This window comes from Ruegeria sp. CH8, assembly GCF_056536985.1.
The window spans coordinates 109,808-165,004 of record NZ_JBQFQR010000006.1; the positions used below are offsets into that span (position 1 = coordinate 109,808).

Genomic DNA, 55,197 nt, shown 5'->3' on the forward strand with positions numbered 1-55,197 from the left:
CCTGGAAACCGGCGTTCTGTGTCAGCGCCGAGGCGGTCAGCGCGTTGGATTTTCCCTGACCAACCAGCGCAGCGATAGCTGCTATACCGTCATAAGCCAAGCCGCTGATTGGATGTGGAGCCTCGCCATAGGTGTTGTTGTATCGCTGGCGATAGGCCTGCGCCTTGGATGGATCAGGCAACGCGAACCAGCCACCCTGTACACCCGGCAAGTCTAGTGTTTGCGGTGGGATGTCCCAGCGCGTCAGGCCGATATACTGGGTATTCGCCGGGGAAACACCCGCTTCGGGCAGCAATTGAGTGAAAAGCGGTAGCGCTCCTGCTGTGGTCGCTGTCAGGAACAGGGAATCAGCGCCTGAGGCGTCTACGGTCGCTTTGACATTTGGTACAGAGTTGATGACACCTTGCTGCGATCGATCATAGCCGATCGAGCCAGCGTTGTTCACCCGGCTGCTGCTCAGCGCATTTGCAATGGCGGTCTGACCCAATTGCCCCGCACTATCGTTGCTGTGGACTATGACCATATTGTTCTTGCCCTGCGACCCGGCAAAGCTGACCAGTCGATTGGCCGTGTTGTCAAAGGTCGGGCCAAGCACGAACACATTGCCGCCTGCAATGCTTGTGTTGTTTGAAAAGGACAGAACGTTGACGTTGTTGTTCAACACTGCAAGGCCAGCAGAATTCGCCGCTTGCGCATAGACTGGTCCCAGAATGATCTTTGCCCCATCGGCAACCGCGCGTTGCGCAACTTCGGCCGCTGTATTCGAGCTGCCGCGCGTATCATAGACACGCAGATCGATTTTGACATTCTGCAGATCGGCCATCGCCAGACGAGCCGCGTTTTCAAGGCTGCGCGCCAGTGCTGCGTCGCCAGCCTGTCCCGATCCTGCAGGTACCAGAAGGGCAACAGGGACGGGTTCGGATGTGTCAATCGACGGCCCTCCTCCGATACCTGTGGTTTCACACGCGGTCAGAAAGGCGGCGGTTGCCAGCACGGCGGCGGTACGCGCCAGCTTGCGAACGGGCTTGCAAACGGTAAACATCTGAATGAAAACTCCCTGTCCCGGCGGCTTGGGGTGCCACCTATCTATTGCGCCGCGATAATAAACGTCACGCTGTGAGGGTCCAGCTTTGAATTTCCAAAAAGTCAGATTGGGCGCCGGCCTGTATTTTGTTGCCACTCCGATTGGAACGGCCCGCGATATTACGCTCAGGGCGCTGGACGTGCTGGCATCGGCGGACGTGATCGCCGCCGAGGATACTCGAAGCCTGCGCCGGTTGATGGAGATTCACGGTGTTCCTCTCGAAGGGCGGCGCATTCTGGCCTATCACGATCACAGTGGCGCGGGTGCACGCGGAAAGATTCTGGATGCTTTGGCTGAGGGAAAATCGGTTGCCTACGCGTCCGAAGCGGGAATGCCTCTGATCGCTGACCCTGGATACGATCTGGGAAGGCAGGCCGCCGAGGCCGGGCATGTGGTGACCTGCGCGCCGGGGCCGTCGGCGGCTTTGATGGCTCTGACTTTGGCGGGTCTGCCGACGGATGCGTTCTTTTTCGCCGGCTTTCTGCCCAATGCGTCCGGTGCGCGTCGGTCGCGAATTGAGGCATTGCGGGATGTGCCCGGCACGCTGGTATTCTACGAATCGCCGAAACGTGTGGCCGCCTGCCTGTCGGATCTGGCCGAGGTGTTGGGGGAAAACCGCCCCGCCGCGATGTGTCGCGAGTTGACCAAAAAGTTCGAAGAGGTCCGGCGTGGACCTCTGGGCGACCTCGCGGCAGAATTGCAAGGGCAGACGGTCAAAGGTGAAATCGTCTTGCTTGTGGATCGTGGTCATTCGGAAACTGTTAACGAGTCCGATGTAGAAGAGGCTCTGAAACGGGCTTTGGAAACGCATTCGGTGCGGGATGCGGCGGATTTAGTGTCAGAAATGTACAAGCTGCCGCGCCGTCCGATCTATCAGAAGGCCCTGAAACTGGGAAAGGGATGACATGACCGCGCGATCTGTCCGAAGTTCGGTTTCCTATCACGCCGGACAGGCGGCCGAGCAGCAGGTGGCATCCGACTACGAGCGGCGCGGGTTCTCAATCGCGCATCGTCGCTGGCGCGGGGCCGGGGGCGAGATCGACCTGATCGCCCGCAACGCGGATGGTATCGTTTTCATCGAGGTCAAGAAAAGCACCAGTTTCGACTTGGCCGCGGTGCGGATCAGCCGCCGCCAGATGGACCGAATTTACGCCTCTGCTGCCCAGTTTCTGGAAACCGAACCCGGCGGACAACTGACCAACGCCCGGTTTGATGCCGCCTTGGTGGATGCCTCGGGGGCTGTTCAAATCATCGAAAACGCCTTTGGTCAGGCCTGACCCCATTGAACCCATGGCCCCGCTGGGCCATGTATCTGGCGTGAAACTGAGGGACACGCCATGAAAATCGCCTTTCAGATGGACCCGATCGGGGCCGTGGATATCAATGCAGACAGCTCATTCCGCTTGGCCGAAGAAGCGCAGGCGCGCGGGCACACGCTGTTTTTCTACGGACCTGACCAACTGGCCTATCAGGAACGGCGCATCACCGCCCGCGGTCATGACATGAAGGTTCAGCGCGTGGCAGGTAACCCGGCAGAGCTGGGGCCAGAGCGCGAGGTTGATCTGGCTGAGTTCGACGTGATCTGGCTGCGTCAGGATCCTCCGTTCGACATGCATTACATCACATCGACCCACCTGCTGGACCGTCTGAAAGGGCAGGCGCTGGTGGTCAACGATCCGTTTTGGGTGCGCAACTACCCCGAGAAACTGCTGGTTCTGGACTTCCCCGACCTGACGCCTCCGACAACGATTGCGCGCGACCTTAAGACAATCAAGGCGTTCAAGGAAAAGCATGGCGATGTCATCCTGAAACCGCTCTATGGCAATGGCGGTGCGGGGGTATTCCGGCTGGACGCAAATGACCGCAACCTGACTTCTCTGCATGAGCTGTTCACCGGTTTCTCACGCGAGCCGCTGATTGTGCAGAAATTCCTGCCCGATGTCAGTAATGGCGACAAACGGGTGATTCTGGTGGATGGCGAACCGGTCGGCGCGATCAACCGCGTTCCGGCAAAGGGTGAAACCCGCTCGAACATGCATGTGGGCGGCCGCCCCGAAAAGATCGGCCTGTCAGAGCGTGATCTTGAAATTTGTGCCGCGATTGGCCCTCTGCTGAAGGAAAAAGGCCAGGTCTTCGTGGGGATTGATGTGATCGGCGATTACCTGACCGAGATCAACGTGACCTCACCCACAGGCATTCAGGAGCTGGAGCGGTTCGACGGCGTGAATATCGCCGAAAAGATTTGGCAAGCGATTGAGGCCAAGCTTTAGGCCGCGACCTTGGCGCTGATGCGAAAACTCAGCGCCTCGGCCACATGCGGGCGTCGGACATCCGGTGCACCCTCCAGATCGGCAATCGTTCGGGCTACGCGCAGAATGCGGTGAAAAGCGCGGGCGGACAGGCCGAAACGCTCGGCGGCTTTTAGCAGCAGCTCCTTTCCCTCAGCATCCGGAGCCGCGATTTCTTCCAGCATCGTGCCTTCGACATCTGCGTTTTGTCGGGTGGACGTACCATTAAAACGGTCTGTCTGAATTTCGCGAGCTGCCTCAACGCGCGCCGCAACCGTGGCCGAGCTGTCGCCCGAGGGTGGCAGATCGAGGTCTGTAAAGCCCACCGGCGGGACCTCAATCCGCAGATCGAAACGATCCATCAACGGGCCGGAAATCCGCCCTAGATAATCTTCACCGCACACAGGTGCGCGCGAGCAGGCACGGGCGGGATCGGTCAGGTAACCGCATTTGCAGGGGTTGGCGGCGGCCACCAGCATGAATCGGCAGGGGTATTTCACATGAGCATTGGCGCGGGCGACCATGACCTCTCCGGTCTCAATCGGTTGGCGCAGGGTTTCCAGTACGGTGCGCGGGAATTCGGGGAACTCGTCCATGAAAAGAACACCATTATGGGCCAGCGAAATCTCACCCGGCTTGGCGCCTTTGCCTCCACCGACGATAGCCGCCATCGAAGCCGTATGGTGTGGTTCGCGAAATGGGCGGGTTCGGCTGATGCCACCTTCGTCTAGCAATCCACACAGCGATTGGACCATCGAGGTTTCCAAAGCCTCGATCGGGGTCAGCGGTGGTAGAATACCGGGCAGGCGCGCGGCTAGCATGGATTTACCTGAGCCGGGCGTGCCAATCATGATCAGATGGTGACGTCCTGCGGCAGCAATTTCCAAAGCACGTTTGGCCCGTTCCTGTCCCTTCACATCGCGCAGATCGCGGGCGCTGGGCGCAAGACTCACCTCGCCCGGTTGGGCGGCTGGTAGGGGAGACTGGCCCGAGAAATGGCGCACCACATCGCCCAGTGACCCGGCCCCGATCACCTGAGTGGCATCGACCCATGCGGCCTCGGCACTGGAGGCGCGGGGGCAGAGCAACGTGCGATCCTCGGCGGCTGCGGTCATGGCGGCGGGCAGGGCACCGACAACCGGCACCAATGAGCCGTCCAGTGACAGTTCACCCAGCGAAACAGCGCCTTCGGCGGCGTCGGGCGGAATGATCTCTAACGCCGACAGCAGTGCCACCGCGATGGGCAGGTCGAAATGGCTGCCCTCTTTTGGCAGGTCGGCAGGGGACAGGTTGATGGTGATCCGTTTCGATGGCAGGGCGATGGCCATCGAACTCAGTGCGCTACGAACGCGATCGCGGGCCTCGGACACCGCCTTGTCGGGCAAGCCGACGATGGAAAAGGCGGGCAGACCCGGCGAGACGGCGCATTGCACCTCGACCGGGCGGGCATCGACCCCTTGGAAAGCAACGGTATGAGAACGGGCGACCATGAACGACCTTTTTGGTTAACAGGTCGTTGCTGCCATGGTCGCGGTTTAAGAATCGTTAACGGCGCTCACCATTGCGGTGAATTTCGGCCATGCCCCCGGGTCTGCGACGGTTTTGTCACGGCAGAACGCGTTGCAGAACCCCCAATGCTGCCCATTTAGTTCCAGAAAATGAGTGACCGGTTTGCCGGAATAGGGGCATTTGGCGTTGAGCGAGGAGCCGTCTTCGACAGGGTGTGCGTCCGAAGGCTCGCCGATTGGCCACGGCTGCGATGGCAGGTCCAGCGCATAGGGAAAGGGATCATAGGTCACGGTCAGCCCCATCGCGCGCCATTGCCGAACCGGCGTGTCCGCCAGCAGCTCAACACAATAGGCGCGGTTGGCATCGGAAACCGGCAAACCATACCCGATGATCCGCGCGGCCACAGGCGTATAGAACACATCCGCCGAGGAATAATAACCGAAGAGCGGGCCACTTTCTGCACCGGATACCGCGCGGGCATGGGCCCAGAGCGTTTCGATACGGATCAGATCAGCCAGCGTCTCGGGCGACGGGTCAAACCCTTGCCAGCAGTGTTTCAATTGCATCGGGCATTCCCCGCGCAAGGCGTTGAACCCGGCGACCATCTCGGCGCAGAGCCACCGGGCGGTGGCGCGTGCAGCGGGATCCTTCGGCCACAATCCGGCCTCGGGGTGACGCTCAGCCAAGGTCTCGGCCATGGCGAGGCTTTCGCCAACGACCGTGCCGTCCGGCAGGCGCAAGGCGGGCACGAGGCGCGCGGGGGCAAGGGCGCTCATATCCTCGGCCATAGTGCCGGAATAGAGGCCGATCATATGGCTTCGATAAGGCAGGCCAAACTTTTCCAGCATCAGCCAGCCGCGCATGGACCAGCTGGAAAACAGGCGGTCTCCGATAAACAAATCATAGGTCATGGTGTAACGATGGCGCGGTAGAACCGATCCGTAAATCAGTGATTTGTGCGGGATATGATCACGGGAGGTGATTGATCCGCCCTACCGACCAGCGATCGCCGTGATGGGTAATGTCGGTGACCGAGAGGTTGTCGATCCGGTGGCTGAACGCCTCTTGTGCGTCGATGTCGAGGGCGCGCTGGACCTGCGTCAGGATCACGCCGAAATGGGCGACGATGACCAGATCGCGCCCGGTATGGTCCGTGATGAGGCGGTCGATCACGGCATCGACACGGGCGCGCACTTCGTTCCAGCTTTCGCCGTCGGGCGGGCGCACATCGCCGGGATTGTCCCAATAGGCAAAGGCGAGGTCGGGGTCTTCGGCTTCAATGTCTTTGAACCCGCGCAATTCCCATGTGCCGAAATGTATCTCGCGCAGGTCGCGGTGATGCGGCAGGCGCTGACGCGTCCCCTGAATGGCCGAGGCGGTGTCGGCGGCACGGGAAAGGTCGGACGAAACAATCAGAGCACCGTCTGGCAGGTGATCATGCAACCGCGCAATGGCCGCCTGATCGCTGAGGTCAGCAGGGATGTCGGACCAGCCGACCATGGTTTTCGCATGGGTTGGGCCGTGACGGACAAGATGCAGGCGGGTCATGGCAATTGACCCTTTAGAACCAGCGGAAGTCCGGCGGTGACCTGCACGGCCAGATCGGCCTGCGCTGCCAGGCCGATATTCAGTCGCCCCTGCGCCTCGCGGAACCGGCGGGACAGGGCATTGTCGGGCACGATGCCGTGGCCGACCTCGTTCGAGACAATGACAATCGGGGCACGGCAGCATTTAAGCGCCTGCAACAGTGCGGACTGCGCCTGTTCCAGATCCTTCTCGGCCAGCAGGTGATTGGTCAGCCACATGGTTGCGCAGTCGATCAGACAGATATGGTCTGGCGTCAGGTCGGCCAGCGCAGGCCCCAGATCAAAGGGGGCCTCAACAGTTTCCCAACCTTCGCCTCGCTGGACGATGTGGCGTTGAACCTTATCACGCATCTCGTCATCAAACACTTGTGATGTGGCAAGATAAATTCGATTTTTTTCAGATGAAACAACAAGTTGCTCGGCAAAGGCCGACTTGCCAGAGGCTGCGCCGCCCAACACAAAGGTTAAATCAGGATACACTGTGATTACCTTTCATGTGATCCACCCGGCTTTGTTCTGCGTATCGACCCTAGGTCGGCAAAGCAAGTCCGGCCCGCGCCTGTGAAAAGGGGAGATTTCTATGGCACTGGACAATGCGAACGATTTTTCGATGTCCCGGCAAGCGATGAAGGCCGAACTGCTGGACGCGGAGACCGAACTGAAACTGGCTTACGCCTGGCGCGATGAGCGTGACGAACAGGCGCTGCACCGGTTGATCACAGCCTATATGCGGCTGGCGATTTCGATGGCGGCCAAATTCAAACGCTATGGCGCGCCAATGAACGATCTGATTCAGGAGGCCGGTCTGGGCCTAATGAAGGCTGCTGACAAGTTCGACCCCGACCGAGGCGTGCGATTTTCGACCTATGCGGTTTGGTGGATTAAGGCGAGCATTCAGGACTATGTGATGCGCAATTGGTCAATGGTGCGAACCGGGTCGACCTCCTCGCAGAAATCCCTGTTTTTCAACATGCGCCGGGTTCAGGCGCGTCTTGAACGCGAAGCCGCGACCGAGGGGATGGATTTGGATCGCCATCAACTGCACCAGATGATTGCTGCCGAGATTGGTGTGCCCCTGCGTGATGTCGAGATGATGGAAGGGCGGCTGTCCGGCTCTGATTTCTCATTGAACGCGGTGCAGTCGGCCGATGAGGACGGGCGCGAGTGGATTGACGCGTTGGAAGATGAACGCGCGCAGGCCGCTGAGACGGTCGAAAACAGCCATGACACCGAACAGTTGCGCGAATGGCTGGTGACGGCCATGCAGGCTTTGAACGACCGCGAAAGGTTCATCGTGCGTGAACGTAAACTGCGTGAACCGTCACGCACGCTGGAAAGCCTTGGGCAGGAACTTGGGCTGTCCAAAGAGCGTGTGCGGCAGCTTGAGGCGGCGGCGTTCGTTAAAATGCGCAAGAACCTTGAAGCTCAATCGCGCGAGGTGCAACACTTCATCGCATGAGACAGCTTGCGATTCTGCTTTGTGCACTAGTGGTTATGGCCCAGCCCGGCCATGCCGAAGACCTTATCCCCGATGACGTCCTTGCTGCGATGACCTCGGCAGACGTGGTCATTCTGGGTGAGATCCATGACAACCCGCAGCACCACGTCATTCAGGCCGAGGCATTGAAGGCCATAAAACCATCAGCCGTTGTCTGGGAGATGGTGACCGAAGAAAGTGCGCAGCGTCTTGCAGACAAGGCTGTATCCGATCCCGATGAGCTGGCGCGCATACTGGATTGGATTGAATCCGGCTGGCCGCCGCTCAGCATGTATTATCCGGTGTTTCAGGCCTCGGACGCGCCGGTTTATGGTGCCATGGTCCCGCGTACCGCAGCCCGTGCCGCAATGGAGCGGGGCGCAGCGACTGCCTTGGGCGCCGATGCGGCACGCTATGGTCTGACCGTTCCTTTACCGGCTGACGAGCAAGCCGCGCGTGAGGCTGATCAACTGGCCGCCCATTGCGATGCGATCCCGAAAAGTGCCTTGCCGCAACTGGTGGCGATTCAACGGCTGCGCGATGCGGTTTTGACCCGTGCCATCCTGCGGGCCACCGATGAAACTGGCGGACCGGTTGCAGTGATTACGGGCAATGGCCACGCGCGAAAGGATCGGGGCATTCCAACATTTCTGTCTCGGATGCGTCCGGGCTTGAAAGTGTTTGTACTGGGGCAGTCCGAGGATGGCTTGGTGAACGGAGAGTTTGACGCTGTCATCGACAGTCCGAGTATCGAACGCGAAGATCCCTGCTTGGCGTTTAAGACATCTAATTAACCGCTGGAACTGTCCGGTCTGCTTGCCTAATGTCGGGGCCGACCGGGACGGGAAGGGCTCAACATGCTGGCATCGAAACGCATTCTGCTGATCATCGGCGGTGGGATCGCGGCGTATAAATCGCTGGACCTGATCCGGCGTTTGCGAGAACGTGGTGCCTCTGTGACGCCCGTATTGACTCGTGCGGCCGAGGAATTCGTGACACCCCTGTCGGTGTCTGCTTTGGCCGGAGAAAAGGTGTACCGCGATCTGTTTGACCTGACGGATGAGGCAGAGATGGGGCATATTCAATTGTCGCGCTCGGCCGATTTGATCGTCGTGGCCCCGGCGACGGCTGACTTGATGGGCAAGATGGCAGGGGGTCTGGCCAATGATCTGGCCTCGACCCTGCTGATGGCGACCGACACGCCTGTCCTGTGTGCCCCTGCGATGAACGTACGGATGTGGGAGCACCCTGCCACGCAGCGTAACCTGACACAGTTGCAAGCGGATGGCGTCCGTTTTGTTGGCCCGAACGAGGGCGATATGGCCTGCGGTGAATACGGTCCTGGACGCATGTCGGAACCGCTTGAGATCGTCGCCGCGATCGAGGCGGAGCTGGGTGATGGCCCGCTGAATGGCAAACGTGTGCTTGTGACCTCGGGGCCGACGCATGAACCCATCGACCCGGTACGCTATATCGCCAATCGGTCCTCAGGGGCGCAGGGCGCCGCAGTGGCGCGGGCACTGGCCACGTTGGGGGCCGAGGTGGTGTTTGTAACTGGCCCCGCAGATGTGCCGCCGCCCGACGGGGTGCAGGTTGTGACGGTTGAAACTGCCCAACAGATGTCCGACGCGGTGGACGCTGCGCTGCCCGTTGATGCGGGTGTGTTTGCGGCAGCGGTTGCGGATTGGCGCGTTTCCAGCGCCTCGGACAAGAAACTGAAGAAAAGCCGCGATGGTCTGCCGGTGCTTGAGTTCGCCGAAAACCCCGACATCCTGAAACGTGTCTCGCATATGGAAAAAGGTCGCCCTGCGTTGGTCGTCGGATTCGCGGCCGAGACGGATAATGTGATCGAACACGCCACTGCCAAACGGGGGCGCAAGGGCTGCGACTGGATCGTGGCCAATGATGTCAGTCCAGCAACCGGGATCATGGGCGGATCCCAGAATGCGGTGATCCTGATCTCGGACGCCGGTGCCGAGGAATGGCCGCGCATGGGCAAGGACGAAGTGGCCAAGCGTTTGGCGCGTAAGATCGCCGACACGCTGAGCAGCTAAAAAAGGAGCAGTGATGGTTGCTATTCGTGTGACCCGAGAGGAAGGGTCCGATCCGTCGGTTCCTCTACCGTCCTATGAAACCTCCGGGGCGGCCGGGGCGGATGTGCGGGCGAACCTGCCGGACGGGGCTTCGATCACGCTGGAACCGGGACAACGCGCTTTGGTGCCAACGGGTCTGCGTATCGAAATTCCGCAGGGGTTCGAGGTTCAGGTGCGTCCCCGCTCGGGTCTGGCGCTGAAACACGGCATCACCCTGCCCAATACCCCCGGCACGATTGACAGTGACTATCGCGGTCCCTTGGGCGTGATCGTCCTGAACGCCGGGCAAGAGGCGTTCGAAGTCACCCATGGCGAGCGCATCGCCCAACTGGTCGTTGCCCCCGTGGTGCAGGCTGCGTTCGAGCCGGCGGAGGCGCTCAGCGACACCGCACGCGGCGCGGGTGGTTTCGGCTCGACCGGGCGCGGCTGATGCTGCTGGTCCTGATCCTGGCTGCGGGTCTGTGGGGGATCGGCTATGTCGCCGGGGTTTCCCGGGCGGCACGGATGACCTCGGTCGGGGTTCTGCTGCTGGGCGTGATTACGGCCCAACTGGTTCTGCCCGATGGGCATCCCTTGCGCGAGGCGACTGGCGGCTCTGCGGCGCTGTGGCTGATCTTGGGTGGCGTGGCCATTGTGGTTCTGGTTTACGGAAGGGCGTTGAAAGCGCTGCGAAACCGCGCAGCCCCTGCCGCCGCCAAGGAGCCCGCCATGCCATCCGACCAATTCTCAGAGACCGAGCTGGAACGTTATGCCCGCCACATCGTTTTGCGAGAATTGGGCGGACCAGGTCAGAAGAAAATGAAAAAAGCCCGCGTGCTGGTGATCGGAGCAGGTGGGTTGGGCGCACCCGCTCTGCAATATCTGGCGGCGGCGGGCGTCGGTACAATCGGCGTAATCGACGATGATGAGGTTGAAAACGCGAACCTGCAAAGGCAGGTGATCCACCGCGATGCCGATATCGGGGTGCCCAAGGTGTTCTCGGCGCAGCAGGCGATGGAGGCGCAGAACCCCAACGTCACTGTTCTGCCATATCACCGTCGCCTGACCGACGAGATTGCCCAAGACCTTTTTTCCGACTTCGATCTGATCCTCGACGGCACCGATAATTTCGACACCCGCTATCTGGCCAACCGAACAGCGGCGGCGCTGGGCAAGCCCCTGATCTCGGGTGCCCTGTCGCAGTGGGAAGGGCAACTCAGCGTATTTGATCCTGCCAATGACGCGCCCTGCTATCAGTGCATCTTCCCCGAGGCCCCGGCCCCCGGTCTGGCCCCCTCTTGCTCTGAGGCGGGTGTGATTGGTCCGCTGCCCGGTGTGGTGGGTTCTATGATGGCGGTTGAGGCGATCAAGGTGATCACCGGGGCCGGGCAGGCCTTGCGCGGCGAGATGCTGATTTATGACGCGCTTTATGGCGAAAGCCGCAAGATCACCCTGTCGCGCCGTGCGGATTGCCCGATTTGTGGAGCCGGGGTGTAACCCTGCTCTGGATCATCCGGCCTGCCGTTCCTAATTCTGTGGTCAAAGGAGACACGCATGACCAATCCGATCCTGTCCGACTGGACCACGCCGTTTGAAATCGCACCTTTTGCCGATATCGCGGATGGTGATTTTGCCCCCGCTCTGGATCAGGCGATGCAGGCCCATAACACCCAGATCGATGCGATTGCTGGAAATCCGGACGCGCCCACCTTCGCCAACACGATCGAGGCGCTTGAGGCTGCGGGCGAGGAAATGGACAAGGTCCTGTCGGTGTTTTTTACCGTCGCCGGGGCGGACAGTAATCCGGCGCGTGAGGAATTGCAGCGTGAGTTCTCGCCCAAGCTGGCGGCGCATTTCTCGGGGATTTCCTCGAACAAAGCGTTGTTTCAGCGCCTGGCCGATCTGTGGGCCCGCAAGGACGAACTAAACCTGACCGATGAGCAGGCGCGGGTTCTGATGCTGACCCATCGGGGATTCGTACGCTCAGGCGCGGCGCTGACCGGTGATGATGACGCTCGGATGCAAGAGATCAAGGCGCGGTTGGCTTCGCTGGGCACATCCTTCACTCAGAACCTGCTGGCCGATGAGCGCGACTGGTTTATGGACCTGTCCGAGGACGATCTGGAAGGCCTGCCGGGTTTTGTTGTGGACGCCGCCCGTGCGGCCGGGCAGGAAAAGGGCGCAGAGGGTCCGGTGGTGACTCTGTCACGGTCTCTTATCGTGCCCTTCCTGCAATTCTCACCCCGCCGAGACCTGCGGGAAAAGGCCTATCGCGCCTGGACCGCGCGGGGTGCCAATGGAGGCGAGACAGACAACCGCGAAATTGCCGCCGAGATTCTGCAGTTGCGCGAGGAACGGGCCAAGCTGCTGGGCTATGACAGCTTTGCCGATTACAAGCTGGAAACCGAAATGGCGCGCACGCCCGATAAGGTTCGTGACCTGTTGATGCAGGTATGGGAACCGGCCAAGTCGCGTGCCGATGCAGACGCGGAAACCCTGACACAGATGATGCAAGACGACGGCGTCAATGGCCCGCTGGCAGCGTGGGACTGGCGTTATTACGCCGAGAAGCGCCGCAAGGCCGAACATGATCTGGACGAAGCCGCGCTGAAGCCATACCTGCAGCTGGACCGCATGATCGAGGCGTCTTTTGCCTGCGCCAACCGCCTGTTCGGCCTGGAGTTCGCCCCGCTGGACGTGCCGCTCTATCACCCCGATTGCCGGGCATGGGAAGTGACGCGCAACGGCCAGCATATCGCGGTGTTCATTGGAGATTACTTTGCGCGCGGATCGAAACGGTCCGGCGCGTGGTGCAGCGCGATGCGGTCGCAGGCGAAGTTCCCCAAGGTGCAGGCTCCGGTCGTGATCAATGTCTGCAATTTTGCCAAGGGGGATCCAGCGCTGCTGTCCTATGACGACGCGCGGACGCTGTTCCATGAATTCGGTCACGCGCTGCATCAGATGCTGTCGAATGTGACCTATGAAAGCATCTCGGGCACCAGCGTGGCGCGGGACTTCGTTGAACTGCCCAGCCAACTATACGAACACTGGTTGGAAGTGCTGGAGGTTTTGGCCGAGTTTGCCACCCATGCGGAAACCGGCGAGCCAATGCCGCAGGAGATGCTGGAGAAAGTGCTGAACGCAGCCAATTTCGATCAGGGATTCCAGACGGTGGAATATGTCGCCTCGGCGCTGGTCGATCTGGCGTTCCATGATGGTTCAGCCCCAGCCGACCCGATGGTGAAACAGGCTGAGGTGCTTTCCGCGATCGGAATGCCGCAGGCCATTGGTATGCGCCATGCGACGCCGCATTTCGCGCATGTCTTTGCGGGCGACGGCTATAGCTCGGGGTACTACAGCTACATGTGGTCCGAGGTCATGGACGCCGACGCCTTTGCCGCCTTTGAAGAGGCGGGAGGGGCCTTTGACCCGGAGCGCGCCAAGGCGCTGGAGGAGAACATCCTGTCCACCGGCGGTTCGCGTGAGGCAGAGGAGCTGTATCTGGCGTTCCGGGGCCGGTTGCCGGGGGTTGAGGCCTTGCTGAAAGGCCGGGGGCTGATTGCCGCCTAATACCCCAGGTCACGGTCGACGAGGTGCAGGAAGGGTTCGCCTTTCTCGCCCCGCCGGATGTTCTCGCAGATCACCTGTGCCGCCGTCACGGGTCGCGTCTCTGAGGCGATGTGCGGCGTGACCGTCACATTCGGATGCGTCCAATAGGGATGGTCTGCTGGCAGCGGCTCAACCCGGAACACATCCAGCGTTGCGTGGTCGACCTGACCTGAATTCAGCGCGCCCAACAGGGCCTCATCGTCGATCAGAGGTCCGCGGCCGGGGTTGATGATATGCGCGCCCTTGGGCAACAGGGCCAGTGTTTCTGTGTTCAGCGTATTGGTCGTGGCAGGCGTGTCAGGCAACAGCAGCACCACGATCTCGGCCTGTGACAGAGCGGTGCGCAGCCCGTCTGTGCCATGCAGGCATGTGACGCCGGCAATCTCTTTGGCCGAGCGGCTCCAGCCCGTGACGTCGAAATTCAACGCGGCCAATGCGCATGAAACCGCCTCGCCCAACGCGCCAAGGCCCAGAACGCAAACCCGGCGTTCGGTGGCCAAAGGCGGTGCGTCAGGTGCCCAGACCCCATCCTGAACGGTGATGTGCTGATCCATCCCCAGGTGATAGCGCAGCACGTGGCCCACCACCCATTCGGTCATGCCTTGGGTCAGCCCATGATCCACCATCCGCGCCAAAGGGACGGTTAGGGTTTCGTTGCCAGCGATCTTCTCGACCCCGGCCCACAGGCTGAGCACGGCCTTCAGCCTCGTGTATGGGGCGAAATCCAGCAAACCTCCGTTCGGGGCATAGACGACGTAATCAACCTGATCCGGCTCGAAATCGGTGCTTAGGTGGAAGTCCAGCCCAGCCTCGGTCAGGCCCTTGGTCAGCAACGGCTCGTACACCGGCCATAGGGCTGGGCGCGCGGAAAACAGGACGTTCACGGGCATGTTGGGCCTTTCGGATCAGCGGGGACGGTGGATATGAGCGCTTTGGACGATGCCGAAGGCGGCCATCAGAACCAGCATGGCCGATCCGCCATAGCTGACCATCGGTAGCGGCACGCCCACAACCGGGGCTAGGCCCATCACCATCGACATGTTGACGGCAAAGAACAGGAAGAAGTTCAGCGCGATGCCCAGCGTCACCAGCGACGAGAACCGGTCCTTGGTTGAAAGCGCCGTCACCAGACAGAACACCAGTATCAGACCATAAAGTGTCAGGAGAGTTATGCCGCCGACAAAGCCGAATTCCTCGGCCAGCGTGGTGAAGATGAAGTCGGTGTGTTTCTCGGGCAGGAAGTTCAGGCGTGATTGCGTGCCCTGCATGAATCCGCGCCCGTTCCAGCCCCCCGAGCCCAACGCAATCTTGGATTGCGTGATGTGATACCCTGCGCCCAACGGATCGGTTGAGGGATCAAGAAAGGTGTCGATACGGCGGAACTGATAGTCTTTGAGTAACTGCCACTCGGTTCCCCGGCTGTTGAACACGGTGGCAATCAGCCCGACCACGGCGGCGATGACGGCGGCGAAATACGCCCAATGGACACCGGCGAGGAACATCAGGCCGCCCCCAGCGGCCAACAGCAAGATCGAAGTGCCCAAATCGGGCTGTTTCAGAACCATAGCTGTGGGGATCAGGATCAAAGCGACCGGGATCAGCACCCACAGCGGGCGTGAGGTTTTGTGGGATGGCAGCCAATCGTAGTAAGCAGCCAATACCATGACCAGCGCAACTTTCATGACTTCGGATGGCTGCAGGCGCATGAAGCCAAGGTCGATCCAGCGCTGGGCGCCCATGCCGATGGTGCCGAAAAGTTCAACAAATATCAGCAAAACGATAGAGCCGAGATAAGCCACGACGGACATGTTGCGCCAGAACCAGATCGGTACCAGCGCGATGATGAACATTACCGTCAAGCCCAGTCCGAAACGTTCCAGCTGAGGTTCTGCCCACGGCATCCACGACCCGCCCGCAACCGAGTACAGCATCAGGAACCCGGCGCTCGCCACGCTGATCAACAGCAGGGTCAGTGGCCAGTTCATATACAGGAACTTGCGAAACCCCGAGGGTGTGGATTTGACGGTATATTCAAGATAGCTCATGCGCGATCCTTCTCGGTCGGACGCGCTTTGGGGCGGCGGTCGCCTTCCAGCCGTTTTTGCTGCTCCTTGATCCGGTCCCGGTCGGCAACCGGGTAGGCCTCAAGCGGCGGGGTACCGTCATAGAGCGCCTGCAGCATGATATCGCGAGCCACAGGGGCTGCCGCTTTGGAGCCGCCGCCGCCATGTTCCACCACCACTGCCACGGCGTATTTCGGGTTATCGTAGGGCGCAAAGCTGACGAACAACGCGTGGTCGCGGCGCTCCCATGGCAGGTCTTCGTTGCGGATCACGCCGGCGGCCCGTTCGGCCTTGGTGATGTTGCGCACCTGGCTGGTGCCGGTTTTGCCCGCCATTCTGAAATCATCAGCGATGATGCGACTGCGATAAGCCGTGCCGCGGCGGTCATTCGAGACCGAGAACATTGCCTGCCGCACCTGTTCTAGATTGTTGCGGTTCACCGCCAGAGGTTCACCCGCACCCGAAGGTTGTTCCACCCCGTCCACTGACCGCACCAAACGCGGACTTACGGCACGCCCGGTTGCGATACGTGCGGTCATCACCGCAAGTTGCAGCGGCGAGGCAAGCATAAAGCCCTGACCGATCGAGGCATTTGCGGTATCACCCACCAACCAGTCCTGCCCGTGCACGCGCTGCTTCCATTCCTGGTTCGGAGCCAGCCCGGCAGCAACAGCAGACATTGGAATGTCGTGTTTGACGCCAAGCCCGAAAATGCGCGCCATGTCCGAGATTTTGTCGATGCCCACCCGCAAGGCTACGTCGTAATAATAAACGTCGCAGCTGCGCTTCAGGGAGGTTTCAAGATCGACCGTGCCATGCCCGCCCCGTTTCCAGCAGTGGAAGCGGCGGCTGCCTACCTTCAGGTGGCCGGGGCAGTAAACGGTGTTGGACGATCCGATCACCCCGGCCTCAAGCGCGGCCATGGCGGTGATCATCTTGAAGGTCGAACCGGGCGGATAGGTACCCTGCACGGTTTTGTTCGCCAGCGGGCGGTAATTGTCCTGTGTCAGCGCCCGGTAATCAGCGACCGAGATTCCACGTACGAACAGGTTCGGGTCGAAACTGGGGGCAGAACTGATGGCGCGGATATCACCGGTTTCGCAGTCGATCACCACGGCGGCGGCGCTTTCACCGGCCAGACGCGCCTGTGCGTATTGCTGCAGGTCCGCGTCGACCGAGAGCTGAAGATCGGCCCCGGCGGTTCCTTCCTGCCGGTCCAGTTCACGCATTACGCGGCCGGTGGCGTTGACCTCGACCCGCTTGGCACCGGCCTTTCCACGTAAGCTGATTTCCTGTTTTGCCTCTAGCCCGACCTTGCCAATCTGGAACCGGGGGATGCGCAGGACGGGCTCGGGGTCTTCGATCTGGCTGAGGTCATAGTCACTAACCGGGCCGACATAACCGACTACATGAGCGAAATCCTCGTATCGTGGATATTGCCGGGTCTGCCCCACTTCGGGGATAACGCCGGGCAGGGCAGGGGCGTTGACGGCGACTTTTGAGATGTCCTCCCACGTGACCTGATCGGCCAGTGTCACCGGCAGGAAGGGGGCCGAGCGGCGCATCTCGGTTTTGGCGCGTTCGATTTCGTCAGCTGTCAGGGGGATCAGTTTTGACAGCTTTGCGATCACCTCGTCCACCTCACCCGCGTCCTCGCGCACCATGACGATGCGGTATGAGGGTGAGTTCTGGCCGATGATCTCTCCGTTCCGGTCATAGATCCGGCCACGGGTCGGCGGGATCAGGCGGATGTTGATCCGGTTTTCCTCGGCCAGCAGGCGGTATTCATCGGCCTGATCCACCTGCATGAACCGCATCCGGGCGGCCAGGCCACCGACAAAAGCGGCCTGCAGCCCACCCAGAATCAATGCTCTGCGGGGCAGGCGTTTATAGGCGAGGCCCGTGGCCTTGGGTTTGCGCTGCTTCATCCGCGTGCCCCCAATGCACCGGTTTCCGCGCTGGACTTGCGCCGCACTCCAAGTCCGTTTTGCGTGAACAGAACGATCAAAGGATAAACTGCTATTGTCAGAACCACTTGGATCACTGCCGGCCCCAAGGCTGCTTGTTGTACCGACAGGATAGCAAGAATGACGCGATTCAGCAGGAAAATAGTCGTGATTACTGCGGCGACAGTGGACCATTCGCCGACAAAACCCGAGTCCAGCAAGCCAAATGCAGCGGAACGCAGGTAAGCGGCCCCCAGAACCACAAGAGCCGCCAGCAGGCCGGGCGGGCGTTGCAGCAGCAGATCGGCCATCAGCATGACGAAGGCGACCAGCAGAGTTGGAACGAATTCGGGCCGCCGCAGCACCCAGGCGAAGGTCAGCGCGATCAGCAGGTCCGGAAACGGCCAACGGTCCGGTTTTGTGTCCAGTGGCAGCAAGTGCAAGAACAGAATCAGAGCGGCCAGAAACAGGTACAGGCCTCGCTTAAGCCAAAGTTGTGAGGTCTGGCTATCCATCACCCACCTCCACGGGAGGAAGCGCCGCTGCAGGCTGGGTGGGCCCCACGATGCTGCCCGGGTCCCGAATGGTGGGGGCCGACAGATATCGCAGCACACGCAGGAATTCGAGCCGCTCGAAATCTGCCGACAGACGCACGCGCAGGCGGCCTCCGGGATCGGCGGTGATCTGGCCGATCAGCAGGCCAGCCGGGAAAACGCCACCATCGCCCGAGGTCACGACGCGGTCGCCAGGGCGGACCAGTTCACGGTTTTCCAGAAACTCGACGGCAGGGGCCGGGGTGTTGTCGCCTGTGATCAGGGCGGTCTGGCCCGAAGGTTGAATGGTCGCCGGGATCGCGCTGGAGGCGTCGGTCATCAGGATCACCCGCGCCGTATCCGGTCCCACGCCCGAGATACGCCCAACCACGCCGATCCCATCCATCGTAGCCCAGCCATCGGTGATGCCGTCGCGTTCACCCACATTCAGCAGCACGGACTGCCGGAAGGGCGAGCCGCTGTCGGCCATCACAACACCGGTAATATAGGTTAAGCGCGGATCAAGGCGCACATTGTTCAGGTCCAGCAGCCGGGCGTTTTCCTGCTCTAGCTGCAGGGCGGCCTCTTTCCATGCGCGCATCAGGCGCAGTTCGCTGCGCAATTCCTGGTTCTGTTCGCTTAGGCGCTGATAGCTTTGAAAATCTCGCGCCAGATTAACCACGGCGGTGACCGGAACCATCGCCCATTCCATTGACGGCACAACCCGATCAACGACCTGCGCGCGGAACCGTTCCACCCGTGGGCTGTCGATGCGCCAGACCAGAAAGATGGCCAGCAGACACAGCACCACAATCCCCAACAGCAGGCGGCGCAAGGGGGTGGTGTATTCGTCGCGCTGAGATCGGTCTTTTGCCACAGGTTACCTTCCCGTGCTGCTCGTGCCGAGTTTACCCTATCTGCAAAGGGTGCGCGCCTTAGCTTTCGTAGTCAATCGCGTGGCGCAGTTGTTTTTCGTATTCCAACGCCTTGCCGGTGCCCAAAGCCACACAATTCAGGCTTTCATCGGCAATCGACACGGCCAGACCAGTCTGTTCGCGCAAGGCGAGGTCCAGATCGCCCAGTAGCGCACCTCCACCGGTCAGCATAACGCCCCGGTCCACGATATCCGCAGCCAGATCAGGCGGCGTGGTTTCCAGCGCGGTCATCACCGCCTCACAAATCTGCTGGACGGGTTCGGACAGAGCCTCGGCCACCTGGGCCTGGCTGATCTCGATTTCCTTTGGCACGCCGTTCAGCAGGTCACGCCCACGGATATGCATCGACTGGCCGCGCCCATCGTCCGGCATCCGAGCGGTGCCGATGGTGGTCTTGATGCGTTCGGCGGTGGATTCACCGACCAGCAGGTTTTGCTGACGACGCAGATACGAGATGATCGCCTCATCCATGCGGTCGCCACCAACGCGGACCGAGCGGGCATAAACGATGTCGCCCAACGACAGAACCGCGACCTCGGTTGTGCCGCCACCGATATCAACGACCATGTTTCCGGTCGGATCAGTGATTGGCATCCCGGCGCCAATTGCTGCAGCGATGGGTTCCGCAATTAGACCCGCGCGGCGCGCACCTGCAGACATAACCGATTGACGGATCGCACGTTTCTCGACCGGGGTCGCGCCATGGGGGACGCAAACAATAATCTTGGGCTTCGAGAAGGTCGAGCGTTTGTGCACCTTGCGAATGAAGTGCTTGATCATTTCCTCGGCGGTGTCGAAGTCTGCGATGACACCTTCACGCATCGGGCGGATGGCTTCGATCGAACCGGGGGTTCGGCCCAGCATCAACTTGGCGTCTTCACCCACGGCCAGCACTTTTTTGACGCCGTCCTTGACGTGATATGCCACCACCGAAGGTTCAGACAGGATAACACCGCGCCCCTTGACATAAACCAGCGTGTTCGCCGTTCCAAGGTCGATAGCCATGTCCGCTGTGAACAGGCCGCCCAGATTGCCAAAGATCCCCATGTTTCCCCTGATCCTGTATGTCGGTTTTTTCTACTGCCCGCGACTCGACGGTTCCGGGACGGATGACTTATAGGGTGCCAACACGCCCGGTAAAAGGGCTGATTCCGCGACAATCAGCACCTTTCCGCCTTATTGACGGGGACTTTAGAAGGCAAAATGCTCTCTTATCAACACATTTACCACGCTGGGAATCTGGCTGATGTGCAAAAGCATGCTTTATTGGCATCTGTGCTGGACTATCTGACCCGCAAGGACAAGCCGCTGACGTATCTGGAAACCCATTCGGGACGGGGCTTGTACAAGCTGGACGCGGTCGAGGCGGTGCGCACGGGTGAGGCGGAGGCCGGCATCCGGCGCGTCCAGCAGGCCAATTGGTTTGACGCGGATCATCCGCTGGAGCGAGCGATCTGCGCGGTTCAGCAAAGGCACGGGGCAGAAGCCTATCCCGGCTCACCACTGATCGCCGCCAGTTTGCTGAGAGAACAAGATAGCTTGCACTTTGCCGAGTTGCACCCGCAGGAACATTCCGCTCTGGCCATGGCGATGTCGCCCTGTGGCGCCAAAGTGTATCGGCAGGACGGATATGAACTGGCGCAGTCTCTGCTACCTCCGACGCCGCGTCGTGGGATAATGCTGATCGATCCAAGCTATGAGGTGAAGTCAGAATATGATCGCCTGCCAGGAATAATCGGCAAGCTGCATCGTAAATGGAACGTGGGTGTGATCACGCTGTGGTATCCGATCCTGACGGACAATCGTCACAGCGCGATGATCTCCGCCCTGAAATCTCAGAACCTGCCGAAAACCCTGTGCCATGAGGTCAGCTTCGCCCCTGTGAGGGAAGGGCATCGTATGGTGGGGTCGGGTATGTTCATCATCAACGCGCCCTTTGGCCTTGAGGGTGAAATGGCCCACCTGACGACGCTGTTCAAAAAGCTCAGAGCTTAATTTAAAAAGGGTGAGGCTCCCGCCTCGCTTGCCCGCATCAGAGATGCAGCCAACCGAGTTGGGCCCGGCAGCGCGCCGTAGGCGCGCTGCCGGGCCCAAAACCCAAGAAGGGTCGGCGAAGCCGGGCCGCCGCGGGTGCGGGAGCCCTTTTCCGTCGTTTAAGTCAGGTCTTTGTAGCTGATCTCGCGCGCGTCGGCACCGGGGCCGGTTTTCTCGCGGCGCACGATCAGGCGGTTCAGCGCGTGGATGTACGCCTTGGCCGAGGCCACCACCGTATCGGTATTGGCGGATTGACCGGTGGCAATCATACCGTCCTCTTCCAGCCGCACCGACACGGTAGCCTGCGCATCGGTGCCTTCGGTCACCGCGTGCACCTGATACAGTTGCAGCCGGGCGGTGTTTGGATGGATTGCGCGGATCGCCTTGAAGGTGGCATCCACCGGGCCGTCGCCGTGTTCTGTCGCGATCTTGTCCTGACCGTCCACTTCCAGTTCCACTGTCGATTCCGCCTGGCCGCCAGTGCCGCAGGTGACTTTCATCGACACCAGTTGCAAGTGGTCGTTGCCCTCATCATCATCCAGCGTCATCAACGCGATGAGGTCGTCGTCGAACACCTCTTTCTTGCGGTCGGCCAGATCCTTGAACCGGACGAAGATGTCCTTGAGCTGGTTGTCTCCGACCTCATACCCCAGCGTCTCGAGCTTATCACGCAATGCCGCACGACCCGAGTGTTTGCCCAAGGGCAAGGATGTTCCCGACAACCCGATATCCTCGGGGCGCATGATCTCGAAGTTTTCGCGGTTCTTCAGCATCCCGTCCTGGTGGATGCCGCTTTCATGGGCAAAGGCGTTTTTGCCGACGATGGCCTTGTTGAACTGCACGTTGAAGCCCGACACTGTCGCCACCCGGCGCGAGATATGCATGATCTTGGTGGTATCGATGCCCGTATTCCACGGCATGATGTCATTGCGGGTGCGCAGCGCCATGACGACCTCTTCCAAGGCCGTGTTGCCGGCGCGTTCGCCCAAACCGTTGATGGTGCATTCGATCTGGCGCGCTCCGCCTGCGACTGCGGCCAGAGAGTTCGCGGTCGCCATGCCAAGGTCGTTGTGGCAGTGGGTGGCAAAAACCACCTCATCCGCGCCCGGAACCGTCTCGATCAAGCGCTTGATCAGGTCCGCCGATTCCAGCGGCGCAGTGTAGCCGACAGTGTCAGGAATATTGATCGTAGTCGCCCCGGCCTTGATGGCGATCTCGATCACGCGGCACAGGTAATCCCATTCCGTCCGGGTTGCGTCCATCGGCGACCATTGCACGTTTTCGCACAGGTTGCGCGCGTGGCTGACTGTTTCGTGGATCTTTTCGGCCATCTCATCCTGTGTCAGGTTCGGAATGGCGCGGTGCAGCGGAGATGTGCCGATGAAGGTGTGAATACGGTTTTTCCCGGCGTGTTTCACCGCCTCCCAGCAGCGGTCAATATCGGCGAAATTCGCGCGGGCCAGTCCGCAGATGCGACTGTTTTTCGACCGTTGGGCGATCTCGGATACGGCCTTGAAGTCACCTTCAGAGGCGATGGGGAAACCGGCTTCGATGATGTCGACGCCCATTTCGTCCAGCAACTCGGCAATTTCGAGCTTTTCGTCATGGGTCATGGTTGCGCCGGGGCTCTGCTCGCCGTCGCGCAAAGTGGTATCGAAGATCAAGACGCGGTCTTGGTCGGTCACGTTGGTCATGGGATTCTCTTTCTTCTTCTGTCCTAAAGCCTATGGCGCGCGGGCGTCCTCCTCTGAGCGGGCGCGCCGGATGGCACGCTCAGAGGCGGATTAGGATCAGTAGGCCACGCAGAGACGCACCGCGAAGGGCGGTGTCGGCAACAAGGGTATCTGCGCGGTTGATCATGGGAATGAGGTTATACAGAGCCGCCCCGGAATGAAAAGACCAATTTGTGACTAACGGCAGTTGAGTGGTTTCTTTTCCTTGCCGCATTGATCCTATCGGGTAGGCGGCTAGGTGCATTGGTATGGAAAACGCATTGATCATCGGCGCTTCTGGTGGAATCGGACAGGCTGTGTGTCAGCACCTGAGGGGGCAGAGCGTGGAGGTGACAGCCTTGTCACGTTCGGCAGACGAATTTGACCTGACCAAGCCGGATGGTGTGGACCAGCTATTGAGCTCTCTGCCTGGACCCTATGATCTGATCCTTGTTGCCTCAGGTGCTTTGGAGATTGATGGCGCGGCACCGGAAAAGACCTTCCGCGCCATATCTGCGCAGGCGATGATGGATCAGTTCGCGCTGAATGCCGTGGGTCCGGCTTTGGTTTTGAAACACGCGGCGCGCCTATTGCCACGAGACCGGCGCGCGGTTTTTGCCGTGCTGTCGGCGCGCGTCGGGTCGATCGGGGACAACCGTTTGGGCGGGTGGGTCAGCTATCGGGCTTCAAAGGCGGCTGTGAATCAGATCGTTCGCACAGCGGCCATCGAACTGGCCCGAACCCATAAACACGCGGTCTGCGTCGCCTTGCATCCCGGTACGGTCAAAACAGAGTTCACCCGAAAATACCTCGGACGTCATCCCGCGGTTGCATCGGAAGAGGCCGCTTCAAACCTGCTGGACGTTATGGCGCAGCTGACCCCGGCCGATACCGGCGGGTTCTATGATTGGGCTGGAAAACAGGTGCCGTGGTAGCAGTTTCGCCTCAGCCGTCTGAATTGTCAGTGTCAGAAGGCGGTGTTTCGGTGGCCGCTTCCGGTGCAGTCTCGCTGGCTGTTGCCAGCGCACCGTTTTCCCAAACCCCTGTCTCTTCTTCGCCGTTGGCGTAGCGCATTGTTCCGTTGCCCTGACGTTTTGCGTCGACAAAGCTGCCTTCGTAGACATCGCCACTTGGATAGGTTGCAACTCCGTCGCCGGTGATTTTGCCTTCGGTCCACTGACCAGAATAGCTAAAGCCGTTGGCCATCACGATTTCACCTTGCCCGTGGCGCTTGCCCGCCTGGAACTCTCCGGAATAGACTGTTCCATCGGGATAGGTGGCCATGCCCTCGCCCTGACGCAGGCCGTCGATCCAGTCGCCGACATAGCTGTAGCCGTCGGCTGACGAAAGGATGCCTTCGCCGTGGTTTTTGGCGTTCTTGAATTCTCCTTTGTAGACCGTGCCGTTTGGATAGGTTGAAACACCACGGCCCTCGATCACGCCGGCAATCCAGTCCCCATCATAACTCGAACCGTCCGTGTAAGTGATGCGGCCTTTTCCTTCGGCCAGATCGGCCTTGAAATCGCCGACATAGATCGAACCGTCGGGATAGGTTACTTCACCCAGCCCTTCGATCAGGCCGTCGGTCCATTCGCCAGTATAAACATAACCGTCAGTACCGGTATAAGTGCCCTGCCCATGGCGCAGATCGTCGGCATAGAGGCCCTCGTAGACATCACCGTTGGCATAGACCACCTTGCCCTTACCCTGGCGGCGGCCATCAACCAGCGCGCCTTCGTAGACATCCCCGTTGACATATGACAGACGCCCGGTTCCGGTGATGCGGTCCTCAGCCCATACGCCGGTATAGGTCATTCCGTCAGGCAGGGTCAGGGTGCCTTGCCCATGGCGCTGGCCGTCCTTGACCTCTCCCTCATAGACGCCGCCTTCGGCATAGGTGATCTTGCCTTTGCCTTGTTTAACGCCGTCGACCCAGTCCCCGTCAAAACTGTACCCGCCAGGATCGGTCATCACGCCTTTGCCGTGATAGCGGGCGTTTTGGAACCCACCTTCATAGCGTGCGCCATTGGCGTAGTTTGCGATGCCAGTGCCATTGATCGACCCGTTAGACCATTCGCCGTCATAGCTGCCGCCATCGGCGTAGACGATCTTGCCGCGCCCTTCGGGCTGACCTTTGGCAAACATCCCCTCGTAGGTCGAACCATTGACGTAGCGGGCTACGCCTTTGCCCTGAATCTCTCCCTCGACCCATTCGCCGCTGTATTCGAACCCGTTGGGCAGGCGGTAGGTGCCGGTCCCGTGACGCAGTCCGTTTTCAAAGGTGCCTTCATAGACGCCTCCGACCTCGTCATCTTTGGTGATCACCTGACCATCCTGCGCGGAGGCTCCTGCAGTGATCAGGGCCAGCACGGATACGGCAATTGAAATGCGGAAAGCGTTCATGATCGGTCCTGCCTGTCCGGGGTTCATCCTTTTGCGCAAAACTACGGCACGCGCATGGGCAGAGCAACGGGTTTCGCCGCATTTGCCTTTCACTCGCGCAACGATCTGCTAAATGGCAGTAAGACTGACGAGGGCAAGAGGGCAGCATGGCCGACCGTTTCCGCATCACTCTGGCGCAACTCAACCCCACCGTGGGGGATATCGAAGGCAATGCCGCCAAGGCGTTGGCCGCTTGGGAACAGGCGCGCGAGGCCGGGGCCGATCTGGTGTCGTTCCCCGAGATGTTCATCACTGGCTACAACACGCAGGACTTGGTGATGAAACCTGCATTTCACCGGGCAGCGATGGCCGCGGTCGAAGAGTTGGCCGCCCAATGCGCCGATGGCCCGGCGGTGGCGATTGGCGGGCCATGGGTTGAAGATGGCAGCCTGTATAATGCCTACCTGATCCTAAAGGGCGGTCGGATCGGCAGCAAAGTTCTGAAACATCACCTGCCCAATGAAACGGTGTTCGATGAGGTGCGCTTGTATGATGCCGGACCTCTGGGTGGACCCTATGCGGTTGGCAACACGCGCATCGGCAGCCCGATTTGCGAAGATGGCTGGCACCCTGATGTGGCCGAAACGCTTGAGGAAACCGGGGCTGAGTTTCTTTTGATCCCCAACGGCTCGCCCTATTTTCGCAACAAATACGACATTCGCCTGAACCATATGGTGGCTCGCGTGATCGAGACCGGCCTGCCGGTGATCTACCTCAATATGGTGGGCGGGCAGGATGATCAGGTGTTTGATGGGGCCACCTTCGGCCTTAACCCGGGCGGAGAGCTGGCGTTCCGGATGCCGGTTTTCGACGAGGCCGTGACCCATATCGACCTTGAGCGCGGCGATGACGGCTGGCGAATCGTGCCGGCCGAGATCGTACCGCAGCCCGATGAATGGGAGCAGGACTATCGCGCGATGGTGCAATCCCTGCGCGATTACATGGGCAAGACCGGGTTTGAAAAGGTTCTGCTGGGCCTGTCGGGCGGGGTCGATTCCGCACTGGTAGCAACGATTGCCGTGGACGCCCTCGGCGCCGAGAACGTCCGATGCGTGATGCTGCCGTCCGAATACACCAGCCAGGGCTCACTGGACGATGCCGAGGCCGTCGCCAAGGCGCTGGGCGTTCACTACGACTATGTGCCGATCTCGGACAGCCGCGCGGCGGTGACCCAGACTTTGGCCCCGCTTTTTTCTGGTCGCGATGAGGACCTGACCGAAGAAAACATCCAGTCCCGCCTGCGCGGTTTGCTGCTGATGGCAATCTCGAACAAGTTTGGCGAGATGTTGCTGACCACCGGTAACAAATCCGAAGTCGCGGTGGGCTATGCCACGATCTACGGCGACATGAACGGCGGCTACAATCCGATCAAGGATCTGTACAAAACCCGCGTGTTCGAGACCTGCCGCTGGCGCAACGCCAATCACCGCAGTTGGATGATGGGCCCGGCGGGTGAAGTGATCCGCCCTTCGGTCATCGACAAACCTCCCAGCGCCGAACTGCGCGAAGATCAAAAGGACAGCGACAGCCTGCCCGATTACCCGGTACTGGACGCGATTCTGGATATTCTGGTCGATCAGGAAGGTTCGATCGCTGAATGCGTGGCCGCTGGATTCGACGAGGCCGACGCGCGGCGGGTCGAGCATCTGATCTATATCAGCGAGTACAAGCGCTTTCAGTCTGCCCCCGGAACGCGCCTGACCAGCCGGGCGTTCTGGCTGGATCGCCGATATCCGATTGTGAACCGCTGGCGGGACCAGGTCTGAGCTTTCGATACTCGAATTGGGGGAGGGGTCGTTTCCAGTCCGCCCTGTTTGCTTGGCTGTGCTTACCCATTGTTTCCCAATGGTGAATAAACCCCTGATTTTCTTGGGGCGCATGAAACTGACGGCTTGAATCCGAAACATTTTTTTGCCACATTTTAGCTTAGTTGATGCCTCATGTGGGGCGGGGTGACCTCAATTCGGTTTCTGGAGCTGTGGATCACCCAAGTTTGGATGTCTGAGTTAACGATTTGGTGTTGTTATGTATAAGGGTTACGATAAGCCTCTTCACCCGCCGCTAAGGTACAAAGCCATGGAGTCCGAAGCCCGCGTTTTGGACGAAGCCAAGCTGGACTCGGCAATTGCAGATATTCTTCGGGAAGAAGAGTTGGAAGACCCCGAACCCAAGGGGAGATCTGCGAAAGCCCTGGCCCTTTTCCCTGAACTGCCTGATCAGGCGGAGATGGATAAAGAGGCTCAGAATAGAGATTCAAGTTTGTCAGCGTCGCTTCGCCAGAAATGGGCCGGGTTGAGAGGGGCAGCTTAAATTTCAGGTCAATTCGACTTGAAAGTGCGAGTGTTCTCAGACTTTTTGGCGTATTCGCCACAGCACGTAAAAATCATCGACCCTGCGACAGAAGACATGTTGCCTGTGCGCCTGCTCCAAGCCTTCATTGCGATCCGAGCCATGAAGTTACGAGCGGTCGATGCCAGGTCCCAAACCAACCCCCGTTGAGCCCGATCTGCACCTGCCTAAAACCGTGGACGTAGTTGTCATTGGCGGTGGTATTGTAGGGGCATCAACGGCTTTGGAGCTTTCCGAACGTGGTGCTTCGGTTCTGCTGTGTGAAAAAGGGCAGATCGCAGGCGAGCAAAGCTCTCGCAACTGGGGGTGGGTCCGATTGGGAATGCGCGACCCACGAGAGATTCCGCTGATGGTCGAGTCGTTACACCTGTGGCAGGGGTTGGATCAACGTATCGGGCGGGAAACCGGATATACGCGTGCGGGCATTTTGTTCGGTGCTTCGGGCAAGCGGGACAGTGGCAATCTGGAACGGTGGCTGCGCCATGTTGAGGGGCTGCAGATTGGCGCAAGGATCGTCGCAGGGGCCGAGTTAAACGCCCTGCTGCCGGGCAATCAAATCCCCTATGACTGCGCCCTATACATGCCGCAGGACGGTCGGGCGGAACCGCAACTGGCCGCGCCCGCAATTGCCGAGGCTGCGCGTGATCGCGGCGCTGTTCTGATGACCAATTGTGCCGTCCGCAGCGTCGATACCGGGGAAGGCCGGATCACGGGGGTTTTCACCGAACGCGGCCGCGTGGCCTGTGACTATGTCGTGCTGGCCGGGGGCGCCTGGTCGCGTCTTTTTGCAGGGAATGCAGGCATAGACCTGCCGCAGCTCAAGGTTTTGAACACGGTGTTGCGAACCTCGCCGGCCGAGGGGCCAGAAGCGGCGCTATGGTCCAACGATTTTGCCATACGTAAACGGGGCGATGGGGGCTATTCCATCGCGTCGGGGCATGAAAACACGGTGGACATTGTGCCTGACAGTTTCCGGCTGGCGCGGCAGTTTCTACCTGCATTTGCACAGGAATGGCGGTCGCTGCGGTTTCGTCTGTCAAAACGCTGGGGCATCGAAGCGCAGCAGGACAGGATCTGGCTGCCTACGGATGTCACCCCGTTCGAACATTGCCGCGTGCTGGACCCTGAGCCATCCCCCAAGGCACTGCGGCAAGCCTGGGCCGCGGCACGCAAAAGTTTCCCGGTATTGGAACAGGCCGAACTTGTCCAAAGCTGGGCGGGCCTGATTGACGTCACACCGGACGCGGTGCCGGTGATCTCGGGGGTGGATCAGATTCCCGGCATGTTCATCGCAACAGGGTTTTCGGGTCACGGGTTTGGCATTGGCCCAGCGGCAGGCCGCTTGATGGCCGATCTGGTCGCCGAAACTGCGCCTTGCGTCGATCCGGCCGCCTTCCGCCTGTCCCGTTTCACGGATGGCTCAAAGGTGCGACCGGATCCGGGGTACTGAGTGTCTAGCCCATCATCTGATAGCTGACCGGTACAAAGCGGAACCCGTCGCCACGGCTTTCGACAAAGCCAGCGGCAGGGAAGGGCATGTGATAGCCGATCATCGGCACCTTGTCGGCGGCCAGCATGCCAAGCACGTTGCGGCGTGATGCCGTCGCGGCGGCTTTGTCCATGTCAAAACGCACTTCCCATTCCGGGTGGGCGAAGGACCAGACATAATGGTTCGCCAGATCGGCGGTCAGAATCAACCGCTGACCATTGCTTTCCAGATGATAGACCGTATGGCCGGGCGTGTGCCCATAAGCTGCGACAGCAGTAATGCCCGAAGCAACTTCGCCGCCGTCTTCGATAAAGGTCATCTTTTCAGCCAGCGGGGTCACCTTGGCGGCCACCAGATCGCCGACGCGATTGCCTGCCTCTTGCGCGGCCCAGAAATCATATTCGGGCGAAGCGGTGACATAACGTGCATTGGGGAAGGTCGGCGCGTCATTCGTGGTCATGCCACCGATATGGTCGGGGTGCATGTGAGTGATGACGACAACGTTGATCTGATCCGGCGTGACACCCGCATCCGCCAGCGCGGCCTGAATGCCACCTTGACCCAAGCCGGTGTCGAACAGCACAAGTTCGGAACCGGTATTGACCAGCGTCGGGGTAAAGAAGAACTGCGCCACGTCCGGAGAGATGAAGTTGTCGGCCGAAACCTTGGCGAAATCCTCATCCGAAGCGCCGCCACCGAAAATCTCTTGGGCGCCATCGCGGGGCAGGCTGCCGTCCAGCAGCGTGGTGACTGTGAAGTCGCCCAGCGTGAACGACTTGGCGACGGTCGAGTTTGCTTTGGTCTCAGTTCCCGCAGCCAAAATCGGGGTTGCAGCAGCGGCAAATGGCAATGCAGCCGCGGAACCCAGTGCGGCGCGGCGTGTGAATTTGATGGTCATTGTGGTTCTCCCTGTCAGAACACCTGGGGGTGAAGTAGCTCGGCGCGACTCTCTTGCCAGACTATACCCCTATGAAGTGGGCTGCGTGGATGAACATGTCGTGTTAATTTTTGTTCATGCCGCGATCAGAAAACAAAACCGTCCCTACCAAAGCAAGCGTTGCGCGCTTTTTGTCGATCGTTGAACCGGCGTCAAAAGCTGCCGACGCTCAGGCACTGGACGCACTTTTTCGCGAAACGACCGGGTTCGAGCCGGTTATGTGGGGCGGGTCGATAGTTGGCTATGGCCGCTATCACTATCGCTACAAATCCGGGCGCGAGCGCGATTTTCTGGCCACTGGTTTTTCGCCACGCAAGGCGGCGTTGTCGATCTATATCATGCCCGGCTACGCGGATTTTGGGGATATCCTGTCACGGTTGGGCAAGCACAAGCTTGGCAAGTCCTGTCTCTATGTGAACAAACTGGCGGATATTGATCTGAACGTTCTGTCCGAACTGATCCGCGCCGGACTTGCGGATCTGGAGCGGCATTGGCCGGTTCACCCAGTCTGATCCGCTTTATCTTTTCCCAAAAACTCTCGCCGAAGGCACGCGCCGCCCGGCGCGTTTCCCGCATCTGCTGGACAAAACGCCCATCCTGTGACATGAGCCGCGCCAACAGGAGAACTCCATGACCACCACCCGTTTTGCCCCGTCGCCCACCGGTTACATCCATGTGGGCAACCTGCGCACCGCTTTGATGAACTATCTGATCGCCCGCAAGGCCGGAGGCACCTTCATCCTGCGCATCGACGACACCGATCCTGAGCGATCGAAAGAAGAATATGTCGACGCGATCAAACAGGATATGGAATGGCTGGGCCTGCATTGGGACCGAATTGAACGTCAGTCGGACCGGCTGGACCGCTATGCCGGAGCCGCTGACAAGCTGCGCGAGATGGGCCGGTTCTATGAGGCGTTCGAGACGCCGACCGAGTTGGATCTAAAACGCAAGAAGCAACTGAACATGGGCAAGCCGCCGGTCTATGACCGCGCCGCACTCAACCTGTCCTACGCCGAGAAAGAGGCGCTGCGGGCTGAGCGTGGCAATGGTGTCTGGCGCTTCAAGCTGGATCACGAGCGGATCGAGTGGAACGACGGCATTCTGGGCGATATCTCAATCGATGCGGCTTCGGTGTCCGATCCGGTTCTAATCCGCGGAGACGGTCAGGTTCTTTATACGATTGCGTCCGTGGTCGATGACACCGAGATGGGCGTGACCGATGTGGTGCGCGGCTCGGACCATGTGACCAACACCGCGACACAGATCCAGATCATCGAGGCGCTGGGCGGCACCTGCCCGCGGTTCGCACACCATTCGCTGCTGACCGGCCCGCAGGGTGAGGCACTGTCGAAACGTCTTGGCACTCTGGCGCTGCGCGATCTGCGTGAACAGGGCGTGCAGCCGATGGCGCTGCTGAGCCTAATGGCGCGCCTTGGTTCGTCTGATCCGGTCGAGCTGCGCTCGGATATGGCCGAGCTAATCGAAGGCTTCGATGTGAACCGTTTTGGCTCGGCGCCGACCAAGTTCGACGTGCAGGACCTATTTCCGCTGACCGCAAAGCACCTTCAGTCGCTGTCTTTGGCCGACGTGGCCGATGCGGTGGCGGATGCGGGCGTCCCGGCTGAACTGGCCGAACCTTTCTGGGCCATGGCGCGCGAGAACATCACCACTCTGGCTGACCTCAAAGGTTGGTGGGAACTTTGCCGCGACGGGGCGGAACCCCTGATCGACGACGAAGACCGAGAGTTCATCGCCGAGGCCGTCGCTTTGCTGCCCGAAGGCCCGTTCAATGGCGAGACCTGGGGCACCTGGACCAAAGCCGTGAAAGAGGCCACGGGTCGCAAGGGTAAGGGCTTGTTCATGCCATTGCGCAAGGCGCTGACAGGCATGGAGCGTGGGCCGGAAATGGCGGCTCTGCTGCCGCTGCTTCAGGTGATCCGCGCGCGCGGCTGACCGCAACAGCACAGAATTCAGAAAGGCGGGGTTCAATGACCCCGCCTTTTTCTATGCGGTCTGTACGATAGACACCGACAAACGATTCAGGCGGTCATCGACAAATTCGGTCTCACCCGTTTTCAACTGCTGGTGACGCGGATAGCGGGGTTCGGCCCGGTCGTTCAAAATCGGCGCCTCCCATCCATCTGTCGTGGCAAAGAACCGGTCCGCACCGTCCTCGCCAAAAGTGCGCAGATACCCCTGCACGACCACATCGATATAGCTGAGCAGCAGCGGATGACGATTGCTGGGCTCAGTATGGCGGCCCTGCGGCACTGCGTAGACGGCGATTTCGACCCGATGCGTCAGGGGATGTGTGACGGCGTGGGTCGTGGGCACCCGGTCATAGGCCCATTCTCGTTCGTCCAGCGCCGCCCAGTCGTTTTTCGGGACATGGGCGATCATCCCCTCGATCTGAGACTCAGGGTCCGGGATAGCGGTCAGAAAGGCCACAGGGCGCAGGTCGGTGTGCCGCCAGGCTCGTCGCCATCCCTTCAGTTGCGCCGGAAGTGGGTTGGGGAAATCGTGCGTCGCAAGGTTCACGAGGCTGCCATAGCCAAAGAAATAAGGGTCTGCCATGCGCCGTCAGTTCCTTTCCAAGCGATTGATGTATGTCAAACCGCTTTTTTGCCGGACATGCAATAAGGTCGCATCTTGAAATTTGGGAGGTCTCGATGAGGATTACCAAACGGACAAATATCGCGGTGCGCCTGCTGATGTATTGCGCGGCGCATCAGGATCGGCTGGTGACCAAGGCCGAAATCGCCGATGTGTGCAACATCTCGGAAAACCATCTGGCGCAGGTGATCAACCAATTGAGCCAGCTTAACTACCTGAGCACGCAACGCGGCCGCAATGGCGGCATGGCGCTGGCGCGTCCGGCGGATCAAATTCGCATCGGCTCGGTGTTCCGCCATGTCGAAGGCAACTTGCCGATCGCCGAATGCTTTGCCGATGCCGACAACACCTGTCCTCTGACAGATGCCTGCCGGTTGCGGCTGGCCCTGCAGGACGCGGCTGAGGTGTTCTATGCCTCGCTGGATGAAATCACGCTGGATGCGCTTGTGTGCGACAACGACCAGTTGCTGCAAATCCTGCAACCGGTCGCCTGCGTGCGCTGAGATCAGTTGCTGGCCCGCAGGATGCGGGCCGGACGTACGGCTAGGGGACGCAGGGCAAAGGCAAGGCCCGCGCCCAGGGTCAAAAAGATACCGGCCAGAACGATGCTCAGGGCTGAGGTCCAGATGACCGAGAATCCGGTGTCGAAGATGTAGGTGGCGACCGCCCATCCCCCCAGAATGCCGGTCAGCAGGGCAACACTCCCGGCCGCTGCGCCCAGCAGGACCGAACGCAGAGCAAAGCTGATCAATATGCGCCGCCGGTCTGCGCCCAGCGTTTTCAGGATCGCGGATTCGTAGCGGCGCGCGGTTTCGCCTGCGGCGGCGGCTCCGATCAGAACAAGAAAACCGGTCATTAAGGATATTCCTGCCCCGTAGGACGTTGCTGCCGCCAGCCCGGCCAACAGGCCCGAGACGCGGTCAATAGCGTCGCGTACCCGGATTGCGGTGATGTTGGGGAACTGGCCCGCCAGATCGCGCAGGATGGCGGCTTCGGCCTGTTCCTCGGCATAGACGGTTGCGATGAAACTGTGCGGCGCGACCGCAAGTGCTGAAGGGTTCATCGACATGATGAAGCCAATGCCTGCGGTCGAAAAATCGACCTCGCGCAGAGAAGTGATTTCGGCGGTGATGTCGCGCCCCAGAATGTTCACTGTCAAATTGTCGCCAATGGACAGGCCCATTTCCTCGGCCTCTTCAGCGGCGAAACTTACTTGTGGCGAGCCGGAGTAATCCTCGGGCCACCAGGTCCCTGCAGTGACGCGGGCGTTTTTGGGCGGGGCGGCGGAATAGGTCACGCCCCGATCCCCGTCCAGCACCCAGTGATCACCGGCGACGTCGCGGGCGGGTTTGCCGTTGATCTGAGTGATGATCCCCCGCAGCATCGGGGCGCTTTCGATGCGGCTGACGGCGGGGTCGGTTTTCAAACGTTCGGTAAAACCGGGCATCTGATCTTTTTGAATGTCGACAAAGAAATACGACGGGGCCACGTCGGGCAGATTGCCGGAGATCGTATTACGCAGGGTCCCGTCGATCTGGCCAACAGCGGCAAGCACCGAAAGCCCCAACCCCAGCGACAGCACAACCGAGGCGGCCCCTTCACGCGGGTCCGAGATCGCCGACAAAGCCCATCGCAGGGCAGGGCGGCCTCGAGCGGATGTGGTGCTGATGCGTGCCAGTTTGCGGATCGCAAGGGCGGACAGGGACAGCAGCACCAGCGCGCCGACCAGCCCTGCGGCGGTCCAGAGGGTCAGGCGCACCGAGCCGCTGAACCACGCGGCAGACGCGATCAGCAGGGCCAATCCGATTCCGGTCGCAACCACGAAAGCTGTGCGTGGAAGAGCACGCGCCGATGACAGCGCGTCGCGGAATAGGGTTGCGGCGCGGACCTCCTCGGTTCGGGCGAGGGGCCATAGGGTGAAGAGGAACGCGGTTAGCAGGCCGTACAGCGCAGCCTCGGCCAGAGGGCGGGGATAGAGCGTGAAAACAGCCGGAACCGGCAGGCGGGCCTCAATCAGCGGGGCCAGCAACAGGGGCAGAATCGCCCCGAGCGCAATCCCCAATGCGATGCCGATCCCCGACAAAACTCCGATCTGGATCATGTAGGTTTGGAAAATCGTCGCGCGATCCGCGCCCAACGTGCGCAGCGTGGCGATGGTATCGGTTTTCTGCGCCAGATAAGCGCGGACGGCGGCAGAAACGCCAATGCCGCCAACGGCCAGACCGGAAAGGCCGACCAAAACCAGAAACGCACTTAGACGCGCGACAAACTCGGCAATCCCCGGCGCGCCGTTGCGCGCATCGGTCCAGCGCATTCCGGTGCCTTCGAAGCTTTGTTTGGCCTCAGCGGACAAGGTTTCGAGATTGGCACCCGGCGGCAGGTTCAGCCGGTATTTGGTGGAAAACAATGTCCCCGGCGCCAACAGGCCGGAGGCCAGCAGATCCTTGGTCCGAACCAGAGTACGCGGCCCTAAACCAAACCCGTCCGCGGCACCATCCGGTTCATGGATCAAAGCCGCCGTCAGTACGAAGTCTTGTGTACCAAGCGCAAATTGGTCGCCAACAGACAAGCCCAATCGGTCCATCAACACCGGGTCCATGACCGCTCCGGGCAAGCCTTGCTGGTCGTCCAGCGCAGCAGAGAGCGGTTGGTCGGGTTCCAGCTTGGCTGATCCCAGCAACGGATAGGCCGCGTCTACGGCCTTTACCTGTGTCAGAGCGCGCTGGGACTGCCCGTTATGCTCCACAACGGCCATCGAGCGGAAATCGACCACTTCGGACACATCCGTCGCGGCTTGTTGCATCCATGCGCGTTCGTCGTCGCTGGCAAAGCGATAGGTGAATTCCAACTGCGCGTCCCCGCCCAGCAGTGCTGCGCCCTCCTGCGTCAACCCGGTCTGGATCGCGGACCGGACCGAGCCGATGGCCGCAATGGCAGCCACCCCCAGCGCCAGACAGGCTAAAAACACGCGAAAGCCGCGCACTCCGCCGCGCAGTTCCCGGCGCGCCAGACGCCCGGCCAGACGCAGGCTCATTCCGCGGCCTCTTGGTTCGCGTCTTCTGCGATAGTGCCGTCCCGCAAGCGGATAACGCGGTCGCATTTACGTGCCAGGCTGTGGCTGTGGGTGACAAGAACCAGCGTGGCGCCGTGCCTGTCACGCAAGTCGAACAGCAAATCAACGATGGCCGCACCGGTGGTTTCGTCCAGATTTCCCGTCGGCTCGTCCGCCAGCAGGATCTGCGGGCGCGGAGCGGATGCACGCGCCAATGCCACCCTTTGCTGCTCACCCCCCGACAATTGCGCCGGGTAGTGGTCGCATCGATGAGACAGGCCGACCGCGTCCAGTTCGGCCTCGGCGCGGGCAAAGGCATCCTTGTGCCCGGCCAGTTCTAGCGGAGTGGCCACGTTTTCGAGCGCGGTCATGGTCGGGATCAGGTGGAAGTTCTGAAATACAACCCCCATTGAATCGCGCCGGAACCGGGCCAGCGCGTCTTCGTCCATCCCGGTCAGGTCACGGCCCAAAGCGGCGATTTCGCCCCCGGTCGCCTGTTCCAGCCCGCCCATTAGCATCAACAGCGAGGATTTTCCGGACCCAGACGGCCCAACCAGTCCCAATGTTTCACCTTTGGATACGGTCAAAGAGATGTCATGTAGGATATTCACCCGGCCGGCATTGCCATCCAGCGACAAAGCAGCATTTTGGAGCGAAAGAACGGGTGTCGTCATGAGGTTTTCCGGATGGGGGCAGTCATTTGGGATATGGAGCGGTTCTGATGTTGCGCAAGGCTTTGATGTCGATGCTGTATATGTTCTGCGGCTTTGCGGCCACAGCCGAGCAGGTGGTGATCGCAGCTTTAGGGGATTCGCTGACCCAAGGCTATGGGCTGCCTGAACAGGATGGCTTTGTGCCTCAGATGGACCGGTGGCTGCAGGCGCAGGGCGCGGATGTGCGCCTGATCAACGCCGGTGTGTCCGGAGACACCACAGCAGGCGGCGCGGCGCGGGTGGATTGGACGTTGACGCCAGAAGTGAACGGGATGATCGTGGCACTGGGTGGCAATGACCTTTTGCGAGGGATCGACCCGGCAGTGTCGCGTACCAACCTTGAGGCGATTGTCAAAACGGCGGGCGCGGCGGATGTCGAAACCCTACTGGTCGGGATGCAGGCACCGGGGAACTATGGCGCCGATTATAAAGAAGCGTTTGATTCCATCTATCCGGATCTGGCGGAGCAGTACGAAACCGGCTACGCCCCCAGCTTTTTCTCTGGCCTGACCGCTGAAGGCGATCCCGATGCCGCTCGTCGCTATATGCAGCCGGACGGCATTCATCCAAACGCCGAAGGCGTGGCTTTGATCGTTGAAAGCCTGGGACCTTACGTGCTGGAGCTAATCGCAGCGGCCCAGCAGTGATCAGACGACGGTCACGACGGTCCCGATCGGGACACGTTCATAGAGATCGATAACGTGTTCGTTCATCATGCGGATACAGCCATTTGAGACCGCATGACCTATGGTCTGTGGCTGCGTTGTGCCGTGAATGCGGAAATAGGTATCGACACCATTCTGAAACAGGTACAGCGCCCGCGCGCCCAGCGGGTTGTCACCGCCGCCGGGTTGAACATAGTCATTGTCCTTGAACCGGGCATAGGTGACCGGTTCGCGCTCAATCATCTCGTCGGTGGGGCGCCAGGTCGGCCACTCTTTCTTGACGTCGATTGTGGCAGTACCGGTAAATTCCAGCCCGGCCTTGCCCACTCCGCAGCCATAGCGGACCGCCTTGCGCGGCTCGGTAACGTAGTAAAGGTAGAATGATCGCGGCGCGACCAGCAACTGACCCGGCTGAAACTGCTTTTTGATGCGGACAAATTGCGGTGTGGGATCGTATTCGACAGCTTTCTTCTTTGCCGCAGCAACGCCCGGCACAAGGGTGGCGGCAGCGGTCGCTGTCAGAAAGGTACGGCGCGTGAACATGGCAGCTCTCTTCAAAACAAAAGACAAATCTTGAACCCAATGTCGGAATGATAGCCGATCCGGTCAATCGCCGGGATTACATAACGTAAACGTGATGTATTCTGACTGCCACACATGCTGCGGCAGGAAGGTGAAAGGGTGAGGAAATCCCCTCACCCTTTCAAAAGCTTAGGCCAGCTGAATGTCAGAGGCGCTTTCGCGGCCGTCGCGACCTTCGCGCAGCTCGTAAGTGACTTTCTGGTTGTCGGCCAGACCGGTAAGGCCCGAGCGTTCCACGGCCGAGATGTGAACGAAGATGTCTTTGCCGCCATCTTCGGGTGCGATAAAGCCGTAGCCTTTGGTGGTGTTGAACCATTTTACGGTGCCTGCGGGCATATCCGTTGTCTCCTGTTTGGTGCTGCCCACGTGGATGCGGCAGCCTGGCGTCGTAGTCTGGATCGAGTGACTGAGCGCCGTAAAAGGAGACAGTGGGTCGAAATAGAAAAACGTTAGCCCTTTGGATATGGCATCGGGGTGGGCGTGTGGCAAGGGTGGATTGAGTGGGATATGCCATGAATTCAGGGCGTAACGGGTGATTTTAACGTGAATCCGCCGACGAAATTTCACCTTCGGCCCGGCCGTATTCGTCAATCCATCGCGATATTCGCGCAGGCCGGGTTGATCCGGAGTGGAGTGGTGAGGTCACCGAAACCCCATCCTACCTTTGCTTGATGATCACCTAGGCGGCAAATGAGTATTGCCGTCAGCCAAAGGTAACTTCAATTCGCGCAGGAGGCACGTAAAAGTACGCCCCTCCTTAGAACGATGCTCGCGAACCCAAACCCGCTTCACTTAGCAATCTGAATAGAGTTGTTACTATCTCCTGATCTGGTGAAGTTGGCCGCACGATGCTGGAGTGATCGGTACCTAGCATCGGAATTGCCTGCGAATCCCCACCGATAGCACTTGCGTAATCAACAACAGCATCCCTTTCAGCAAAGATAGACCTACAATTCTTTCTTAGGACAGGGTTTTGGTTGGAGAAATTGTTCCAGCTTCTTGTTATGCGTAATAATTGTTCATCATTCGGGGACGCCAATGATATCTGTCGCGCAGATTCGGCTGGCACGTACTTCGCCAGTTTCGCTAACCATGCTCCCGAAAGCGGGGAAGCAATAAAGCATAGGAACTTTACTTTTTCTGTAAATGGCCGTGGCAAAAAATGCTGACTGCCAATGGTATCTCGAGTTATTATTCCTCCTAAACTGTGTGCGATTACACCTAAGGAAGAATAACCTTCGAATAATTTGTTTCGAAGCAAGTTTTCTAGTCGACCACTTATCAACGTTGGCGGTGATGAGTGCCCCAGCACTTCTGAATCATATTCGAATACTGCTGTTTCGCATCCAGAGAGTTGCTTTAGAAAATACGGTAGATCGCCAAAGGAATCGCCACTGCCCCGCCAACCATGAACAAAAATCAGTAGATGACCTTTTGGATCCGAGCTTGGTTTCGGATTATCGCCCGCCAAAGTTGCGTTTTTAAGCTTGAAATCTTCCAACAAAGTTCTGTGTGCCTGAAGAATTTCGACCGCCGTTTCTGGTGGAAGCGTGCCCCTCTTTGATAGCGTTTCTACGAACTTTTCAGCATTCAGATGGTCAGAAAACCTGAGAATTACAGTCGTGCAAGCTTTGTAGACATCAATGATTTCAATTTCGCTACGTAGAGTACCAGAGATTAATTCCACACAATCCAAAAAGCGATGGCCTGCCGTAAAGTAGTCACTTATGTCGATGCCAAAATTACGCGGACAATACCAGTTCTCATAAAACTCTACCCAGGCGCACTAGTCTGTCACCAGATAACAAAACTTCCCTTATTGCCCAAATCTTTTAGCAAAAATTTTTCTGGTTCACCACTCCTTCGCCGCGCCGATTTTTGTTCCTGGCGCGACGTAGAAAGTTAGGGTTCGAGGCCCAGTTATCGTGCAAACTTCTTATGCTTCAACCGCTTGGGCTCCAGCGCGTCCGGTCCCAGACGGCGCTTTTTGTCTTCTTCGTAGTCTTCGAAGTTGCCCTCGAACCATTCCACATGGGCGTCACCCTCGAAGGCCAGAATATGCGTGCAAATGCGGTCGAGGAAGAAACGGTCGTGCGAGATGACCACGGCGCAGCCGGCGAAATCGACCAGCGCGTCTTCCAGCGCTCGCAGGGTTTCGACGTCGAGGTCGTTGGTCGGTTCGTCGAGCAGCAGCACGTTGCCGCCCTCTTTCAGCAGGCGGGCCATGTGGACGCGGTTGCGCTCACCGCCTGACAGCAGCGAGACTTTTTTCTGCTGGTCGCCGCCCTTGAAGTTGAAGGACGAGCAATAGGCGCGCGAATTGACCTGAGCGTCGCCCAGTTGGATGATCTCGGCGCCGCCGGTGATCGCCTCCCATACAGTGTCGTTGTCCTTGAGGTCGTCACGGGACTGGTCGACATAGGAAAGTTCCACCGTGTCGCCCAGCGTGATGGTGCCGCTGTCGGGCTGTTCCTGACCGGTGAGCATCTTGAACAGCGTCGATTTACCGGCACCGTTGGGGCCGATAACGCCGACAATGCCGCCGGGGGGCAGGGCAAAGTCCAGCCCTTCGATCAGTTGTTTGTCGCCCATGTGCTTAGACAGGCCCTCGACCTCGATCACTTTGCCGCCAAGGCGCTGGCCGTTGGGGATGACGATCTGCGCGCGGGTCAGCTTTTCGCGTTCAGACTGTTCTGCCAGCTCGTTATAGGCGTTGATCCGGGCCTTGGATTTGGCCTGACGGGCCTTCTGGCCCTGACGCATCCATTCCAACTCGCGCTGCAGGGTTTTCTGCTTGGACTTGTCCTCGCGGGCTTCCTGCTCCAAGCGTTTGGCTTTTTGTTCCAGCCATGCGGAATAGTTGCCCTCGTACGGAATGCCGCGGCCGCGGTCGAGCTCCAGAATCCACCCGGTGATGTCATCCAGAAAGTAACGGTCGTGGGTGACGATCAGGATGGTGCCCTTGTAGTCGATCAGGTGCTGTTGCAGCCAGGCGATGGTCTCGGCGTCCAGGTGGTTGGTCGGTTCGTCGAGCAGCAGCATGTCGGGCGCTTCCAGCAGCAGCTTGCAGAGCGCAACGCGGCGTTTCTCACCCCCCGACAGGTTGGCGATGTTGGCGTCGTCCGGCGGGCAGCGCAGCGCCTCCATCGAAACGTCGATCTGGCTGTCGAGATCCCACAGGTTTTCCGCGTCGATCGCGTCCTGCAGGGTGGTCATTTCCTCCATCAGCTCGTCCGAGTAGTTCTCGGCGATCTTCATGGCGATTTCGTTGAACCGGTCGACCTTCGCCTTTTTCGCGGCCACGCCCAGCATGACGTTTTCGCGGACCGACAACGACTCATCCAGCTGCGGCTCCTGCGGCAGATAGCCAACCTTTGCACCCTCAGCCGCCCAGGCCTCGCCGGTGAAGTCGGTGTCGAGGCCCGCCATGATCTTCATCAGCGTCGATTTACCCGCGCCGTTGACGCCGACAACACCGATTTTCACACCGGGCAGAAAGCTCAGGTGGATGTTTTCAAAGCACTTCTTGCCACCGGGATAGGTCTTGGAGACACCCTGCATGTGGTAGACATATTGATAGGCGGCCATGTCGCGTCCTCTGGGTCGGGGAAATTGGGTTAAACCGCTAGATATCTAAGCCGGGCGGGCGGGGCAAGCTGGTGGTTTTGTGAATTTCGCATTGATAAAGCCTCGGTTAAATTGGCGCAGTTGGACGCGGGGGACGGATTGTCGGAACTGGCAGAGTTGATAGCGGGCTGGGCGCGGCCCGGTCGGGTGGAATGGATTGGCCTTCGGCCTGAGCGTCGGGCGCAAATGGTTGCTGTTGACGCGGCTATGATGACGGCCGATGGGCTTTCCGGCGACCGTGGCCGCGCGGGCAAACGGGCGGTGACTCTGATCCAACAGGAACATCTTGCGGCGATTGGCGCGTATCTGGGGCAGGGGCTTGTCACACCTGACGCGCTACGGCGCAATTTGGTGGTTTCTGGGATCAATCTGGCGGCCCTCAAGGGTCGTCAGGTGCGGGTGGGTGAGGCCATTCTGCGCCTTACCATCATCTGCGCGCCCTGCAGCCGGATGGAGGAGGCGTTGGGCAAGGGGGGCTATTCCGCCGTGCGCGGGCATGGGGGCTGGTGTGCCGAGGCAGTGCAGTTCGGGCAGGTCAGGTTGGGTGATCCTGTACAACCTGTTGATTGACAACGCCCGTCAGTTCTGAACAACAGCAAAGGATGTTGCGCAGCACCATACCATATGCACGGCCCGGGCAGGTCATTGGGCTGTTCGGCGGGTCCTTTGATCCACCGCACAAGGGGCATGTACATGTCACGCTTGAGGCTATTAAGGCGTTTGGGTTGGATAGCGTGTGGTGGCTCGTGTCTCCGGGCAATCCCTTGAAGGAACGCGGTCCTGCGCCGTTAAAGCGGCGGATCGAGGCGGCACGAGACGTCATGCAGCACCCACGTGTCAAGGTGACGGATATCGAAGCGCTGACCGGAACGCGTGCAACAGCGGACACGCTGGCAGCGTTGCAACAGCTTTACCCGCAGGTGAAGTTCGTCTGGCTGATGGGCGCCGACAATCTGGCGCAGTTCCACCGCTGGAAGGATTGGCGACGGATCATGGACAGTGTCCCGGTCGGTGTGGTGGCGCGGCCGGGGGATCGGATCTCGGCCCGGATGTCGCCTGCGGCACGGCTTTATGCGCGCTATCGCATCGACGGCCAGGCGCGGCATCTGTTGGGCCGGGCGCAGGCCCCGGCGTGGTGTTTCGTGAATGTACCGATGGTCGATGTCAGTTCGACCGAGTTGCGCACGCGAGGTGAATGGGGCGACGGAGTGTTGCCTGAATAGCCATGATCGGCGCATAATCACATTCAATGGTTGTGTGTTTTTGATCTCTGGGATTTTAATTGACCCATGGTTGATCGTCTTTCGCGTCGTCTGTTTCTTGCCGGATTGGGGGCATCGGTTCTAGCTGGCTCGGCTCTGGCTGAAGCCCCTGTGAAATCGTTGCGCCCGCAACTGCGGGGCGAACTGCCCAGCGGAGCTGAGCGACTCATTCAGGCCGCAGGGCTTAGGGGCGAGGTTGCCTTTGCCGTCGCTGATGCGAAGACGGGTGCTCAGCTCGAAGCCTTTGATGGCGATCAGGGACTGCCCCCTGCAAGTGTCGCCAAGGCTTTGACTGCGCTTTATGCGCTGGATGTTCTCGGGGCCGACTACCGGTTTGAAACAGCCTTGATGGCCGATGGTCCAATAGAGAATGGCGTGCTTAAGGGTGACCTGATTCTTGTGGGCGGCGGAGACCCACTGCTGGACACCGATGATCTGGCCACGATGACTGCCAACTTGCGTGAGGCCGGGATTGTCGAAGTACGCGGCGCTTTCAAGGTTTACGACGGGGCGCTTCCTTATGTGTTCAGCATCGACCCCGGGCAACCGGATCACCTGGGATACAGCCCCGCCATCAGCGGTATTTCTCTGAATTTCAACCGCGTACATTTCGAATGGAAGCGTGGGAGCAACGGATACAATGTGAGCATGGATGCCCAAACGGCCCGTTACAGGCCATCCGTGGATATGGCATCAATGCAGGTCGAAAAGCGAAGTTTGCCTATCTACACCTATCAGGCCAGCGCCCGACAAGACCGCTGGACTGTTGCGAGGGGCGCGCTGGGGGATGGCGGTGCGCGCTGGTTGCCTGTTCGCAAACCTGCTCTTTATGCCGGGGACGTGTTCCGCACCTTGGCGCGCACGAACGGTATCGTTTTGGGTCGCGTACAGATCACACGCGAAGCTCCGACGGGCACAGTTCTTGTGGTGCATCAGAGTGATCCGCTGGACAGTATTTTGCGAGGTATGCTGAAATACTCGACCAATATAACTGCCGAAATGGTTGGAATGACGGCCTCGAAGGCGCGTGGCGCGGATATCCAAAGCCTAGCTGATTCAGCAGCGGAGATGAATCGTTGGGCCTCAGAAACCTATGGTGTGAGCGGGATCGCAATGGTGGACCACTCGGGGCTTGGCGATTCATCACGCGTTGCACCTGCAGATCTGGTTACGGCACTGGTAGAGGCCAAAAAAGACGGGGCGCTACGGCCGTTATTGAAAAAGTTCACATTAGCAGACAGTCAGGGGCGGCTGGTTAAGGACCATCCGATCAGGGTGGACGCCAAGACCGGGACGCTGAATTTCGTGTCCGGGCTAGGCGGGTTCATCACCGCGCCGGATGGATCAGAGCTGGCCTTTGCCATTTTCACCGCTGATGTTGATCACCGCGCGACCATCCCCCGTGCACTACGTGAGCGCCCGGATGGCGCACGCAGCTGGAACAATAGATCGCGTAGGCTGCAACGCGCTCTGATCGAACGCTGGGGGATGTTGGCAGGCAGTTGAGATCAGGTCGTGTGACGCGCCCGTGCACCACGCTCGATCGCGGCGGCGTGCAGGCGGTCGATGTTCAATTCGTATCGGATTTCTTCCAGCAGGCGCAGCTCGGTTTCCGCAAGTGTTCCGTCGGCCGCAGCCACGTCACAGGCCAGCGCATAAGCGGTTTCGTGTAGCCGCTCGGGCAGGTTGTCGCGGATCAGACCGAACAGGGCGTCCAAACCATCCTCTTGCTCGAACAGGTCGAACACGGTTTGCGATACGCGACGGGTGCGGTCGATATCGTATTCGGCAAAGACTGGAAGCATGTTGACTGCGCCTTCGATCTTGACCAGCTCGGCGGTGCGGATTGTTTCATCCGAGGCAGAGACCGCAACCATGATCGCGACAAGGCAATCCTGTGGGGACATCGGGTGGGGTACTTGTTCGGTCATGGTCTCGTCCTGATTGGGCTTTCTGCGCCCGCACGATAGGAGGGCTGGCGCGCAGGTTCAACGGGTTTTGCCGGATTGGTTCACAGAATGGGTAGTGGTCCCCGCGTTTTGGTCTGTCGCAACACGAAATTGCTGCGGGTGTCGCGCACCAGCCCTGACTTCAGCAGCCGTTGCATGATGAAATGCTCAAGGTCTTCGGGGGTTTTGGCATAGACCTTCAGGATGAAGTCATGATCCCCCGTGATCGAGGCGCATTCGACGATCTGCGGCTCGGTCTCAACCAGCCGCAGGAACGCGGTGATGTTGTCCTCTTGATGGTCTCGCAAGGCTACGTGGACATAGGCGATGGCGTCCAGCCCGACGGACTTGGCCCGCACCTGCGCGATATAACCAGAGACAACGCCGGATGCCTCCAGTTCGCGCACTCGCCGCCAGCATTGCGAGGCCGACAGGCCAGTGCGGTCGGCAAGCTCCTGCATCGACAGGCGTCCATCGGTCTGCAGCTGCTGCAGGATGGCAATATCAGCGGGTTGAAGCGTTTGTTTCACAATTGATGCCTCTGCGATACGTATTTGCCAAATTAACCGCAAATCCCCGATAAACCAAATAAAACAGTCAGTTCACATGGCTATACTTTTCCTAAGGAGGAAAAAGTGATGCCAAAATCGACCAAATACGTCGCCAAGATAGCCGATGCGCGTGGCCATATCGCTTATACGGGTGAGGAAGACGCGGTTTGGGCCGATCTTTATGCTGCGCAAGAGAACAATGTGCAGCGCTACATGGCCCGCGATTACCTCGCTGGGCTGGAACGTCTTGAGCTGCCGAAAAACCGTGTACCGTCCTGCGCCGATATCTCGGAGCGGCTGATGGACATGACCGGGTGGCGGGTGCAGCCGGTGCCTGCGCTGATCGGTTTCAAGACCTTCTTTGGCATGTTGGCTGACCGGGTCTTTCCCGCCGCATCCTTCATCCGGTCGCGTGAAGATTTCGATTACATCGAAGAGCCAGACATCTTTCATGAGATTTTCGGCCACACGCCTTTGCTGAGCGATCCGCGCTTTGCGGCCTTTAGCCATGCCATCGGCAAGGCCGGCGTACAGGCGAGCGACAAGGATTATTCCTGGCTGATCCGACTATATTGGTTCTCGATCGAGTTCGGCCTGCGCCGACAGGATGGTGAGATCAGGGCATTGGGGTCTGGCCTCGCGTCCTCGCCAACTGAATTGGTCTACGCCGTGGAGAGCGACATTCCCGACCGAGATCCGTTCGATATCCTGACGATCCTGCGCACGCCCTATCGGATCGACATGCACCAGATGGGCTATTTCGTGCTAAACTCACCCGAGGAACTGTTTGCCGCCGCCGACCGAGATTTGCTGGCGGATGTGCGTCAGGCGCAATCCCTTGGATTGTTGCCGAACAAGTTCCCCGAAAAAGCAACAGCAGCGGAGTGAACGGATCATGACCACATCAGGAGAAACCTGCAGCCTTTCGGACCGAAGCTGTGTGCCATGTTCCGGCGGCATTCCGGCTTTGACACGAGACGAGGCCAATACCCACATGGCCGAACTCTCGTCCGACTGGAAGCTGGATACTGAGGCGAAAGAGCTCAGCCGTCACTACACGTTCAAGGGTTTTGCCAAGGCAACCTATCTGGCCAATCTCTGCGCCTGGCTGGCCGATCAGCAGGGGCATCACCCGGATGTCTCGTTCGGCTGGGATTATGTAGACGTCAAACTAACCACCCATGAAATTGGCGGTCTCAGCGAGAATGATTTTATCTGGGCCGCCAAACTGGACCAGTTGACCGCGTAAATCGGCCTTCCCATCAGGAAAAACCCCGCAGTTTATTGACTCATGCTGCACCGGCACAATAGGAGGGGCCGGTCGGTTGCAAAGGGCGACCGGCGCTGTTTTTCCGATGGAGCAAATCTGATGTCTGAACTGCGTGAAACCGCGATGTCGTCCAAGGCCTGGCCTTTCGAAGAGGCGCGCCGGTTGCTCAAACGCTATCAGAAGGGTGCTCCAGAAAAGGGATACGTGCTTTTTGAGACCGGCTATGGCCCCTCGGGCCTGCCGCATATCGGCACCTTTGGTGAGGTTGCGCGAACCACGATGGTAAAGCGTGCATTCGAGGCATTGTCGGATATCCCGACCAAGCTGATATGTTTCTCGGACGATCTGGATGGGATGCGCAAGGTGCCGACCAATGTGCCGAATCCAGAAATTCTGGAACAGCATCTGCAACGTCCACTGACCTCGGTGCCAGATCCGTTTGGCGAATACGACAGCTTTGGCGAGCATAACAACGCGATGCTGCGGCGTTTTCTGGACACCTTTGGGTTCGAGTACGAGTTCTACTCGGCCAAGGAGTTCTACGAATCCGGGCAGTTCGACGAAATCCTCAAGCGCGCGGTTGAACGTTATGACGAGATCATGGCGATCATGCTCAAAAGCCTGCGCGAAGAGCGTCAGCAAACCTATTCCATCTTCCTGCCTCTGCACCCCGAGAGCGGGCGGGTGATGTATGTGCCGATGAAAAAGGTCTGCGCCGAGACCTACACCGTGACCTTTGATGATGAGACGGGCAGGGAATGGACCGTTCCGGTCACCGGTGGTAACGTGAAGCTGCAATGGAAGCCGGACTTTGGCGCGCGCTGGGCCGCGCTGGGCGTTGATTTCGAGATGTACGGCAAGGAACACGCGACAAACGAGAAAATCTATGACGCGATCTGCCGGGCTTTGGGTGGCCGTGCGCCCGAGCATTTCTCGTATGAGTTGTTTCTGGATGAGAACGGTCAGAAGATTTCCAAATCGTCCGGCAATGGTGTGTCGATTGACGAATGGCTGACCTATGCGCCGACCGAGTCGTTGGCCTATTTCATGTATCAGAAGCCCAAGACCGCCAAGCGGATGCATTTCGATGTGATCCCCAAGGCGTACGATGAGTATCATCAACAATTGCGCGCTTATCCGGGGCAGGACCTGAAGGCTCAGTTGAACAACCCCGTTTGGCATATCCACGGCGGCAATGTTCCGGCATCCACTCTGATGGTGCCGTTTGCGATGCTGCTGAACCTCGCCTCGGTTTCCGGGGCCGAGGACAAAGAAGCGCTGTGGGGTTTCATCCGCCGCTATGCACCTGAGGCCACAGCGGAGACACATCCCGATCTGGATCAGGCGGCCGGTTTCGCCGTGCGCTACTTCAACGACTTCGTCAAGCCGACCCGTAAGCATCGCGCACCCACGGATCAGGAACGCGAGGCGTTGGAAGCGTTGAAAGCCGCGCTTGAGGCTTATGACGGTCCGATTGAAGACGAAGCACTGCAATCGGTGGTCTACTCTATCGGACGGGAGCGTTTCGATCCGATGCGCGGTTGGTTCACGGCTTTATACGAAGTGCTGTTGGGTGCCTCGCAAGGCCCGCGCTTCGGTGGTTTCATTGCGCTTTATGGCGTACCGGAAACCATCGCTCTGATCGACAAGGCTCTGGCCGGAGAGCTGGCCTGATTTGACCTGATACCGCGTGGGGCTACCCTTTCATCAGGAGGTGGCCCCATGCGTCGTATATTGCTTGCTATATCCCTGAGCGCCGGTTTGGCCTCGGGTGCGTTTGCCCAAAGCGCTGAGATCGAGGCCAATATCTCGGCGCAGATACAGGCCTTCAAGGCGGATGACTTCGCCACCGCTTTCACCTTTGCCAGCCCCAACATTCAGCAACTGTTTCAAACGCCTGAGAACTTCGGGGTGATGGTCAAACGTGGCTATCCGATGGTCTGGCGGCCTGCGGATGTGCGCTTTTTGGAGTTGCGTAAAGTGGCCGGTTCACTGTGGCAGAAGGTCATGGTCACCGACGGCGCGGGCCGGGTGCATATCCTTGACTATCAAATGGTGCCGCTTGAAAATGGCTGGAAGATCAACGGTGTGCAGCTTCTGGGGAACTCTGATCCAGCCGCCTGAAGCAACACCACCGTCACGGTGACATGAGTGGCGGTTAATCCCTTTTCGGTACTCAGGCTTTTGCGTTCGGGGCGCGTGATCCCGGGCACTGGGTTTATGCGCGTGGCGGCTCGCCGCTCGTGCGATTGGGAAAGGGATTTCTATGAACAAGGCAATCACCGACGGCATCGTGTTCATGCCGCCCGCATTCGCAAACGGTCTGAATGTGTGGTCCAGCGGCGACGGAACGCCGGGCTCGCCCACCTATGACGGGTCGGGTACAGGCGCGTTTGTCCCGTCCGACTCGGATTTCGGCGGCTGTCTGGAAATCCTGAAGGTCAGCGCCACCCAGCGTCTGCGCTTTATGGGGCAGACGCCACTGCTGCCGGGATGTTACCTCCAAATCAAGGCAAGGGTGAAAGCGATTAGTGGTCCGCTGCCCGAAGTTCGCATCGCTGGTTGGGCCGGTGGCGCCGGAGATGTGCAGGTCACTGGCGTGGCCGAGCAAGGACCGGCAACGCAGCTTTTTGGATATGGCAAGGTACATGAGATCACCGCCATTGTCGGCACCGGACAGCGCCCCGGTGTGGACATGCCTTGGGGCGTTCAGGCGCTGTATGGACATTTCGGGCTGGATATCGACGGTGCAAACGGGGCTGTCGTAAGGGTCGATGACATCGAAATCACTGATGTCACCAGTGTGTTCCTGCGCAATCTGATCAGCCTTGTCGATGTGCGCGACTTCGGTGCCATTGGTGACGGCGTGGTGGACGACTCTGCGGCCTTTGAGGCGGCGGATCAGGCTGCGAACGGGCGCACGGTTTTTGTACCAGAGGGGACATACTTGCTGGCTCAAAACACGTCGATGGCGTCCGAGATCGACTTTGAAGGCACGGTCACCATGCCAGACGACAAAATGTTGCTGCTGACCAAGAATTTTAATCTGCCAACCTATATCAACGCCTTCGGCAATGAAGCGTTGGCCTTTAAAAAGGCGTTTCAGGCCCTGCTGAACAACTCGGACCATGAATCTCTTGATCTGGGTGGCCGCAAGGTTTCCGTGAGTGAGCCGATCGATATGGCCGCGGCGGTGCCGAACCGACAAGGCGGGTTTTCTACCCGTCGCGTGATCCGCAACGGCCAGTTTGACGTCCAGAGCAGTTCGGCCTGGGATACCGAGACTTTCACCTCGGTCGCGACCTACGACCCTGACGATCCCAGACGCTTGGTTAATGTTGCCAACATTGCCAACATTCCTGTCGGGGCACTGGTACAGGGTAGCGGGGTTGGGCGTGAGATCTATGTCCGCTCCAAAAACGAGGGCGCGGGTGAAATCACGCTGAACGCGCCGATGTATGATGCCGATGGCACGCAAACCTTTACCTTTTTGTCCTTCAAATACCTGCTGGACTTCAGCGGTTTCAGCACGCTGCGCAAGTTCGGCATGGAAGAGATCGAATTCCAGTGCAATGGCCGCAGCAGCGGGATCCGTCTGGCCCCGTCAGGCAGCACCTTTGCCGTGACGAACTGTTTCATCAGTCGTCCCAAGGACCGGGGGATCACATCAATCGGGACCGGATGTCAGGGCATGCTGATCGACAATTGTCAGTTCCTGTCCACCGAAGAATCCTACGATGTATCCGATCGCAAATCGATTGCCTTGAACTCAACCGCCAATGACATCAAGCTGCGCCACAATCGGGCGGTGCGTTTTCTGCACTTTGCCGTTTTGGGTGGTACCAACAACTTGGTCCAGGGTAACCACTTTTTCCAGGGCGACAGCATTCCGCAAGGTGTTCGCAGCGCCGGGTTGGTCATGATCGGCACATACAATACCTCGACCATTTCAGGCAACTATATCGATAACTGTTTCGTCCAGTGGACCAATGAATGGGACGCAAACCCTGTTTACACTTCGGGATATTCGTTCAGTTCGATGGCCATCACTGACAATATTTTCTACTCCAGCCAAGTTGCTTCCTGGTTTAGCTATATTGTTATTCGCCCTCATGGTGGGGGCCACTTTCTGAACGGTGTGGTTGTAACCGGAAACAAGTTTCGCTCCTCAAGTGGCAGCATCACTCGAGCAGAGCGAGTGGACACATCATTTGCGGATCTAAACAAAAGTGCGCATCGAAACGTAATGTTTGAGAATAATACCTTCCACGGTGTGGATAAACGAGCTTCGAACCCGCTACGGGTCAAACGCTCGCAAGGGTCTACATCGCAGGCGTGGACTGTCTCGACTTCGGGGCAACTGCCGTTTGGTGGTCGTGCACGCAGCTGCGATGCGGTCACGGTATTGGGACCCTTGAGAACGGTGTTCGGAACAACGGCTTTTGCCAATCCTTATGTAGAGCTTGAGCGGGGCTCATCTAGGGATGCGATTACCCTACGATGGCCTCAAGCTGTGCGCGGCGAAGTCTCCGCGACGGTGCGAATGGAACGTTGACTTTCCGATTGGCCGCCCAGTGACTGGGCGGCCAATTTGCCGAATTCAGAATTCGTTCCAGATTGCCAGCTTAAGACCCGTATCGTTGTGAGCGTTATTTCGCTCAACACCCAACACCCACGTGGCCGAACTGTTCTTTGTCCGGATCATGACCGAGGGCCTGGCTCTCCAATACAACGAATGGTCTGGCGTAAAGGCCGTTTCGATCTGTATCAGAGGGTTCAGCAGTCGATCTCCGGAAATACCGGCGGTGACATCGATTTTGCGGAGCAGGACATCATGTGTGCGGTATTCCAAAGCAGTATCGATGGCCACCCAGCCGTTGCCCCAACCGGTCCGGAACCCTTTGCCGTACGAGAGGGTCAGTTTGTACATCGCCCAGGCATCTCGGTATCGGTGATGGGCACCGGCACCCAACTCTGCTGCAAATCGTCCCCACTTGTCGAATTCTGCGACCGGGAACCGGGCAAACAACAGTGCGTGGCCGTAAAGGTCGCGATTCTCCTCGAAATCCAGCCCGATTGTCAGTTTCGGTCGGTATCCGAATTCTGCGTAAAGCCCTGTTTTGTAGTCATACGTGCCATCGGGGTCCTTGAAGGCAGTGACCGAGGCCGCAGTGAACGCCGAACCCTTTTCCCGCAGCCACGCCCCGGGCAATGCCGGGGCGGCGGCAAGCAGCAAGGACAAAAGAAGGACGATCCGGCACATGCGCGCAGAATCCCCCAGCATGGTTAACGGAGGGTTAGTAACTTGTTCATTTTTTGGAAACCGACAAAGAGGTCTCGCCCGCAAAGGAAACACGAGACCTTTGCAATTCCTGTGTTAAGCTTGTGAAACGATAAGGAGAATCCAGATGCCGAAGATTTCCAAGAGCGCGAGCGTCCAGACAGTTATCACCACCTTTGAAATGACGCCGGGTACCTGCCACGATCTGCTGGAGGCACTGACCGACGCCTATGCCGAGTTCATCTCGAAACAGCCGGGATTTGTTTCCGCCGGGTTGCATGTGAACGACGCTCAGACGCGGATCGCAAACTATTCCCAGTGGGAACGCCGCGAGGATTTTCTGGCCATGCTGCGGACTCCGGAAATGCGCGACCGCAACCGCAAGATCAACGAGCTGTGCAAAAGCTTTGAGCCGGTGATGTATGACGTGGCCGAGACTTTTGGCAGTTCCTGACTTGGATCAAAGCATCAACGCCCAGCCCCGCGCAACATGGGTGCAGGAAAACGGAGGTGCGCGCCATGTATCATAACATTCTTGTTCCCATTTCTTTCGATGCTGAACGGGATATTTCCGGGCCGCTGAAGCTGGCCGAGATCCTGTCGACACCGGACGCCCAAGTGACTTTGCTGCATGTGGTCGAACACATCCCGAACTATGCGATCTCTTACATGCCGCCCGAATACCTGAGCGAAGCCCGCAAGGCGATCCAGACCGAACTGGACGAGTTGGCAGCGAAACTGCCCAACGCGACGGGCGTGGTGATCGAAGGACATTCCGGGCGCACCATTCTGGATTGGTCGGAAGCCCATAAACCGGACCTGATCATCATGGCATCGCATCGGCCGGGGATGCAGGATCTTCTGTTGGGCTCAACCGCGAACCATGTGGTTCGCCACGCCGCCTGCGCGGTTCACGTGGTGCGTTGATCGGGCACAAGATCGGCGGATGCAAGGCGCCAGGCCTTGCCAAAACCACCGTTCAACACGGCCTCTGAAACCTCAAAATGGACAAAGCCGAAATCGGTGAAATCGACATAGAGCTTCGCTTTGGGGCGCAGGGCCAGATACCGTGTACGCAGGGTGCCGTGTTCCGCACTGTCGCGCGCGACGAACCGGGCCTCGGCGTGTAGGGTCAAACGTGGATGGGTCAGGGGATCGCCGGTCTCTCCTGGTTCTCCGATCAGCAGGGCGCAGGCCGGATTGGCGTGCAAGGCCCGCGTATGATCCGCCAGGGTTGAGATCAGGGTGATCAGCCCGCCAGCCTCATCCATTGCCAGTGCGATACGCGACACCGTCGGTGCCGCTTTGCCCGGTTGCAAGGTGGCGAGGGCGCCAAAGGTTGCGCTCTCAATCAGGTCGCGGGCCAAACCTCGGGCGGTGTCATCGACCGGGCGAAAGGGGGTGGCAAGACTCATGACAAACGTGTTTCCAAGGTGGCTGCACCCTTTGAAGGATAGCGGCATCGCCCACCCGTTGCGAGGGTTTGTTTCGGCTCGCTAACTGGCGGGGTTTGGGTCTCGGTTTCGCCACAAACTCGGGTTAGTGGAAGGGTATGCCGATCAACACATCCGAAACAGATTCGACACTCCCCAAGACATCGAAGCGCCAGAGGCGGGCAGACGCCTTGCGTAAGCGCGCGCTGTCACCGGTTCGGATCCTGATCATGGTCCTCATGCTGCCGGTGACAACGATGGGTATCGCCGTGGGTGTTTATCTGCGAACCTCCGACTTTGAACGCGAAGAGGCCTTGATCCACTTGATTGCAATGGCGGGTTGTGACGCGGTTAAAAACGTTGCGCCGGGGCCGTTTCTGACCGGCGGCCCGGGGTATCATCCGCGTAATGATCCAGATGGCGATGGCGTTGCCTGCGACACTATCGCGGCCGCCCCCGTTGCCGACGCGGTCCCGCAGCAAACTGGAGAGCGCCCATCCCGGACGGTCGGAACCGCCAAGTTCGTTCGCCCCTGATTGGTCCTTGCGAGGGCTCTGCGCGATTCACCGATGCTGTGTTACACTGCGCCGGACGTGCCGCTTACGGCCGTCTTTGGGGGATTTCGCCCTGAAAGGGAGGAAAGAAATGTTTGCACGTATTACGCAGTTCAAAATGAAGCCAGGCATGCGGGATGCCGCCGAAGCGAAAATGAATGAGCTTAAAGATCAGATTATGGGCATGAACGGGATGCACAGCTTTACCAATGCCATGAACGAGGACGGTACCGGTTACGTTGTTGCAGTTGTCGAAAGCGAGGAGACATCGAACGCGAACGCGCCCAAAGTGGCCGAGTTGTGGGGGAATTTCGCAGAATTCCTTGAAGGCCCGCCGTCCCCTGCCGGTTTTGACGTGGTCGTCCACTGGGATAAAGCCCTTTAAACGCTTGCATATTCTCGGGTGATCGCCGAGATTCGGGCGATGACCCGCGATGATTTCAACGCCTTTTGTGCCAGGCTCAAAGCCACCAGCCATGTGGTTCAATGGGGCAATGCGGATGTGTGGAAAGTGGGCGGCAAGGTCTTTGCGATCTGCGGCTGGAATGATGGCAAAGACGCCTTCACCTTCAAGGCCACCGATCTGGCGTTTGAAGTCCTCAGTGATGAGCCCGGCATCCGCCCAGCGCCCTATCTGGCCTCGCGAGGGATGAAATGGCTGCAGGTTTATGAGGAACGTGGCATGTCCGACGCTTCGCTGCGCGAACACATCGTGACGTCTTATGATCTGGTCGTGGCCAAGCTGACCAAAAAGATGCGGGCCGAGCTGGGCGTTTAGCCCTTCATCGCCTGCAGCAACTCCAGCAGACGTTTGCGGTCGTCGTCATCGGCGTAATCCCCGGTGGCCAGACGTTGCGCGATGTTCAGGCGCAGGCGTTCGTGCTGGGTGCGCACCTCTTCGCCTGCGGTTTCGGCGAGGGTTTTCATGATCACCGCCACCGCCTGCTGGCGCTTGGTGGTGGGGTTGGCGATGTAGTCAACAAGGCTCTGCTGCCCGGAATCGAGGATGTTTTCAGCCAGATCGCGCAGTTGCTGACCATTAGGCAGCAACGGGGCGGGGGCGTCTTCGGGCGGCAGGATTTCCGGCACGCTGCGCGGGGTTTCTGCCAGAGCGTTTGCGCCGTCCACAAAGGCCTCGGTGATCATGCGGGTGATCCTGATCGCGCGCGGGTCCTTGAACAGGGCCGAGGCGATGGCCACGCCGTAATCCGTATAGACCCACGGATTGACCCGCCGCCCGCCGCGGCCCTTGGGTGTTGAAATCACATTTTGTGATTGCAAATCGGCGACCTCGACATCGGTCAGTTGAAAGCGGTATCCCTCGAACAGCTCCTTGTTGCGCGAGACGGCCTGATTGAAGGCGCTGACCGATTTTCCATAGAACTGCGCCAAATCCTCGGCCAGCACTACGCGGGCACCGCGCACCCGGTGAATGGCGCTTTGGACCTCATGCGTGCTGGGCAGGGTGTTGGGGTTCGTCATGGCAACCGATTGGAATCACAATTTGTGATTTCAAACGTGGAGGACGGAGCGCTGGGCTGCAAGGGTGGAGTGATGGGTGGCGTCGGTGAGGTATT

Annotated in this window: 57 protein-coding genes (1 of these 57 running past the window's edge); 31 read left to right on the top strand and 26 right to left on the bottom strand. The window is 59.4% G+C overall.

Annotation, left to right across the window (positions count from 1 at the left end; translation table 11 throughout):
* Positions 1-1,042, bottom strand: the 5' portion of a protein-coding gene (locus ACR0ER_RS08785; RefSeq protein ID WP_480768587.1) for a penicillin-binding protein activator. Its footprint begins 131 nt before the window's first position; only the first 1,042 of its 1,173 coding nucleotides appear in the window; the start codon lies at positions 1,040-1,042; its stop codon lies off the left edge, out of view.
* Between the two features lie 88 nt (positions 1,043-1,130).
* On the opposite strand from ACR0ER_RS08785, the gene rsmI reads away from it, so the two are divergent.
* From rsmI to gshB, 3 genes are read left to right on the top strand one after another with little or no spacing between them, the layout of a single operon-like run.
* Complete coding sequence (gene rsmI / locus ACR0ER_RS08790; RefSeq protein WP_480768588.1) at positions 1,131-1,988, top strand: 16S rRNA (cytidine(1402)-2'-O)-methyltransferase; 858 nt, start codon at positions 1,131-1,133, stop codon at positions 1,986-1,988.
* 1 nt (position 1,989) lies between these two features.
* On the top strand, positions 1,990-2,361 hold the full coding sequence (locus tag ACR0ER_RS08795; RefSeq protein ID WP_480768589.1) for a YraN family protein: 372 nt from the start codon (positions 1,990-1,992) through the stop codon (positions 2,359-2,361).
* 60 nt (positions 2,362-2,421) lie between these two features.
* A complete protein-coding gene (gshB, locus tag ACR0ER_RS08800) occupies positions 2,422-3,354 on the top strand; it encodes a glutathione synthase (protein WP_480768590.1) in 933 nt (310 codons plus the stop codon).
* Here gshB and ACR0ER_RS08805 read toward each other — a convergent pair.
* Genes ACR0ER_RS08805 through cobU form a run of 4 tightly spaced genes read right to left on the bottom strand, consistent with a single transcriptional unit; the run spans position 3,351 to position 6,947 of the window.
* Complete coding sequence (locus ACR0ER_RS08805; protein ID WP_480768591.1) at positions 3,351-4,862, bottom strand: YifB family Mg chelatase-like AAA ATPase; 1,512 nt, start codon at positions 4,860-4,862, stop codon at positions 3,351-3,353. The two genes, gshB and ACR0ER_RS08805, sit on opposite strands and share 4 nt — an antisense overlap.
* Positions 4,863-4,907: 45 nt before the next feature.
* Positions 4,908-5,792 (bottom strand): glutathione S-transferase N-terminal domain-containing protein, encoded by an 885-nt coding sequence (locus tag ACR0ER_RS08810; RefSeq protein WP_480768592.1) that lies wholly within the window; start codon positions 5,790-5,792, stop codon positions 4,908-4,910.
* Between the two features lie 58 nt (positions 5,793-5,850).
* The gene (locus ACR0ER_RS08815) at positions 5,851-6,429 is read right to left on the bottom strand and encodes a histidine phosphatase family protein (protein WP_480768593.1); all 579 of its coding nucleotides are present in this window, start codon (positions 6,427-6,429) and stop codon (positions 5,851-5,853) included.
* A complete protein-coding gene (gene cobU, locus ACR0ER_RS08820) occupies positions 6,426-6,947 on the bottom strand; it encodes a bifunctional adenosylcobinamide kinase/adenosylcobinamide-phosphate guanylyltransferase (RefSeq protein ID WP_480768594.1) in 522 nt (173 codons plus the stop codon). Before cobU ends, ACR0ER_RS08815 begins: the two co-directional genes overlap by 4 nt.
* Positions 6,948-7,047: 100 nt before the next feature.
* Here cobU and ACR0ER_RS08825 point away from each other — a divergent pair, with 100 nt between their 5' ends.
* The 6 genes from ACR0ER_RS08825 to ACR0ER_RS08850 all read left to right on the top strand — a co-directional run bounded on the left by ACR0ER_RS08825 (position 7,048) and on the right by ACR0ER_RS08850 (position 13,586).
* Entirely contained in the window at positions 7,048-7,926 is an 879-nt protein-coding gene (locus ACR0ER_RS08825; RefSeq protein WP_170333444.1) for an RNA polymerase factor sigma-32, read from the top strand.
* Positions 7,923-8,738, top strand: coding sequence for a ChaN family lipoprotein (locus ACR0ER_RS08830; RefSeq protein ID WP_480768595.1), 816 nt, complete (start codon positions 7,923-7,925; stop codon positions 8,736-8,738). The genes ACR0ER_RS08825 and ACR0ER_RS08830 overlap by 4 nt, the downstream gene beginning before the upstream one ends.
* Positions 8,739-8,801: 63 nt before the next feature.
* Positions 8,802-9,998, top strand: coding sequence for a bifunctional phosphopantothenoylcysteine decarboxylase/phosphopantothenate--cysteine ligase CoaBC (gene coaBC, locus ACR0ER_RS08835; RefSeq protein WP_480768596.1), 1,197 nt, complete (start codon positions 8,802-8,804; stop codon positions 9,996-9,998).
* A 13-nt stretch (positions 9,999-10,011) separates the two neighbouring features.
* The gene (gene dut / locus ACR0ER_RS08840; RefSeq protein ID WP_480768597.1) at positions 10,012-10,467 is read left to right on the top strand and encodes a dUTP diphosphatase; all 456 of its coding nucleotides are present in this window, start codon (positions 10,012-10,014) and stop codon (positions 10,465-10,467) included.
* Entirely contained in the window at positions 10,467-11,513 is a 1,047-nt protein-coding gene (locus tag ACR0ER_RS08845) for a HesA/MoeB/ThiF family protein (protein ID WP_480768598.1), read from the top strand. The genes dut and ACR0ER_RS08845 overlap by 1 nt, the downstream gene beginning before the upstream one ends.
* Positions 11,514-11,570: 57 nt before the next feature.
* Entirely contained in the window at positions 11,571-13,586 is a 2,016-nt protein-coding gene (locus tag ACR0ER_RS08850; protein WP_480768599.1) for a M3 family metallopeptidase, read from the top strand.
* On the opposite strand, the gene ACR0ER_RS08855 is transcribed toward ACR0ER_RS08850, so the two are convergent.
* From ACR0ER_RS08855 to ACR0ER_RS08880, 6 genes are read right to left on the bottom strand one after another with little or no spacing between them, the layout of a single operon-like run.
* A complete protein-coding gene (locus ACR0ER_RS08855; protein ID WP_480768600.1) occupies positions 13,583-14,515 on the bottom strand; it encodes a 2-hydroxyacid dehydrogenase in 933 nt (310 codons plus the stop codon). The two genes, ACR0ER_RS08850 and ACR0ER_RS08855, sit on opposite strands and share 4 nt — an antisense overlap.
* A 15-nt stretch (positions 14,516-14,530) precedes the next feature.
* Positions 14,531-15,670 carry a rod shape-determining protein RodA gene (rodA, locus tag ACR0ER_RS08860; RefSeq protein ID WP_170333458.1) on the bottom strand — a complete coding sequence of 380 codons (1,140 nt, stop codon included), beginning with the start codon at positions 15,668-15,670 and terminating at the stop codon, positions 14,531-14,533.
* Positions 15,667-17,616, bottom strand: a complete 1,950-nt coding sequence (gene mrdA / locus ACR0ER_RS08865) for a penicillin-binding protein 2 (RefSeq protein WP_480768601.1) — start codon at positions 17,614-17,616, stop codon at positions 15,667-15,669. Before mrdA ends, rodA begins: the two co-directional genes overlap by 4 nt.
* The gene (locus tag ACR0ER_RS08870) at positions 17,613-18,149 is read right to left on the bottom strand and encodes a rod shape-determining protein MreD (protein WP_480768602.1); all 537 of its coding nucleotides are present in this window, start codon (positions 18,147-18,149) and stop codon (positions 17,613-17,615) included. The genes mrdA and ACR0ER_RS08870 overlap by 4 nt, the downstream gene beginning before the upstream one ends.
* A complete protein-coding gene (gene mreC / locus ACR0ER_RS08875) occupies positions 18,142-19,044 on the bottom strand; it encodes a rod shape-determining protein MreC (protein ID WP_480768603.1) in 903 nt (300 codons plus the stop codon). The genes ACR0ER_RS08870 and mreC overlap by 8 nt, the downstream gene beginning before the upstream one ends.
* A 58-nt stretch (positions 19,045-19,102) precedes the next feature.
* A complete protein-coding gene (locus tag ACR0ER_RS08880; RefSeq protein ID WP_170333465.1) occupies positions 19,103-20,149 on the bottom strand; it encodes a rod shape-determining protein in 1,047 nt (348 codons plus the stop codon).
* A gap of 156 nt (positions 20,150-20,305) precedes the next feature.
* Between ACR0ER_RS08880 and ACR0ER_RS08885 the strand changes: the two genes are divergently transcribed.
* Positions 20,306-21,097, top strand: a complete 792-nt coding sequence (locus tag ACR0ER_RS08885) for a 23S rRNA (adenine(2030)-N(6))-methyltransferase RlmJ (protein WP_480768604.1) — start codon at positions 20,306-20,308, stop codon at positions 21,095-21,097.
* Between the two features lie 158 nt (positions 21,098-21,255).
* Here the strand turns inward: ACR0ER_RS08885 and ACR0ER_RS08890 are convergent, their stop codons facing one another.
* Entirely contained in the window at positions 21,256-22,830 is a 1,575-nt protein-coding gene (locus tag ACR0ER_RS08890; RefSeq protein WP_170333469.1) for a 2-isopropylmalate synthase, read from the bottom strand.
* A 287-nt stretch (positions 22,831-23,117) separates the two neighbouring features.
* Between ACR0ER_RS08890 and ACR0ER_RS08895 the strand changes: the two genes are divergently transcribed.
* Positions 23,118-23,783, top strand: coding sequence for an SDR family NAD(P)-dependent oxidoreductase (locus ACR0ER_RS08895; RefSeq protein WP_480768605.1), 666 nt, complete (start codon positions 23,118-23,120; stop codon positions 23,781-23,783).
* Between the two features lie 10 nt (positions 23,784-23,793).
* Here the strand turns inward: ACR0ER_RS08895 and ACR0ER_RS08900 are convergent, their stop codons facing one another.
* On the bottom strand, positions 23,794-25,251 hold the full coding sequence (locus tag ACR0ER_RS08900; RefSeq protein WP_480768606.1) for an MORN repeat-containing protein: 1,458 nt from the start codon (positions 25,249-25,251) through the stop codon (positions 23,794-23,796).
* Between the two features lie 146 nt (positions 25,252-25,397).
* On the opposite strand from ACR0ER_RS08900, the gene ACR0ER_RS08905 reads away from it, so the two are divergent.
* The 3 genes from ACR0ER_RS08905 (at position 25,398) to ACR0ER_RS08915 (ending at position 29,089) form a co-directional block, all read left to right on the top strand.
* Positions 25,398-27,056, top strand: a complete 1,659-nt coding sequence (locus ACR0ER_RS08905) for an NAD+ synthase (RefSeq protein ID WP_480768607.1) — start codon at positions 25,398-25,400, stop codon at positions 27,054-27,056.
* A gap of 310 nt (positions 27,057-27,366) precedes the next feature.
* Positions 27,367-27,600 (top strand): hypothetical protein, encoded by a 234-nt coding sequence (locus ACR0ER_RS08910; protein WP_480768608.1) that lies wholly within the window; start codon positions 27,367-27,369, stop codon positions 27,598-27,600.
* Positions 27,601-27,760: 160 nt separating this feature from the next.
* Entirely contained in the window at positions 27,761-29,089 is a 1,329-nt protein-coding gene (locus tag ACR0ER_RS08915; protein ID WP_480768609.1) for an NAD(P)/FAD-dependent oxidoreductase, read from the top strand.
* A gap of 4 nt (positions 29,090-29,093) precedes the next feature.
* On the opposite strand, the gene ACR0ER_RS08920 is transcribed toward ACR0ER_RS08915, so the two are convergent.
* Positions 29,094-30,026, bottom strand: a complete 933-nt coding sequence (locus ACR0ER_RS08920) for an MBL fold metallo-hydrolase (RefSeq protein WP_480768610.1) — start codon at positions 30,024-30,026, stop codon at positions 29,094-29,096.
* A gap of 116 nt (positions 30,027-30,142) precedes the next feature.
* Here ACR0ER_RS08920 and ACR0ER_RS08925 point away from each other — a divergent pair, with 116 nt between their 5' ends.
* Positions 30,143-30,577: a DUF1801 domain-containing protein gene (locus tag ACR0ER_RS08925; protein WP_480768611.1), complete on the top strand. Its 435-nt coding sequence runs from the start codon at positions 30,143-30,145 to the stop codon at positions 30,575-30,577.
* 118 nt (positions 30,578-30,695) lie between these two features.
* Complete coding sequence (gltX, locus tag ACR0ER_RS08930; protein ID WP_480768612.1) at positions 30,696-32,021, top strand: glutamate--tRNA ligase; 1,326 nt, start codon at positions 30,696-30,698, stop codon at positions 32,019-32,021.
* Between the two features lie 51 nt (positions 32,022-32,072).
* Here the strand turns inward: gltX and ACR0ER_RS08935 are convergent, their stop codons facing one another.
* Complete coding sequence (locus ACR0ER_RS08935; RefSeq protein WP_480768613.1) at positions 32,073-32,642, bottom strand: gamma-glutamylcyclotransferase family protein; 570 nt, start codon at positions 32,640-32,642, stop codon at positions 32,073-32,075.
* 95 nt (positions 32,643-32,737) lie between these two features.
* On the opposite strand from ACR0ER_RS08935, the gene ACR0ER_RS08940 reads away from it, so the two are divergent.
* Positions 32,738-33,184, top strand: a complete 447-nt coding sequence (locus tag ACR0ER_RS08940) for an RrF2 family transcriptional regulator (protein WP_475208072.1) — start codon at positions 32,738-32,740, stop codon at positions 33,182-33,184.
* Positions 33,185-33,186: 2 nt separating this feature from the next.
* On the opposite strand, the gene ACR0ER_RS08945 is transcribed toward ACR0ER_RS08940, so the two are convergent.
* A complete protein-coding gene (locus ACR0ER_RS08945; protein WP_480768614.1) occupies positions 33,187-35,715 on the bottom strand; it encodes an ABC transporter permease in 2,529 nt (842 codons plus the stop codon).
* The gene (locus ACR0ER_RS08950) at positions 35,712-36,407 is read right to left on the bottom strand and encodes an ABC transporter ATP-binding protein (protein ID WP_480768615.1); all 696 of its coding nucleotides are present in this window, start codon (positions 36,405-36,407) and stop codon (positions 35,712-35,714) included. Before ACR0ER_RS08950 ends, ACR0ER_RS08945 begins: the two co-directional genes overlap by 4 nt.
* Before the next feature lie 47 nt (positions 36,408-36,454).
* On the opposite strand from ACR0ER_RS08950, the gene ACR0ER_RS08955 reads away from it, so the two are divergent.
* Positions 36,455-37,093, top strand: a complete 639-nt coding sequence (locus ACR0ER_RS08955; protein ID WP_480768616.1) for an arylesterase — start codon at positions 36,455-36,457, stop codon at positions 37,091-37,093.
* Here ACR0ER_RS08955 and ACR0ER_RS08960 read toward each other — a convergent pair whose 3' ends face one another.
* The 4 genes from ACR0ER_RS08960 to ettA all read right to left on the bottom strand — a co-directional run bounded on the left by ACR0ER_RS08960 (position 37,094) and on the right by ettA (position 41,281).
* Positions 37,094-37,654 carry a L,D-transpeptidase gene (locus tag ACR0ER_RS08960; protein ID WP_170333499.1) on the bottom strand — a complete coding sequence of 187 codons (561 nt, stop codon included), beginning with the start codon at positions 37,652-37,654 and terminating at the stop codon, positions 37,094-37,096.
* A gap of 168 nt (positions 37,655-37,822) precedes the next feature.
* Positions 37,823-38,029, bottom strand: a complete 207-nt coding sequence (locus ACR0ER_RS08965) for a cold-shock protein (protein ID WP_170333501.1) — start codon at positions 38,027-38,029, stop codon at positions 37,823-37,825.
* Positions 38,030-38,450: 421 nt separating this feature from the next.
* Complete coding sequence (locus ACR0ER_RS08970; RefSeq protein ID WP_480768706.1) at positions 38,451-39,380, bottom strand: esterase/lipase family protein; 930 nt, start codon at positions 39,378-39,380, stop codon at positions 38,451-38,453.
* A gap of 233 nt (positions 39,381-39,613) precedes the next feature.
* Complete coding sequence (gene ettA, locus ACR0ER_RS08975) at positions 39,614-41,281, bottom strand: energy-dependent translational throttle protein EttA (protein ID WP_480768617.1); 1,668 nt, start codon at positions 41,279-41,281, stop codon at positions 39,614-39,616.
* A gap of 138 nt (positions 41,282-41,419) precedes the next feature.
* Here ettA and ACR0ER_RS08980 point away from each other — a divergent pair, with 138 nt between their 5' ends.
* The 3 genes from ACR0ER_RS08980 (at position 41,420) to dacB (ending at position 44,088) form a co-directional block, all read left to right on the top strand.
* The gene (locus ACR0ER_RS08980) at positions 41,420-41,890 is read left to right on the top strand and encodes an MOSC domain-containing protein (RefSeq protein WP_480768618.1); all 471 of its coding nucleotides are present in this window, start codon (positions 41,420-41,422) and stop codon (positions 41,888-41,890) included.
* Positions 41,891-41,922: 32 nt separating this feature from the next.
* Positions 41,923-42,543: a nicotinate-nucleotide adenylyltransferase gene (locus tag ACR0ER_RS08985; RefSeq protein ID WP_480768619.1), complete on the top strand. Its 621-nt coding sequence runs from the start codon at positions 41,923-41,925 to the stop codon at positions 42,541-42,543.
* Between the two features lie 66 nt (positions 42,544-42,609).
* On the top strand, positions 42,610-44,088 hold the full coding sequence (dacB, locus tag ACR0ER_RS08990; RefSeq protein ID WP_480768620.1) for a D-alanyl-D-alanine carboxypeptidase/D-alanyl-D-alanine endopeptidase: 1,479 nt from the start codon (positions 42,610-42,612) through the stop codon (positions 44,086-44,088).
* 2 nt (positions 44,089-44,090) lie between these two features.
* Here the strand turns inward: dacB and ACR0ER_RS08995 are convergent, their stop codons facing one another.
* Positions 44,091-44,513 (bottom strand): tellurite resistance TerB family protein, encoded by a 423-nt coding sequence (locus ACR0ER_RS08995; RefSeq protein ID WP_170333511.1) that lies wholly within the window; start codon positions 44,511-44,513, stop codon positions 44,091-44,093.
* A gap of 80 nt (positions 44,514-44,593) precedes the next feature.
* Positions 44,594-45,061 (bottom strand): Lrp/AsnC family transcriptional regulator, encoded by a 468-nt coding sequence (locus tag ACR0ER_RS09000; RefSeq protein WP_367646854.1) that lies wholly within the window; start codon positions 45,059-45,061, stop codon positions 44,594-44,596.
* A 108-nt stretch (positions 45,062-45,169) separates the two neighbouring features.
* On the opposite strand from ACR0ER_RS09000, the gene phhA reads away from it, so the two are divergent.
* From phhA to ACR0ER_RS09025, 5 genes are all read left to right on the top strand, one after another.
* Positions 45,170-45,970 (top strand): phenylalanine 4-monooxygenase, encoded by an 801-nt coding sequence (gene phhA, locus ACR0ER_RS09005; RefSeq protein WP_480768621.1) that lies wholly within the window; start codon positions 45,170-45,172, stop codon positions 45,968-45,970.
* Positions 45,971-45,977: 7 nt separating this feature from the next.
* Positions 45,978-46,331: a 4a-hydroxytetrahydrobiopterin dehydratase gene (locus ACR0ER_RS09010; protein WP_480768622.1), complete on the top strand. Its 354-nt coding sequence runs from the start codon at positions 45,978-45,980 to the stop codon at positions 46,329-46,331.
* Positions 46,332-46,451: 120 nt separating this feature from the next.
* Positions 46,452-48,026: a lysine--tRNA ligase gene (locus ACR0ER_RS09015; RefSeq protein ID WP_480768623.1), complete on the top strand. Its 1,575-nt coding sequence runs from the start codon at positions 46,452-46,454 to the stop codon at positions 48,024-48,026.
* A gap of 48 nt (positions 48,027-48,074) precedes the next feature.
* Entirely contained in the window at positions 48,075-48,476 is a 402-nt protein-coding gene (locus tag ACR0ER_RS09020) for a DUF4864 domain-containing protein (protein ID WP_480768624.1), read from the top strand.
* A gap of 142 nt (positions 48,477-48,618) precedes the next feature.
* The gene (locus tag ACR0ER_RS09025; RefSeq protein ID WP_480768625.1) at positions 48,619-50,907 is read left to right on the top strand and encodes a glycosyl hydrolase family 28-related protein; all 2,289 of its coding nucleotides are present in this window, start codon (positions 48,619-48,621) and stop codon (positions 50,905-50,907) included.
* 45 nt (positions 50,908-50,952) lie between these two features.
* Here the strand turns inward: ACR0ER_RS09025 and ACR0ER_RS09030 are convergent, their stop codons facing one another.
* Entirely contained in the window at positions 50,953-51,615 is a 663-nt protein-coding gene (locus tag ACR0ER_RS09030; RefSeq protein WP_480768626.1) for a hypothetical protein, read from the bottom strand.
* Between the two features lie 145 nt (positions 51,616-51,760).
* On the opposite strand from ACR0ER_RS09030, the gene ACR0ER_RS09035 reads away from it, so the two are divergent.
* Positions 51,761-52,087, top strand: a complete 327-nt coding sequence (locus ACR0ER_RS09035; RefSeq protein WP_170327094.1) for an antibiotic biosynthesis monooxygenase family protein — start codon at positions 51,761-51,763, stop codon at positions 52,085-52,087.
* A 65-nt stretch (positions 52,088-52,152) separates the two neighbouring features.
* Positions 52,153-52,560 carry a universal stress protein gene (locus tag ACR0ER_RS09040; protein ID WP_480768627.1) on the top strand — a complete coding sequence of 136 codons (408 nt, stop codon included), beginning with the start codon at positions 52,153-52,155 and terminating at the stop codon, positions 52,558-52,560.
* Here the strand turns inward: ACR0ER_RS09040 and ACR0ER_RS09045 are convergent.
* Positions 52,545-53,048: a HugZ family pyridoxamine 5'-phosphate oxidase gene (locus ACR0ER_RS09045; RefSeq protein ID WP_480768628.1), complete on the bottom strand. Its 504-nt coding sequence runs from the start codon at positions 53,046-53,048 to the stop codon at positions 52,545-52,547. The genes ACR0ER_RS09040 and ACR0ER_RS09045 overlap by 16 nt on opposite strands.
* Positions 53,049-53,296: 248 nt before the next feature.
* Between ACR0ER_RS09045 and ACR0ER_RS09050 the strand changes: the two genes are divergently transcribed.
* From ACR0ER_RS09050 to ACR0ER_RS09060, 3 genes are all read left to right on the top strand, one after another.
* Entirely contained in the window at positions 53,297-53,602 is a 306-nt protein-coding gene (locus ACR0ER_RS09050) for an excalibur calcium-binding domain-containing protein (RefSeq protein WP_480768629.1), read from the top strand.
* 109 nt (positions 53,603-53,711) lie between these two features.
* Complete coding sequence (locus ACR0ER_RS09055; protein WP_170445934.1) at positions 53,712-54,005, top strand: hypothetical protein; 294 nt, start codon at positions 53,712-53,714, stop codon at positions 54,003-54,005.
* 39 nt (positions 54,006-54,044) lie between these two features.
* Positions 54,045-54,398, top strand: coding sequence for an MmcQ/YjbR family DNA-binding protein (locus ACR0ER_RS09060; protein WP_480768630.1), 354 nt, complete (start codon positions 54,045-54,047; stop codon positions 54,396-54,398).
* Here the strand turns inward: ACR0ER_RS09060 and ACR0ER_RS09065 are convergent.
* Positions 54,395-55,102 carry an ORF6N domain-containing protein gene (locus ACR0ER_RS09065; protein ID WP_480768631.1) on the bottom strand — a complete coding sequence of 236 codons (708 nt, stop codon included), beginning with the start codon at positions 55,100-55,102 and terminating at the stop codon, positions 54,395-54,397. The two genes, ACR0ER_RS09060 and ACR0ER_RS09065, sit on opposite strands and share 4 nt — an antisense overlap.
* Positions 55,103-55,197: the final 95 nt, after the last annotated feature.

Coding starts and splice junctions, on each gene's coding strand:
- ACR0ER_RS08795 (WP_480768589.1), top strand. CDS start 1,990: ATGACCGCGCGATCTGTCCGAAGTTCGGTTTCCTATCACGCCGGACAG.
- gshB (WP_480768590.1), top strand. CDS start 2,422: ATGAAAATCGCCTTTCAGATGGACCCGATCGGGGCCGTGGATATCAAT.
- ACR0ER_RS08805 (WP_480768591.1), bottom strand. CDS start 4,862: ATGGTCGCCCGTTCTCATACCGTTGCTTTCCAAGGGGTCGATGCCCGC.
- ACR0ER_RS08810 (WP_480768592.1), bottom strand. CDS start 5,792: ATGACCTATGATTTGTTTATCGGAGACCGCCTGTTTTCCAGCTGGTCC.
- ACR0ER_RS08815 (WP_480768593.1), bottom strand. CDS start 6,429: ATGACCCGCCTGCATCTTGTCCGTCACGGCCCAACCCATGCGAAAACC.
- ACR0ER_RS08825 (WP_170333444.1), top strand. CDS start 7,048: ATGGCACTGGACAATGCGAACGATTTTTCGATGTCCCGGCAAGCGATG.
- ACR0ER_RS08830 (WP_480768595.1), top strand. CDS start 7,923: ATGAGACAGCTTGCGATTCTGCTTTGTGCACTAGTGGTTATGGCCCAG.
- coaBC (WP_480768596.1), top strand. CDS start 8,802: ATGCTGGCATCGAAACGCATTCTGCTGATCATCGGCGGTGGGATCGCG.
- dut (WP_480768597.1), top strand. CDS start 10,012: ATGGTTGCTATTCGTGTGACCCGAGAGGAAGGGTCCGATCCGTCGGTT.
- ACR0ER_RS08845 (WP_480768598.1), top strand. CDS start 10,467: ATGCTGCTGGTCCTGATCCTGGCTGCGGGTCTGTGGGGGATCGGCTAT.
- ACR0ER_RS08850 (WP_480768599.1), top strand. CDS start 11,571: ATGACCAATCCGATCCTGTCCGACTGGACCACGCCGTTTGAAATCGCA.
- ACR0ER_RS08855 (WP_480768600.1), bottom strand. CDS start 14,515: ATGCCCGTGAACGTCCTGTTTTCCGCGCGCCCAGCCCTATGGCCGGTG.
- rodA (WP_170333458.1), bottom strand. CDS start 15,670: ATGAGCTATCTTGAATATACCGTCAAATCCACACCCTCGGGGTTTCGC.
- mrdA (WP_480768601.1), bottom strand. CDS start 17,616: ATGAAGCAGCGCAAACCCAAGGCCACGGGCCTCGCCTATAAACGCCTG.
- ACR0ER_RS08870 (WP_480768602.1), bottom strand. CDS start 18,149: ATGGATAGCCAGACCTCACAACTTTGGCTTAAGCGAGGCCTGTACCTG.
- ACR0ER_RS08880 (WP_170333465.1), bottom strand. CDS start 20,149: ATGGGGATCTTTGGCAATCTGGGCGGCCTGTTCACAGCGGACATGGCT.
- ACR0ER_RS08885 (WP_480768604.1), top strand. CDS start 20,306: ATGCTCTCTTATCAACACATTTACCACGCTGGGAATCTGGCTGATGTG.
- ACR0ER_RS08890 (WP_170333469.1), bottom strand. CDS start 22,830: ATGACCAACGTGACCGACCAAGACCGCGTCTTGATCTTCGATACCACT.
- ACR0ER_RS08895 (WP_480768605.1), top strand. CDS start 23,118: ATGGAAAACGCATTGATCATCGGCGCTTCTGGTGGAATCGGACAGGCT.
- ACR0ER_RS08900 (WP_480768606.1), bottom strand. CDS start 25,251: ATGAACGCTTTCCGCATTTCAATTGCCGTATCCGTGCTGGCCCTGATC.
- ACR0ER_RS08905 (WP_480768607.1), top strand. CDS start 25,398: ATGGCCGACCGTTTCCGCATCACTCTGGCGCAACTCAACCCCACCGTG.
- ACR0ER_RS08910 (WP_480768608.1), top strand. CDS start 27,367: ATGGAGTCCGAAGCCCGCGTTTTGGACGAAGCCAAGCTGGACTCGGCA.
- ACR0ER_RS08915 (WP_480768609.1), top strand. CDS start 27,761: ATGCCAGGTCCCAAACCAACCCCCGTTGAGCCCGATCTGCACCTGCCT.
- ACR0ER_RS08920 (WP_480768610.1), bottom strand. CDS start 30,026: ATGACCATCAAATTCACACGCCGCGCCGCACTGGGTTCCGCGGCTGCA.
- ACR0ER_RS08925 (WP_480768611.1), top strand. CDS start 30,143: ATGCCGCGATCAGAAAACAAAACCGTCCCTACCAAAGCAAGCGTTGCG.
- gltX (WP_480768612.1), top strand. CDS start 30,696: ATGACCACCACCCGTTTTGCCCCGTCGCCCACCGGTTACATCCATGTG.
- ACR0ER_RS08935 (WP_480768613.1), bottom strand. CDS start 32,642: ATGGCAGACCCTTATTTCTTTGGCTATGGCAGCCTCGTGAACCTTGCG.
- ACR0ER_RS08940 (WP_475208072.1), top strand. CDS start 32,738: ATGAGGATTACCAAACGGACAAATATCGCGGTGCGCCTGCTGATGTAT.
- ACR0ER_RS08945 (WP_480768614.1), bottom strand. CDS start 35,715: ATGAGCCTGCGTCTGGCCGGGCGTCTGGCGCGCCGGGAACTGCGCGGC.
- ACR0ER_RS08950 (WP_480768615.1), bottom strand. CDS start 36,407: ATGACGACACCCGTTCTTTCGCTCCAAAATGCTGCTTTGTCGCTGGAT.
- ACR0ER_RS08955 (WP_480768616.1), top strand. CDS start 36,455: ATGTTGCGCAAGGCTTTGATGTCGATGCTGTATATGTTCTGCGGCTTT.
- ACR0ER_RS08960 (WP_170333499.1), bottom strand. CDS start 37,654: ATGTTCACGCGCCGTACCTTTCTGACAGCGACCGCTGCCGCCACCCTT.
- ACR0ER_RS08965 (WP_170333501.1), bottom strand. CDS start 38,029: ATGCCCGCAGGCACCGTAAAATGGTTCAACACCACCAAAGGCTACGGC.
- ettA (WP_480768617.1), bottom strand. CDS start 41,281: ATGGCCGCCTATCAATATGTCTACCACATGCAGGGTGTCTCCAAGACC.
- ACR0ER_RS08985 (WP_480768619.1), top strand. CDS start 41,923: ATGTTGCGCAGCACCATACCATATGCACGGCCCGGGCAGGTCATTGGG.
- dacB (WP_480768620.1), top strand. CDS start 42,610: ATGGTTGATCGTCTTTCGCGTCGTCTGTTTCTTGCCGGATTGGGGGCA.
- ACR0ER_RS08995 (WP_170333511.1), bottom strand. CDS start 44,513: ATGACCGAACAAGTACCCCACCCGATGTCCCCACAGGATTGCCTTGTC.
- phhA (WP_480768621.1), top strand. CDS start 45,170: ATGCCAAAATCGACCAAATACGTCGCCAAGATAGCCGATGCGCGTGGC.
- ACR0ER_RS09010 (WP_480768622.1), top strand. CDS start 45,978: ATGACCACATCAGGAGAAACCTGCAGCCTTTCGGACCGAAGCTGTGTG.
- ACR0ER_RS09015 (WP_480768623.1), top strand. CDS start 46,452: ATGTCTGAACTGCGTGAAACCGCGATGTCGTCCAAGGCCTGGCCTTTC.
- ACR0ER_RS09020 (WP_480768624.1), top strand. CDS start 48,075: ATGCGTCGTATATTGCTTGCTATATCCCTGAGCGCCGGTTTGGCCTCG.
- ACR0ER_RS09025 (WP_480768625.1), top strand. CDS start 48,619: ATGAACAAGGCAATCACCGACGGCATCGTGTTCATGCCGCCCGCATTC.
- ACR0ER_RS09030 (WP_480768626.1), bottom strand. CDS start 51,615: ATGTGCCGGATCGTCCTTCTTTTGTCCTTGCTGCTTGCCGCCGCCCCG.
- ACR0ER_RS09035 (WP_170327094.1), top strand. CDS start 51,761: ATGCCGAAGATTTCCAAGAGCGCGAGCGTCCAGACAGTTATCACCACC.
- ACR0ER_RS09040 (WP_480768627.1), top strand. CDS start 52,153: ATGTATCATAACATTCTTGTTCCCATTTCTTTCGATGCTGAACGGGAT.
- ACR0ER_RS09045 (WP_480768628.1), bottom strand. CDS start 53,048: ATGAGTCTTGCCACCCCCTTTCGCCCGGTCGATGACACCGCCCGAGGT.
- ACR0ER_RS09050 (WP_480768629.1), top strand. CDS start 53,297: ATGGTCCTCATGCTGCCGGTGACAACGATGGGTATCGCCGTGGGTGTT.
- ACR0ER_RS09055 (WP_170445934.1), top strand. CDS start 53,712: ATGTTTGCACGTATTACGCAGTTCAAAATGAAGCCAGGCATGCGGGAT.
- ACR0ER_RS09060 (WP_480768630.1), top strand. CDS start 54,045: ATGACCCGCGATGATTTCAACGCCTTTTGTGCCAGGCTCAAAGCCACC.
- ACR0ER_RS09065 (WP_480768631.1), bottom strand. CDS start 55,102: ATGACGAACCCCAACACCCTGCCCAGCACGCATGAGGTCCAAAGCGCC.